Annotated in this window: 39 protein-coding genes and 11 pseudogenes; 11 read left to right on the top strand and 39 right to left on the bottom strand. The window is 60.8% G+C overall.

The window, feature by feature from the left end:
- Positions 1-407 (top strand): annotated as a pseudogene (locus tag I6F20_RS36115) (transposase); the annotation flags it as partial.
- Here the strand turns inward: I6F20_RS36115 and I6F20_RS36120 are convergent.
- The 15 genes and pseudogenes from I6F20_RS36120 to I6F20_RS36185 all read right to left on the bottom strand — a co-directional run bounded on the left by I6F20_RS36120 (position 404) and on the right by I6F20_RS36185 (position 14,578).
- Positions 404-751 (bottom strand): hypothetical protein, encoded by a 348-nt coding sequence (locus I6F20_RS36120; protein ID WP_306469183.1) that lies wholly within the window; start codon positions 749-751, stop codon positions 404-406. The pseudogene I6F20_RS36115 and the gene I6F20_RS36120 overlap by 4 nt on opposite strands.
- An 826-nt stretch (positions 752-1,577) precedes the next feature.
- Positions 1,578-1,732, bottom strand: a pseudogene (locus I6F20_RS36125) (4-hydroxybenzoyl-CoA thioesterase); the annotation flags it as partial.
- 456 nt (positions 1,733-2,188) lie between these two features.
- Complete coding sequence (locus I6F20_RS36130) at positions 2,189-3,076, bottom strand: terpene synthase family protein (protein ID WP_225131016.1); 888 nt, start codon at positions 3,074-3,076, stop codon at positions 2,189-2,191.
- Entirely contained in the window at positions 3,073-4,620 is a 1,548-nt protein-coding gene (locus I6F20_RS36135; RefSeq protein ID WP_225131018.1) for a hypothetical protein, read from the bottom strand. The genes I6F20_RS36130 and I6F20_RS36135 overlap by 4 nt, the downstream gene beginning before the upstream one ends.
- Before the next feature lie 187 nt (positions 4,621-4,807).
- Positions 4,808-5,806, bottom strand: a complete 999-nt coding sequence (locus tag I6F20_RS36140; protein ID WP_225131119.1) for a polyprenyl synthetase family protein — start codon at positions 5,804-5,806, stop codon at positions 4,808-4,810.
- Positions 5,807-5,960: 154 nt separating this feature from the next.
- Positions 5,961-7,304: a cytochrome P450 gene (locus I6F20_RS36145; RefSeq protein WP_225131020.1), complete on the bottom strand. Its 1,344-nt coding sequence runs from the start codon at positions 7,302-7,304 to the stop codon at positions 5,961-5,963.
- Positions 7,304-8,149, bottom strand: coding sequence for an SDR family oxidoreductase (locus tag I6F20_RS36150; protein ID WP_225131121.1), 846 nt, complete (start codon positions 8,147-8,149; stop codon positions 7,304-7,306). The genes I6F20_RS36145 and I6F20_RS36150 overlap by 1 nt, the downstream gene beginning before the upstream one ends.
- Before the next feature lie 6 nt (positions 8,150-8,155).
- A pseudogene (locus I6F20_RS36155) lies at positions 8,156-8,443 on the bottom strand (ferredoxin); the annotation flags it as partial.
- 1 nt (position 8,444) lies between these two features.
- On the bottom strand, positions 8,445-9,728 hold the full coding sequence (locus tag I6F20_RS36160; RefSeq protein ID WP_225131022.1) for a cytochrome P450: 1,284 nt from the start codon (positions 9,726-9,728) through the stop codon (positions 8,445-8,447).
- 95 nt (positions 9,729-9,823) lie between these two features.
- A complete protein-coding gene (locus tag I6F20_RS36165; protein ID WP_225131025.1) occupies positions 9,824-11,026 on the bottom strand; it encodes a cytochrome P450 in 1,203 nt (400 codons plus the stop codon).
- A 748-nt stretch (positions 11,027-11,774) separates the two neighbouring features.
- On the bottom strand, positions 11,775-11,963 hold the full coding sequence (locus I6F20_RS36170; RefSeq protein ID WP_225131036.1) for a hypothetical protein: 189 nt from the start codon (positions 11,961-11,963) through the stop codon (positions 11,775-11,777).
- Positions 11,960-12,433, bottom strand: coding sequence for a tyrosine-type recombinase/integrase (locus I6F20_RS37835; RefSeq protein WP_249782200.1), 474 nt, complete (start codon positions 12,431-12,433; stop codon positions 11,960-11,962). Before I6F20_RS37835 ends, I6F20_RS36170 begins: the two co-directional genes overlap by 4 nt.
- Before the next feature lie 119 nt (positions 12,434-12,552).
- Complete coding sequence (locus I6F20_RS37840) at positions 12,553-12,819, bottom strand: site-specific integrase (RefSeq protein WP_249782201.1); 267 nt, start codon at positions 12,817-12,819, stop codon at positions 12,553-12,555.
- 699 nt (positions 12,820-13,518) lie between these two features.
- The gene (locus I6F20_RS36180; RefSeq protein ID WP_225131038.1) at positions 13,519-13,680 is read right to left on the bottom strand and encodes a C48 family peptidase; all 162 of its coding nucleotides are present in this window, start codon (positions 13,678-13,680) and stop codon (positions 13,519-13,521) included.
- A 154-nt stretch (positions 13,681-13,834) separates the two neighbouring features.
- Positions 13,835-14,578, bottom strand: a complete 744-nt coding sequence (locus I6F20_RS36185; RefSeq protein ID WP_225131048.1) for a hypothetical protein — start codon at positions 14,576-14,578, stop codon at positions 13,835-13,837.
- A 189-nt stretch (positions 14,579-14,767) separates the two neighbouring features.
- Between I6F20_RS36185 and I6F20_RS36190 the strand changes: the two genes are divergently transcribed.
- Positions 14,768-19,249: a Ulp1 family isopeptidase gene (locus I6F20_RS36190; protein WP_225131050.1), complete on the top strand. Its 4,482-nt coding sequence runs from the start codon at positions 14,768-14,770 to the stop codon at positions 19,247-19,249.
- 2,523 nt (positions 19,250-21,772) lie between these two features.
- Here I6F20_RS36190 and I6F20_RS36195 read toward each other — a convergent pair.
- From I6F20_RS36195 to I6F20_RS36225, 7 genes and pseudogenes are all read right to left on the bottom strand, one after another.
- Positions 21,773-22,285 carry a type IV secretory system conjugative DNA transfer family protein gene (locus I6F20_RS36195; RefSeq protein WP_225131052.1) on the bottom strand — a complete coding sequence of 171 codons (513 nt, stop codon included), beginning with the start codon at positions 22,283-22,285 and terminating at the stop codon, positions 21,773-21,775.
- Between the two features lie 121 nt (positions 22,286-22,406).
- Positions 22,407-22,710 (bottom strand): annotated as a pseudogene (locus I6F20_RS36200) (7-cyano-7-deazaguanine synthase); the annotation flags it as partial.
- Positions 22,711-22,887: 177 nt separating this feature from the next.
- Positions 22,888-23,130, bottom strand: a complete 243-nt coding sequence (locus I6F20_RS36205; protein ID WP_225131055.1) for a hypothetical protein — start codon at positions 23,128-23,130, stop codon at positions 22,888-22,890.
- A 15-nt stretch (positions 23,131-23,145) separates the two neighbouring features.
- Positions 23,146-23,562 carry a radical SAM protein gene (locus tag I6F20_RS38560; RefSeq protein WP_368736808.1) on the bottom strand — a complete coding sequence of 139 codons (417 nt, stop codon included), beginning with the start codon at positions 23,560-23,562 and terminating at the stop codon, positions 23,146-23,148.
- On the bottom strand, positions 23,504-23,701 hold the full coding sequence (locus I6F20_RS36215) for a hypothetical protein (RefSeq protein ID WP_225131124.1): 198 nt from the start codon (positions 23,699-23,701) through the stop codon (positions 23,504-23,506). The genes I6F20_RS38560 and I6F20_RS36215 overlap by 59 nt, the downstream gene beginning before the upstream one ends.
- A 16-nt stretch (positions 23,702-23,717) precedes the next feature.
- Positions 23,718-23,975, bottom strand: a pseudogene (locus I6F20_RS38285) (6-pyruvoyl trahydropterin synthase family protein); the annotation flags it as partial.
- A gap of 109 nt (positions 23,976-24,084) precedes the next feature.
- Positions 24,085-24,204: a GTP cyclohydrolase I gene (locus I6F20_RS36225; RefSeq protein WP_249782202.1), complete on the bottom strand. Its 120-nt coding sequence runs from the start codon at positions 24,202-24,204 to the stop codon at positions 24,085-24,087.
- Positions 24,205-25,324: 1,120 nt separating this feature from the next.
- Here I6F20_RS36225 and I6F20_RS36230 point away from each other — a divergent pair.
- Both I6F20_RS36230 and I6F20_RS36235 read left to right on the top strand, forming a co-directional pair.
- Positions 25,325-25,468, top strand: a complete 144-nt coding sequence (locus I6F20_RS36230; protein WP_225131078.1) for a hypothetical protein — start codon at positions 25,325-25,327, stop codon at positions 25,466-25,468.
- Between the two features lie 744 nt (positions 25,469-26,212).
- A complete protein-coding gene (locus tag I6F20_RS36235; protein WP_225143497.1) occupies positions 26,213-26,668 on the top strand; it encodes a GNAT family N-acetyltransferase in 456 nt (151 codons plus the stop codon).
- A gap of 289 nt (positions 26,669-26,957) precedes the next feature.
- Here the strand turns inward: I6F20_RS36235 and I6F20_RS38565 are convergent, their stop codons facing one another.
- Both I6F20_RS38565 and I6F20_RS38570 read right to left on the bottom strand, forming a co-directional pair.
- On the bottom strand, positions 26,958-27,419 hold the full coding sequence (locus I6F20_RS38565; RefSeq protein ID WP_463671689.1) for a transposase: 462 nt from the start codon (positions 27,417-27,419) through the stop codon (positions 26,958-26,960).
- Positions 27,353-27,868 carry a transposase gene (locus I6F20_RS38570; RefSeq protein ID WP_463671690.1) on the bottom strand — a complete coding sequence of 172 codons (516 nt, stop codon included), beginning with the start codon at positions 27,866-27,868 and terminating at the stop codon, positions 27,353-27,355. The genes I6F20_RS38565 and I6F20_RS38570 overlap by 67 nt, the downstream gene beginning before the upstream one ends.
- A gap of 1,017 nt (positions 27,869-28,885) precedes the next feature.
- Between I6F20_RS38570 and I6F20_RS36245 the strand changes: the two are divergent.
- Positions 28,886-30,210, top strand: a pseudogene (locus I6F20_RS36245) (DUF3422 family protein).
- A gap of 153 nt (positions 30,211-30,363) precedes the next feature.
- On the opposite strand, the gene I6F20_RS36250 reads toward I6F20_RS36245, so the two are convergent.
- The 3 genes from I6F20_RS36250 to I6F20_RS36260 all read right to left on the bottom strand — a co-directional run bounded on the left by I6F20_RS36250 (position 30,364) and on the right by I6F20_RS36260 (position 33,727).
- Positions 30,364-31,620 (bottom strand): endonuclease/exonuclease/phosphatase family protein, encoded by a 1,257-nt coding sequence (locus tag I6F20_RS36250; protein ID WP_225131093.1) that lies wholly within the window; start codon positions 31,618-31,620, stop codon positions 30,364-30,366.
- Positions 31,621-31,652: 32 nt separating this feature from the next.
- Entirely contained in the window at positions 31,653-32,360 is a 708-nt protein-coding gene (locus I6F20_RS36255) for a hypothetical protein (RefSeq protein ID WP_225131095.1), read from the bottom strand.
- A gap of 95 nt (positions 32,361-32,455) precedes the next feature.
- Entirely contained in the window at positions 32,456-33,727 is a 1,272-nt protein-coding gene (locus I6F20_RS36260) for a phospholipase D-like domain-containing protein (RefSeq protein ID WP_306469184.1), read from the bottom strand.
- A 603-nt stretch (positions 33,728-34,330) separates the two neighbouring features.
- On the opposite strand from I6F20_RS36260, the gene I6F20_RS36265 reads away from it, so the two are divergent.
- The 4 genes from I6F20_RS36265 (at position 34,331) to I6F20_RS36280 (ending at position 36,904) form a co-directional block, all read left to right on the top strand.
- Positions 34,331-34,615: a hypothetical protein gene (locus tag I6F20_RS36265; protein ID WP_225131098.1), complete on the top strand. Its 285-nt coding sequence runs from the start codon at positions 34,331-34,333 to the stop codon at positions 34,613-34,615.
- Positions 34,616-34,685: 70 nt separating this feature from the next.
- The gene (locus tag I6F20_RS36270) at positions 34,686-35,441 is read left to right on the top strand and encodes a hypothetical protein (protein ID WP_225131100.1); all 756 of its coding nucleotides are present in this window, start codon (positions 34,686-34,688) and stop codon (positions 35,439-35,441) included.
- 169 nt (positions 35,442-35,610) lie between these two features.
- Positions 35,611-36,468, top strand: coding sequence for a S1 family peptidase (locus tag I6F20_RS36275; RefSeq protein WP_225131102.1), 858 nt, complete (start codon positions 35,611-35,613; stop codon positions 36,466-36,468).
- 145 nt (positions 36,469-36,613) lie between these two features.
- Entirely contained in the window at positions 36,614-36,904 is a 291-nt protein-coding gene (locus I6F20_RS36280; protein ID WP_225131104.1) for a hypothetical protein, read from the top strand.
- A 629-nt stretch (positions 36,905-37,533) separates the two neighbouring features.
- On the opposite strand, the pseudogene I6F20_RS36285 reads toward I6F20_RS36280, so the two are convergent.
- From I6F20_RS36285 to I6F20_RS36320, 9 genes and pseudogenes are all read right to left on the bottom strand, one after another.
- Positions 37,534-38,457: pseudogene (locus tag I6F20_RS36285) on the bottom strand (TRAP transporter large permease subunit); the annotation flags it as partial.
- 109 nt (positions 38,458-38,566) lie between these two features.
- Positions 38,567-38,791 carry a DUF6894 family protein gene (locus I6F20_RS38575; RefSeq protein WP_463671691.1) on the bottom strand — a complete coding sequence of 75 codons (225 nt, stop codon included), beginning with the start codon at positions 38,789-38,791 and terminating at the stop codon, positions 38,567-38,569.
- Between the two features lie 1,856 nt (positions 38,792-40,647).
- Positions 40,648-41,250, bottom strand: a complete 603-nt coding sequence (locus I6F20_RS36290; protein WP_225131106.1) for an acyl-CoA dehydrogenase family protein — start codon at positions 41,248-41,250, stop codon at positions 40,648-40,650.
- Positions 41,251-41,273: 23 nt separating this feature from the next.
- Positions 41,274-41,507, bottom strand: a pseudogene (locus I6F20_RS36295) (ABC transporter ATP-binding protein); the annotation flags it as partial.
- A 46-nt stretch (positions 41,508-41,553) separates the two neighbouring features.
- Positions 41,554-41,751: pseudogene (locus I6F20_RS36300) on the bottom strand (dimethylsulfone monooxygenase SfnG); the annotation flags it as partial.
- Between the two features lie 269 nt (positions 41,752-42,020).
- Entirely contained in the window at positions 42,021-43,064 is a 1,044-nt protein-coding gene (locus I6F20_RS36305) for an IS110 family RNA-guided transposase (protein ID WP_225131108.1), read from the bottom strand.
- Positions 43,065-43,153: 89 nt separating this feature from the next.
- Positions 43,154-44,339: pseudogene (locus tag I6F20_RS36310) on the bottom strand (IS3 family transposase).
- Positions 44,340-44,539: 200 nt separating this feature from the next.
- Entirely contained in the window at positions 44,540-45,559 is a 1,020-nt protein-coding gene (locus tag I6F20_RS36315; RefSeq protein WP_225131109.1) for an IS110 family RNA-guided transposase, read from the bottom strand.
- 104 nt (positions 45,560-45,663) lie between these two features.
- Positions 45,664-46,291 (bottom strand): annotated as a pseudogene (locus I6F20_RS36320) (LLM class flavin-dependent oxidoreductase); the annotation flags it as partial.
- A gap of 317 nt (positions 46,292-46,608) precedes the next feature.
- Between I6F20_RS36320 and I6F20_RS36325 the strand changes: the two are divergent.
- Positions 46,609-46,833 carry a hypothetical protein gene (locus tag I6F20_RS36325; protein WP_225131111.1) on the top strand — a complete coding sequence of 75 codons (225 nt, stop codon included), beginning with the start codon at positions 46,609-46,611 and terminating at the stop codon, positions 46,831-46,833.
- Between the two features lie 238 nt (positions 46,834-47,071).
- On the opposite strand, the gene I6F20_RS36330 is transcribed toward I6F20_RS36325, so the two are convergent.
- Positions 47,072-47,353, bottom strand: a complete 282-nt coding sequence (locus I6F20_RS36330) for a DUF3551 domain-containing protein (protein WP_128947516.1) — start codon at positions 47,351-47,353, stop codon at positions 47,072-47,074.
- A 559-nt stretch (positions 47,354-47,912) separates the two neighbouring features.
- Here I6F20_RS36330 and I6F20_RS36335 point away from each other — a divergent pair.
- Positions 47,913-48,596, top strand: coding sequence for a helix-turn-helix domain-containing protein (locus tag I6F20_RS36335; protein ID WP_225131113.1), 684 nt, complete (start codon positions 47,913-47,915; stop codon positions 48,594-48,596).
- A 231-nt stretch (positions 48,597-48,827) separates the two neighbouring features.
- Here I6F20_RS36335 and I6F20_RS36340 read toward each other — a convergent pair whose 3' ends face one another.
- Both I6F20_RS36340 and I6F20_RS36350 read right to left on the bottom strand, forming a co-directional pair.
- Complete coding sequence (locus I6F20_RS36340) at positions 48,828-49,340, bottom strand: hypothetical protein (RefSeq protein ID WP_225131115.1); 513 nt, start codon at positions 49,338-49,340, stop codon at positions 48,828-48,830.
- A 1,282-nt stretch (positions 49,341-50,622) separates the two neighbouring features.
- The coding region (locus tag I6F20_RS36350) for an amino acid adenylation domain-containing protein (protein WP_518513086.1) at positions 50,623-56,538 on the bottom strand (5,916 nt) is incomplete at its 5' end.

Consider the following 56,538-nt stretch of genomic DNA (forward strand, 5'->3'; position numbering starts at 1 on the left):
AACCCGTACGACGGTCACACCTTGCGGGACGTCATCGACCGCACCGAGACACTCACCGGCTGCGCGATCGAGCGGGCCTATGTCGACAAGGGATACCGCGGCCACGACGCACAAAATCCCCGACGGACCTTCATCTCCGGCCAGAAGCGCGGCGTCTTCGGTGTCATCAAGCGCGAGCTGCGCCGCCGCTCCGCCATCGAACCCATCACCGGACACCTGAAGGCCGATGGTCACCTCGGCCGCTGCTACCTCAAAGGCCGCGCCGGCAATGCGGCTAACGTCATCCTCTCAGCCGTGGGCCACAACTTCCGCCGCATCCTCGCCTGGCTCAGAGAACTCTTGTGCCTCATCCGCTCCAGCTATGGCGCACGTTCGGCCGTCCCGCCGCGCTCAATTCGCCTTCTTAACGGACGACCAGATAGGGATGGTTGTTTGCAATCGCATTCGAAGCCGCCCCGGTGAGGGCTGTCGCGCAATCTGGACGCAACGCATCCAGCGGAATGTCCCAACGGGCCTCGCCCAGCCAGTTCTGAGCATAGCGACCGGTGCGCGAAACGGCAAACGCGCCATTGTTACACCTGAGCAGCACAAGATGATCGGCAAGCCGCCCGAGGCTCCCCAGTAGCACATTTTCGTAGCGGGGAAGCGTTTCGCCGGGCTTGAGCGCAACCTGCCACTTGCGCCGCAGGACCGGCATGTCATTGATCAGCCTCGTATTTGATTCCGCGGATTGCTCGTTGGCAGCACGCATCACACGCCCCACTCACCTAAGCTTCCTGCCCGGGCGGCATCAAATCCAGCTTGGCTTAATTCGCTCTTAAAAAGACGAGACGGTCGCGTTCGGCCCCTGCTGATCGATGCCGTTGCCTGAAACATCTGGCGCGACCGTCTTCAAGACTCATAACGCAGAAAATCCGCGGCGGTAGTGCATAATTCAACGAAAAGCGTTTGCCAGCGCCACTGGAACGACGAGAATCTTCGAACGAATGATTTGAGCCTCACGTATTCTACGAAGTAGCGCTCGTCAGTTGCGCGCGAAATTTTTTGTCGGATGTCCGATTTGTACGACTACCATTTGCCGACGGCGCAGGCGCCAGCAAATCCTCAATGTTAATTGTGCTTGAAGGACCGTCCCAGAGAGATGCGTGATAACTAAGCGCATGTTAAAGAAATGTGACGACTGCCGGCGCGAGGAGGCCACGCATGAAAAAGAGTGATTTGACTCTCGGAATGCGGTGCTGGTTTTCGCCGTCTTGAGCTTACGTCTGAACGTGGCATCCAAGGAAACTACCACTGCCCTGCTTGCGGCACACTGATCGAGGAGCTCGGAGCGGCCCACCTCGTGCTTTATCGCTTGACCGTACAGCCTTCCATTAAAGCAATCCGCAATCAATAATTCGTCGCGGCGGCCCAGGAGCTTTAGTGGGTTCGCTCAATTTTGGTATCTGACAGCGAGATCAGCGCGCCCCTTCCTTGAAGCCACAAACAGCATCCTTGCCGACCTTCAATGGTGGCGCCGTGACCGACTTGCTTGCGGGCTCTCCTGCAAATTGCATCGCCTCCCCCGTTAACGGATTGCCGAGCAGGCGCAAGTAGTTCGTCTGCCACGTTCCATGAAAGGCAAAAAATTCGCATGATAAACAATCTGGCCGGCGTCGGTATCTTCAAAGTAGACACGGACCTGCATGTAGTGCCGTCCGTCTCGAACTTCGCCGTCAAGAGAGACTGTCAGCGCGGTTCCTCTTATTGCGCGTACAGGGACCCTTGTCTCACACAGAGGCAGTTTTCTGAGCAAGCGCCAAAAGCTTGAGCTTGGCTCCAGCTGCCGGAAGCTGATTCACCGGCCTGAATGCGGCAGGCGTTGCGCTGCCGACATCGACTTCGGGCGAATATATCGAAGATCTATCGTCAACGCGTATTGCGGGCATCCAACCACAGCGCGCACAAGAACGTAAACGGAGTTCTGCTGCTGCCGAAGCTGCATCTCTGGGATTTCGCGATGAGCGATGGCATCCCCTTTGATCGGCAATCCATAGACCAACTATCCGCTTCGGAAGGACTCTCTACCACTGCGTATTGCACGGTGGACAACGAGGGCATCCGTCGCATCGGGCGACGTTGTTGCGTCGGATTCGGCCGAAGGCAGCGCGCGCACGCCGCCGCCTTCGCGCGTTCAGGCCGGCGCACGTTAGCCTCCTCCCGCAGCGTCGCTGCCGTAGCGGCTGGTCGAGGTCCGGTAGTACTGAGCGCGGATGGCGGCCATGGCCTCGATCAACGGTCCCCAGGGCGCGGGAAAGCGTTCTTTCGCTATCACCCGATCCAGCATGCGCGTATGGCCGGCCAGCTCGTCGTTGAGGAACTCCACCACAGGCATAGCCGGATAGCGCTGCAGCAGCAGGATCGCCGCGTTGTCGGCCTCGTCGGCCGACCTGTCCATGTCGCGTCCATGCAGATCGTTCTGCAGGCGCCCTATCGCGGAGATGAGCCGCAGGACCTGGCGAAACGCCGGACGCGCGCGCAAGGTCGCCATGTCCAGTCCCCACAGCAACGACAGGCAACAGAACACGTTCGCGTAGGCGATCGAATCGATGCCGTTGTGCAGGTACTCGGCGTAGGACCAGCGTTCCGCCCCCACCGCCTGCGCGTGTCCGGCGCGCAGCGCCGCGCAGTAGCACCGGGTATCGTCGAGAAGCTGAGCATAGTCGCGACGATCGTAGGCGAGCGCGGCCAGCGAAGCGCGCAGCACAGCGCAGCCCTCGAATCCGGGGAGCGCGCACGGCACGCCCTGCCCCAGTGCCTGCTCCACCGCGGCGAGCTGCTCCGGCGCGATCAGGCCAAGGTCGTTGCAATCGTCGAGCCAGAACAGCATCGCCAGTTCGCGATAGAACGCCACGGTCAGCGTTTCATCCTGCGGATCGCGGCCGGTGCGGGCGCTGATATCGTGCAGGCTCGGAAGGATGCGCTGCAGGATGTACTGGCCGCCCCTGACCGCTTCCACGCCGTGCTCGTCGGCGAACCCGGTCAGGGAACGCCCCCACTCCAGCACCTCCTGCAGCGCGCGTTCGGTCTGAATCATGGCGCCGCTCCTGTTCCCTCGGCCAGGACGCGCCGCTCCCAACCAAGTGCCAGCCACAACCCGGCGAGTTCGGCCACGCGCACGACCCGGGTGGGGCAATACAGTTCCTTGCCGATCCACAGCGGAGTCTGCGGCAATGCATGCGCCGCATGGCGGGCGAGCATCCACTCCAGCGCACGCGCCACCGCCTGCGCAATGCGCCGCCGCCCTGTCGGCTCTTCGCTCCCGTCCATCACGTGCAACGCGAACAGCGCATAGGCAGTTTCCTCGAATGTGGACGCGCGACCGGCGCCCCAGCCGCCGTCGTCGCGCTGCGCCTGCAGCAGCGCCGCCAGCGCGCGCTCGTCGCGCCACTGGGGCTTGCCTTGCGCCAGCGCTGCGACCGCATGCGCGGTGGGATACAGCCACGAAACGTGCCATTTTTCGTTGTCCCAGAGACCGTGCGGGTTGCGATTGGCCTCGACGTAGGCGCTGGTGCCGGCGGCGGGCTTTCCCAACAGTCGCAACGCATGCAGGGCATGGATGTTGGTCGACACCGAGGCATTGCGCTCGCCGGGGAAGGTGACGAACAGCTCGCCGATTTCGAAATGGCGCAACGCATCGGCCGCCCGGTCGCGGCCTGCAAGGCGCAGGACGCACAACGCAACGGCGGTGTCGTCCGCATCTGCCGCGAAGTGCACGGCCGGGCCCAGACCGCGCACGCCCAGGCGGGCGTCGAGCTGCGCGATGATCACGCGCACCGCCCCGGCGAGCGCGGGATGCGCGAACAGACCGGCCAGATGCAAGGTGTATAGCGACCAGCATGGCTCGAACACATTGATCGGCCAGACGTTGGGAACGACACCTTCGATGCCGCTGCGCGTTGCTCGCGATGCCGCCTGCAGATACGCGTCGGCGCGCCCGACCTGCGGCGTGCTCCCCTGTGTCACGGCGTGCGCACGCCACGCGGCAGTGGCCGCGGGACTGATGCCGATGCTGCCGTCATCATCCGGCCATGCGGTGGTCGGCGACGTCCCCCAGGCTTCCCAGGAGTGCAGCAACGGATGGCCGCTCGGCAACGTCGCCACGGCCCCCCGCTTGACCCGCGCTTGCCGCAACGGCAACAGCGCCGGGTGGCGCGGAAACGCCACGCCGCCCGGCAAGGATGCGGCCTCGTCGCAAAACCGCGGTAGGATCAGCTCCGCGCCGATCGGCGCGTCGTCCGGCACCGCACGCGCATAGGGATCGGGCTGGCGCTGGAGGAACCGCGTTGCAGCCTGGACAGCGTCGGCAGCGCCGGGAAGAGAATCGACACGCTGCAATGCCAGCAACGCCGCCCATGTCGGCGCATGACGGAACAGCGGGAAGTCTGCGCTTCCCCATCCGCCATCGGCCTGTTGCTGTGCGATGAGCCACGCGTATGCGTCCTGCCGACCGATGACGTTGCCATGGAACTGCAGAGTTCGCGCCGTGTCGTAGACGGATGGACCGACGCTGCCGCCATCGCGCATCTCGCTCAGCAGGTGGCGCAATTCGGAAAGGATCTGTTCAGCCAGCGCGTTCACGCGGGATGTTCCTTCTGCAGACGGTTGACGGGAACCAGGATCGGGCAGACGCCGCGCACGTCGCCGCAGGCCCGTCGCGGCCATGCTGGGCAACCGCTGCGCTCAGCGCCACGGATTCGGACAACATGCACCGCTGCCGCAGGCCGATCGCAGCGGCCCAGGGGCGACTCCATGTGGACCGGCGCGCTCATGCGCATGGCGCGTGCTTGAACAGATAGGCGTCGGCCCGCTGCAGGATCTGCGCCAACCGTTCCGCACGCGGCCCCAACGGGGCGACGGCCTCCCCGGCGTCGCGCAACAGATCCATCACGAACTGCCGCGCTGCCTGCAGCCCCATGATCGACGCGCAGGTCGGCTTCCGCGCCGCCGCGTCCTTGCCGGGGGTCTTGCCCAGCGTCGCGGTATCTACTGTCGCGTCGAGAATGTCGTCGATCACCTGCAACGCCAGGCCGAAATGGGCGCTGTAGCGATCGAGCGCACAGTACATCGCAGCGTGCGCGGCATCCTCCGCAATGGCGCATAGCGCGCCCATGCGAACGGATGCGCGCACTAGCGCTCCGCACTTCATCCGGTGCATCACCAGGATCCTGTCCAGCTCGACGTGCTTTCCAACCAGCGACAGATCCATGGCCTGCCCGCCCGCGGCCCCCTCGGCGGACACCGCCTGCGCCAGTTCGCGCACGAGCGCAATACGGTTGTCGCCCGGCGCATCCAGGCTCGCCAGGGTCAGGAAGGCGTGCGCCTGCAGCGCATCGCCCACCAAGATCGCGGTGGCTTCGCCGAACTTGACGTGCACGGTCGGAAGGCCGCGGCGAAGCACGTCGTCGTCCATCGCAGGCAGATCGTCGTGGACCAACGTACAGGCGTGCATCATCTCGATGGCGGCGCCGACTTCGTCGAGCATGTGCGCCGGCGTGTCGGCCAGTGCGCCGGCAGCCAAACAGAGCAAGGCGCGGGTGCGCTTGCCGCCATGCAAGGTGGCGTAGCGCATCGCCGCCATCAGCTCGGTCTCACCGTCGTCTTCGGCGCAGAGAAGACGCGCCAGCGCCTGTTCGACCCGCTTTGCGCCGTCCTGCATCCAAATCTCGGGCAGCAGCCTGCCGGATGCGCCGCGCGCCTGCGCGCCCGATCCGCCGTTCGCGGAAACGCCAGCTCGGTCGTCGTGTGGCGTGGAACCGGTCTGCATGTTGTTCATGTCCTTGTACCTGCCAGGAGACGGCCACGGCGAGCCGCGAGCCGCCGCGGTGTTGCCGGCCTCGCACCGAGCGCGCGCGCCGAGTGGAGCAATGCCGCGTGTCGCCGGCGCCGCTGCCTCACCACACGGGGCATGCGATGCCAGCTCATGAGAATCCGATGCGGATAGTCATGGACGGATGCGCGGTCGGGTAATAGCGCCGGCCTTTTTCGACGCCGCTCAGCAACCGCGGCCGCACCCCGGCCTCGTGCATGGTCAGCGCCAAGGCGATACAGAACTGCACCAGTTCCAGCCATGCCAGGTGGTAGCCCATGCAGACGTGTGGGCCGGTACCGAACTGCAGCATGTCCACCGGCCGGATCGGCTCGGTGCGTTGCAGCCACCGCGCCAGCCGAAACTGATCAGGCGCCTCGTGCAGCAGCGCCGAGGTCGAGAAATGCAGCAGCGGGATGCACAGATCGGTGCCCGCGGGAATGCGCCGTTGGCCGAGTCGCAATTCACGCAATGCGCGACGCACCAGGAGCGGCGTCGCCGGATGCACGCGCAGCGTCTCGCGGAACAGCGCCTCGGCGACCGGACACTGCGCCAGGTCCGCGTGCCGGGTCGGCACCGCGCCTACGCGTTGCGCCTCCTCGACCAGCGCGTCCCACAGCCCAGGCTGCCGCGCCAGCTCGATCACCATCCAGGCCATCGTCGAGGCGGTGGTGTCGTGACCACCAAGCAGCAGCAAGCGGATATTGGCGATCAGGACGTCATCGGAAAGCGCATCGTCGCTGCGATCGAAGGCGCTCACCATGTCGTTGATCAACCCGGTGCGCGCGGCATGTTCGCGCGCGGCGCGGACGAACTCGCGCAACCGCGCATCGATCCAGTCGCGGGCGGCGCGGCCGCGCCGCAAGGGCAGTCCGGGCAGGTCGACCGGGGGCGCGACGACCAACTGCAGCAGTTGCCGGTACTTGCGATGCCATCCCGGCAGGTCCTGCGCGGGGATTCCCATGAGACTGAAGATGAGCTTGAGCATCAGATCGCCGGTTTCGCGCAGGATGGTGACGTCGCCCCGGTCGCGCCATCTCTGCACGCGCGCCCGGATGACGGGCGCGAACAGCTCGCCGATGCCGGCCTGGGTCAGCCCCTTGGGCAGAAGCGCCGCCTGGATCGCATCGCGCGCCTGCCGGTGCGCGATGCCATCCTGGGCGACCAACGTTCCGCCAAACAATTCGGGCGCGATGTCTTCGATGAGCGCCGAGGACACGTCCTTGTGCCGGAGCACTGCGAGAGCATCCGGATCCAGACTGGTCATCAGGTGTCCGGCAGGGCCGAAATCTAGCCAGAAGTGGCTGCCCAGCGTCCGTTCCGCGCGCCGCAGCAGGCGCGGCAGGTCGCAGACGACGGCGGGAAGATGCCCGACCAAGGGAAAAGCGCCGGGCACGACCGGGATGTCGTGCCGCAGCCGATGCCGACGGTTCAGCGGGTTGAGCAGCATGTCCATCAGCAGCGCGGCGCCGCGTCCGCTTCGGCGGTCTCGCCGGCAGGCCGCGCGGCGCGGCTGTTGCCACCGTCGGCGTATGTCGGCACATGCGCCAGCATGCCGCCGTCGATGCACACGACCTGGCCGGTGATGAACGCAGCATCGTCGGAGAGCAGGAACGCCACCAGCGCGGCCACGTCCTCGGGGCGGCCCACGCGCGGCAGGAGCTGGTGCCGGCGCAGATCGGTTTGCATGTACGCGTCCAGCTTGGCGAGGAGACGCTCGGTCATGATGAGACCGGGTGCAACCGCATTGCAGCGGATCTGCGCATGACCGTACTGGGTGGCGAGCGAGGCCGACAGCATGTTCATCGCCGCCTTCGACGCGGCGTAGGATGTCAGCGCGGTGTCACCGCTGAGCCCCTGGCACGACGACATGTTGACGATCGCGCCACCTCCGCGGGCGATCATCCGTGGGATGGCCTGCCGGCAGCAGAGCAGCGTGCCACGCAGATTGGTCGCCATGGTCTGATCCCAGACCGCTAGGTCCAGCTCAAGGATCGCGCGGTCGCGCGGGGTCAGATGCATCGCGCTCGCGTTGTTCACCAGCAGGTCGACCCCACCGAAGTGCCGCTCCGCCGTCTCGAACAGCGCTGCCACCGCCTGCGCATCGGCGATGTCGATCGCCAGGGCGAGCGCGTGGCCCGCTTCGGCCGCGATCTGCGCGGTGCAGGCGATAGCCGCCGATCCATCAATGTCGGCCACCACCACTCTGCCGCCCTCGCGCGCGATGGCGAGGGCGCATGCCTTGCCGATGCCGGCTCCGGCGCCGGTCACCACGGCCACTTTGCTTTCAAACCGTCCCATGTATCGCCCTAGATTGTGTTGGTCTTTCGCGGCATGCCGCTCGGCCTCCGCTGGAGAAGGCGCAGGGTGCGCGCTGGCGCGCTCGCCATCGCCAGCGTCGCTTTCGATGACCCGAATGGCGGCGACCGGGCACTGGCTCGCCGCGAGCCTCACGGCGGCGTGCAGCGCCTGCGGGACCTTCGCCACGCACACTTCGGCCACGCCGTCCGGTTCGCGCTGGCGAAAGGTGCCCGGCAGCGTCAGCACGCACTGCCCGCTGGTTCCGCACAGATCCTGGTCGACCATGACGCGCATCTCAGCTCCCCTGCGCATGCAGCCGCACCGGCAGTGCGCGGAACGTCCGAAGGAACGCCGAGGGCTCCCGGGTCGGCTGCTCGGCCAATGCCAGCGTGGGGAAGCGGGCCTGGATCCGGGGCAGGCTCTCGGCCAACTGCACCCGGGTCAGTTGCGCACCGAGGCAGAAGTGAATGCCGTGGCCGAAGCTCAGCATGATCTTCCCGTCGGTCGACATGCCTGGACTGGTGCCGTAGAACCGCGCGGGATCGAAGCGATCGGGATCGGCGAAGGCGTCCGGGTCGCGATTGCCGGACGCGATCAGCACGCGCACGTCCGCGTTCTTCGGGATCACCACGTCGTCCAGTTCGATGTCGCGCTGGGCGATACGCGGAATGGAGCTGAACATCGCGGGCGCGTCGCAGCGCAGGACTTCTTCGACGAATGCCCTCACCCCCGCGGCGTCCTTCTGCAGCCAGTGCCGCTGTTCGGGATACGCCAGCATCGCCAGGACGGCATGGTCGATGCTCGCAGCAGTGGTGGTGAAGCCGCCCAGCAGCATGCCCCACAGCATGCTGATCAACTCCGCATCCGACAGCGTGTCGGCATCGTGGTCATGTGCGCCGACCAGCATCGACACGATGTCGTGGCGGGGATTGGTGCGCTTGGACTGTATGAGGTCGCCGAAGTAGGCCTGCACTCTGGCGCTGGCCGCGTCCGCCGCGGCGAGCTGGGGATCGCTGGCGTGCGGGCTCAGGCCTTCCAGGATGCCGCCGATGCCGGCGGCGAGCCCGAAAATGTCGTCCTGGGGCATGCCAAACAGTTCGGCGAAGACCAGCATGGGCAAGGTCAGCGCGAATTCCCGATGAAGGTCCACCGCCTCCCCGCGCTCCAGCGCGGGCGCCATGCCGTCCAGCCGCGCTGCGACGATGCGCGCGATGCTCGGCCGCAGGTTGTCGATCTGGCGCATGGTGAAATCGCGCGAGATCAGCCGGCGCAGACGCGTATGCGTCGGTGGGTCCTTCATCGCAAGCGTGGACGCCAGCAGATTGAGCGACAGGCTTCTCGCCGCACGCGGGAAATAGCGCGCCAGTTCGCCGGGCGCCGGTCCTCGAAAAGCATCGCCCGTGGCCTTGAGAGCCCAGCAGATGTCGGCGTGGCGGCTCAACAGAAAGAGGCCCGACGCCGCGCGATGCACCGGATCGTGCTCGCGCAACCACCGCATGAATGGATACGGGTCGTGAATCCACGCCGGCGACGCCAGTTCGGCGAAGGCGTCCCGGCATGTTGTTTCTTGCACGTCCATCCTGGTTACCTATTGGCTGGCTGATCTGACCGGTACGTGGCAGGCACGCCGGCAAATCGCGGAGACGATCGCGATCCCCCAGCGGCGTCCGCACATCACCAGAGCACCGGGAACTCCTCGAACCCGCCGGTGATGATCTCCTTGCGCAACTTCAGTTCTTCGGGGGCTAAGGCCAAGCGCAGCTCGGGAAAGCGCTGGAAGATCGAACCGAACACCGCCTTGAGTTCTAGCCTGGCCAGCGCGCCGCCGATGCAGGAGTGCGGCCCGGAAGAGAACGCCAGGTGCGGCTCTCCGTCGCGCCCGATGTCGAAGATTTCCGGGTCGACGAAATGGCGCGTATCGAACGACGTCGCCGGCAGGCCGACCAGCACCTTGCTTTCCGGGGGAATATGAACGCCCGCGATGGTCACGTCGGTCCTCGGATAGCGCATGATGCCGTCCCAGCCCGCGCCCGGCGGGTACATACGCAGGATTTCCTCCACCGCCTTGTCCACCAGGGATGGATCGCCGACCAGGCGTTCGCGCTGTTGCGGATGGCGGAACATGGCCAGCAGGCCGAATTCGATCTGCGCGACGGTGCTCTCGTGGCCCGCCACCAGCATACCCGCCGCCAAGCCGATCGCCTCTTCCTCCGTCGCCTTGCCCTGGTCAACCGCCGCGAGCAGATCCGTTAGCAGGTTGTCGCCCGGATCCTGGCGCTTGTCCCGCATCTTGCCGCGAATGTAGGCGCGCAGTTCTTCCCAAGCCAGGCGCGACGCGCTGCGCGGGCCGCTTTCATGCTGGTGCGTCATCACCTCGTCGGACAGCCCGGCGAAAAAGGCGTGATCCTCGTAGAGCACGCCCATCAGCGCGCTGATGACCATGGCCGGAAGGGGAAACGAGAGGTGGCGCCGCAGGTCGGCGGGCTGGGGCTGGGCCCCCAACGTCTCGAACAACTGCGCGGCGATCGCCTCGACCTGCTGGGCGAGCAGCTTCACCCTGTGGTTGCAGAAGGCCGGCGCCACGATCTTGCGTAACCGGGCATGTTCGGCTCCCTCGTGCGAGACCAGCCAGCCCCGCGAACCGAGAATCACCGAATCCGGAGTGAATGCCGCCGGCGGCATTCCCGCGGGCCGGAACGCCGCGTCAGACAGCACCGCCTTGGCCTCGTCGTAGCCTGTCACCCACCAGCCTTCGTGCCCGGACGGGAAGCGCACGCGGTGGATCGGACCGTTGGCGCGTAGCATCAACATCTCGGGCGAGGGCTCGATGTGATCGACGCGCCACATCGGCAGCCTCGGCAAGGGTTGTTCGGACATGGTGGCACTTCACTCTCTAAGCGATGGAAGGGCGGAAGGTGACCGGCGAGCGCTGCGGGCAGCGAATGACGTAAGACGGCATGTAGACGACGGTCCTCCGCGGCGATGATCAGCGCGACATCCTCTAGTCGCACGAACAGCGCGGGGAAGGCGCATCGCTGTAGGCGCGCCAGCCCAGCGCCCAAGCAGAAATGCGGCCCTTGGCCAATCGACAGGTGCGCGTTATGCCGCCGTGCGGCTCGAACCCGTCGGCTGTCATAGATCGACTGACCGCAGGGATTGGTGAAGGAGGCTCGACCCACCCGCCACCGACCTGTCCGCCACTATAGCCTCCGGACCACGCCCACAGCGCCATGCGCAGTTCGCTCCTGGCTCAAGGTCTGCCGCTTTGGTTGCACCGCGACGAGCGCAACTGTTGTGGCTCCCAAAAGGAGAACTCTAGATCGCATCCAACACTTCCTGCATTTTCTTGGTCACAAGCGAGCGACAAGTCATTGCCACGCAAACCGTCGGAACGGACCAGACGCGAACAGCGAAGGCGCCGTTTCCGTCTCGAAGACCAATCGCGTTGCGATAGTGATGATGCCGTGAACGAGCAAATCGCGTGCCGGAGTGAATCGGAGGCTCAGCAGGCACTTCCTAGTGTCAGGCTTCTTGCATTGTCTCAATGCCGACAACCGGCGCAGCAAGTGCCCGACAAAAGGCCCGCTCTCGCGCCGCATGTGCGGCGCAGCCTTTACGGGATATTTCAAGCATCCGAATTGACTGCAGCGGGTGAGCGGCTTCCTGCGTTGTCGCCGATATCCTCAAGGCTCTTCTTGGTTACCTCAGCGTTACGCGACAAGTGGCGGACGACGATACTCTTATTGGCTATCTCGAACGCCTCGACCGCCTGTTTGAGAATGCGGCATTTGCCGAACCCGCCGATACCAATCAACAGAACTGCCGAAACGCTCGGATTAGGTGCACGATGCAGGTCTGCACCACGGGCTGCGGATTGGTTGCGACGTGCGTGTAGCGCTCCGTCGATAACAGTCGCGCATGCCCAAGAAGGACTTGGATGAGCCGGGTATCAGTACCGCGCTCGTAAAGGTGAGTAGCGAAGCTATGGCGCAGAACATGTGTCGTCACCTGCTTATCGAGACCGGCATGTTGCCGAGCTTTGCGGCAGGCCTCTTGCAACGTGCCGACACTCACCGGATCGTCCGGATTGCGCCCTGGAAACAGCCAATGGCGCGGTTTGGCCAGACACCAGTAGGATCGCAGGATGCTGAGCAGCCGCGGCGACAGCATCACGTAACGGTCCTTGCCGCCTTTGCCGGCGGTGATCAGGATCAGCATGCGCTTGCTGTCGATCGCGCTGGGCCTCAAGGCGGCTGACCTTGCCGGCTCGTAGCCCGGCAGCATAGGCCGTCACCAGCGCAACGCGGTCGCGCAGGGCCGGTACAACCTCCAGGAAACGGGCGACTTCCTCCGCACTCAGCACCAGCGGTTGCTTGACCGGCTCACAGGCCGAAATAATGTTCTCAATCGCCTCCGTGCGCCCGCGCATAGAAAAAGCGTAACGCGCACGTCACTTGGTTGATGTGGGTCCACGACCGCTTCAACCCGATCAGGTGCAGTTGGTACGCGCGCACCTGCTCAAGGCTGAGCTTGTCGGGCGATCGGCCGAAATGTCGGCTAAAGTTTGCAACCGCGTAGACATAGGATTGCTGCGTCGACGGTGACAAGTTGCGCAGCGTCATATCGTCGATCATGCGGCGGCGCAGCGGGCTCGAACTCATCGTGGCCATGAGGCACTCCTGTATTGAGAGGAACGGACTTGCGGTCCCATCCTTCAAACAGATGCCTCTTAGATAAATGGTCTCGCCACGGCCTCCCGCGGAGCGGGTTCGTTCAATGGTGGGCGACATCGAGCGGAATCAGCAGCCGAACAACTCACGCCGTCGCGCGAAGGCCGACCGGCGGATTCTCGTGGTGGTTTGTATGTGCTCGCGGCACGCACAGCATGGCCCGCGGAGGCTGGTATAAGTCTGTCAACCATTCAAGCTTCGGAAAGGAGGCGCCTGGCTGCAGGTTTTGCAGAACTTGGGCGCCGATCACCCCAGGCGCGGGAGCATCGCTGCATAGACGCAGCATGATTGGACAGGCGATTCAATCGAAATATGGATCCAAAATGCCGAGAGCCAAGCCGCCGGGTCAATTCGTGGAGCAATGTTGGCGCGACGTCTCCACGTGTTTAGCTCGCAGCTGGGCCTTTAGTCCCAGCTGCGGCTGTTTGGGAAAGATGATACCGGAGAGGTTGATGATGGCTGTGCGGCCGTCGGAAGCTGGCCGCGCAATCGCCGTCGGGCTCCTTCGCCGTCTGCGAAAATAGCCTTAGCTCCAGTCTCCGCTCCTGACTTGTGAGACACCATGATGCTCTGCGAACGCGCGATTGTGGACCTTCAATCGGCGAGAAGTTGCATTTCAACCAGCTGCGCGCGCTCTATTCAGTTGAAGCTGACCCCAGCCCTTAGCCGGTCCTGCAGTGCCCGCCGATTGATGCGGAGGTTGCTGAGGTTCAGCGGGTCTGGATGCCGTCCTTCCGCCAGCTCCCGGGTGCCGTCCACGACAAAGACGCCGCAATCATAGGTGTTGCTCTGCTCGCGCATGGAGCCCTGTTGCAGGTTGGCCTGCAGCCGTTCTGCGAGCTGCTCTGCGGGCAGGTTATTGGGTCCTGGCGCAGAGTCCTAGTGATAGGCAGCCGGTCTTGCCCGATCGCGGCGATCAACCAGCAGCAGCGACCAGTGACTGCCGCGCCACCCTCTATCCGCAGCGCTGGCATCGCTTAACCGGCAGGAACAGGAAGTCGGCTCTATCACCGCGACTCCACCCGAATGCGCGTTCCGCGTCCTCGTTGGAGCCTGACCGCAACATTTGGGCTATCAAAGGATCCACGAACCGCATCCGGGCGGCGAGATCGGGATTGCTCTCCTGCAACTCCCGCCTCAGGACCCCATAGTCCCGCTCAATATGCTCGTCACCCAGCCACTGCGTGGGGCCCAGGACGCGTCCGCTGCGGTCAACAGAGACTCCGGTCAAAGGGCCGATCTGAGCAGGCGGGACCGGGGACGGGCGAGGATGATGGATGAATTGTGCACCGCGTCCTCGCGGCCCTAATGCGATCGAGTAGGTCTCACCGTTGATCAAAACCTGCCTTGGGCCGCTGAACTGGGTCGGCAGCAACCCGTGGTTATTCAGGATACGGATCTGGACATCCGCCACCGGCTGGGAGCCATGCTGCCAATCCTCGGGAACGAGATATCCGATATCCTCAAGCTCCTGAAGCACGCCTGATGGCCCGACGAAGAACGCGGCACTACCGGCCGGGCTGAGCACCGGCACTGAGTGAGCATCGTCACGCATCTGGTGCGGTGTGGCCGGCAGATCAATGAAAGAGTCGAGACCGCGGTAGATCTCTGACGACCGAGCTGGCGCGTCTGATTCTCCGGTGAACAGGTCTTTATTGATTTCCGGCCAAGGGGGCAGCCTGGGTGTCCGCTGCAACAAGTCGGCGGCTCCGCGTCAGGTTCTCGACAGCTATCGCTCATAGAGTCTCCAGCAGAAAACTATCGTGAACGCCCCAGAACGCCGCGTCCAAGCACTCCGACCGCGCGCTCCAGTATTCTTGCGGTTCCGTGGCAAATCACAAGCGACCTCAGGCTTCAAATTGGCCTATTATTCCGAAACTGAGAACGAATGAAGTTCGAATCCACCAACTGGGTGCGTCAACAATCGGGCACCGCGGGCCCGCAAGAGAGCTCATCGGCTCCGTCCACAGATGCGGCCGCCTTTGAGCAGCAGCTGGGCGAGATCGCTGTGCCGTCTGCTCCCGTGCTCATGCAGGTCCGCGCCCATCAAGCGGATGCATCGCGATCTGAGGCGCATGCCGGAGAGGATGAGGCGGTGCTGGGCGCCTCAGCGCTGCAGACCGCTCAATCAAATTGGGTCTTGGTAGGTCGCAGCAAGGATCCGCTTTATGCTAAGGATGCGCCCCTTATTTCCGGCCTTAAGCAGGCGCTCCTCTTGGGTGGAGCCGTTGAGAGCACCGCCACGAGCTACGTCGGTTATCTGCTCAGCTTGAGCCGTTGGCTCTTTGCAAACGACAAGCCGGCCATTGCTGATCGGCTTCATGACGAGACGATGGACAAGGATGTCGAGGAGTTCATAATAAAAGGTGGGACGGCGAACGTCCCTTGGGCACTAGCTCATCTGCGGACCTCTCAATTGACGGGAGGAGCCGTACCGATCGCAGGCCGCCCTGACCTGACTCCTTATCCCAAGGACGGGACTCTCATCAAGGAATACAAAAAGCAAGCAGTGGCGGCCCGAACTTCAAGTACCGCCAAAACCTATGCATCTATTCTCACGGATTTCAGCCACTACCTTCGTGCAAACAACAAGCGTGGCATTGCTGCTCGGTTTCAGGACGAGACATGGAACGACGACGAACCGCTGAATGAAGAGATCAAGCGCTACAAGGACGCCGGGGGTAGCAAAAGTATCGGCGCGGCACTTGATCATCTCCGTAACGGAGCGAGAAAACTCAACGGTCCCCCTTTTCATCCCGAAGACGCACGCTTGATTTCCGGACTTCAAGAAGCACTCGTTGAGGCTGGGTACGAGGAGATCACCGCTAAGACGAATTATGTTGGTCCTCTTCGCAGATTTAGCCGGTGGCTCTTCGCAAAAAAAAAGCCGGGAGTGGCTGCTCGGCTTAACGACGAATCGCTGAGCAACGACGCTGCGATCTTCGATAAAAATCGCAGGCACCTCGTTCTTACCGCACTAGATCGTCTCCGCGCCTCTCAGTCGCCGGGCGGAGTCGCGTCAATCACTGGCCGGGCCGGGGGCATTGAGGCCGCGGCTAAGCAGGGCGGGTCGCAGCCCGCCTTCAGTTGGCCAGCGGCACTCGCTGAGGGGGATGATCAAGATTTATTCTTGGGGACGGTCGACGAAGCCGGTGCATCGTCGTGTCTTCAGCCACCGCGGCATGGCCTAGCATTGGATCCTACAGAGTCCCCTAATCCCGTGAACCGGCGCCACCAGGACGACGAGCTGACGGATGAACGTTACAGCAACATTCTCGTGCCAGGCGAGCAGATTCCCATCATGCGGGCGAGCGGCCACCCATCTACGCCGCCTCCGCACGGTCAAGGCGGTAGAACGATGCTGAATGCCTCGGCGCTACCGCCCGGCCATGCAAATTTTGTTTTCGCAGGTAGCAGCCTGGATCCTGTTTATTGCGAAGATGCGTCTCTTATTGAGGGGCTCAGGCCGGCACTCATCAAGGCTGGGGCCTCCGAGAGCACGGTCGGTCGCAATCTACGTGGTCTTCTCAGCTTGGGGCATTGGCTCGTAAAGAACGACAAGCCGGGCATTGCTTCCCGGCTTTACGACAAGTCGCTGGACAAGGATGCCCAGGAGTTCGCCGAGAAGGAGAAGCAGGCCATCGCTATCCCACTGGATCTTCTTAGAGCCTCCCAATCGCCGGGCGGCATCACGCCGTTTGCAAGCCGGGTTGAGCGGAATCCCTATCCCCAGGATGCGGATCTCATCAAAAGGTACAAGGAAGAAGCAGCCCCAAGCACCGCCAACACCGCCAGGACCTATGCAACTCTTCTTATCGATTTGAGTGATTACCTCCGTGAAAAGCATAAGCCCGGCATTGCTGCTCGACTTGGCCACGACTCGCTGGATGAAGATGTCAGCCAGTATAAGGAGGAGGACCCCCATGGCCGCAGAAAAGCCGGGGCCGCACTGGCTCATCTCCTGAGGTCGCCGGCGGGTGCTAGAGCGATCGAACTACGGCGTCATATTCGCCCGCTTCCTGATCTCGAAGACGCGGTTCGCGCCGAGACGAGGCGGACGACTGCGCAGCACAGCGGGTCGAACGGAGCTGGCAGCTGGCCGGAGACTCTGCCTGCGAACCAGCAGGATCTGCTTTTAGAGACGATGGACGGACGCAGCTCCTCGCCGCCTCCGCAGGTCGTCGCTGTTGAGCAGCAGCTGATGCAGACCCTATCCCATCAAGTGGTGGCGTCACCATCGCAGATGCAAGCCCCGATGCCGTCGCCGGACGAACCGATCGGCGAGCAGCTTCCGGTCGAAGACGCGGAGCTCTTGGCGAAGTTTCGTGGAGACGCGGAGCTGCGCAAGCTCACCAAAGGGGCCATCAACAACGGTGTTTACGGGCTTGGGGCATTTATTCGCTGGGTCAACGCGAGTCATAGGGGCCCGGTAGCTTCTCGGCTGCGCGACGGTTCATCGCTGAACGCGGAGATTGCGAAGTACAGGAGCTCGGGCGGTGACCCCAACAACCGCATTAGATCGGCTCTGAATCATCTCCGGCGGCTGCTGCGTGGGGGTGAAGAAGTGGAAGCACCTGAACCCCGCGTCCTCGGTGCCCCCCGTCGCCTAGTTCCTCATCCAGAAGATGCGCCCCTCATCGAGGGCGCGCTGAACCAAGCTCTGAAAGATCTTAAAACTCCGACTGCGAAGCTGAGGCAGTCTGCGCAACAGCGGGCGAGGCGTCTTCGTGCGCTTAGTGCGTGGCTTAGAGAGAAGCGCAAAGGGAGCATCATCGGGCGGCTAAACGGCTCGAGCAGGGAGCAGGTATCCCTCGACAATGACGTGGTAGCATTCCAACGGACTGGAGGCAGAGTACACGGTCCCGATTTGTCGCATCTTCGCAGCTACTTGAAACTCATTGAGCCGAACCGAGAACTGGGGCTGCCAGGCCCTGAGCAGCCGAACTCGCCGGCCGCGCAGGGCGATTGGCACTCGGGCTCGGCGCAGGATCTTCCCTCAACGCCGGCCAGCCCGAGCGCCGGAGCTTGGGTTTGGTTGGGTGAACAGGTGCAAGAACGAGCATCACCATCCTGGCCCGCGTCACATGCTAAGGGCAGGCTTGAGCCATCTTATGGTCTGATTGCGCCGACGCCGTCCGAGTTGCGCAATGATGCTCACTTTGCGCCGGCGCATCCTACCAGGCTTCGCTCGGACACCTACGGCGGCCTAGAGTCTCTTGTTGATCTGAATGCGCCGACGCCGTCCGAATTGCGCGACGATGCTGACTTTGCGCCAGTGCATCCTGCCCAGGCTCATTCAGACACCTACAGCGGCCTAGAGTCTTTTGTTGATCTGAATGCGCGGACGCCGTCCGAATTGCGCGACGATGCTCACTTTGCGCCAGCCGATCCGACCAGGGCTCGCTCAGGCGCCTACGCTGGCCTTGAGCCATTTGTTGATCTCAATGCGCTGACGCCGTCCGAATTGCGCGACGATGCTGATTTTGCGCCAGTGCATCCTGCCCGAGCTCGTTCAGACACCTACAGCGGCCGAGAGCCTTTTGTTGATCTGAATGCACGGACGCCATCCGAGTTGCGCGACGATGCTCATGTTGCGCCCGCGCATCTTGCCAGGGCTCGCTCAGACACCTACGGGGGTCGTGAGCCATTGATTGATCTGAATGCGCCGACGCCGCAGGAGCCGCGTGATGATGCTAGTTATGCGCCTGTCCCGCGCACATCCGCCGATGCTCAGATCGGGGCTTTGGATCCGACAGCCTCATCCCACGGCCGCAGCGGACTAGCGCTCGGCGCCAAGGAATGGCTGGGCGACGAGCACATCCACAGGGATTACGAGCTCCTGGCGCAGGAGTTGCAGCGGGACCGTCCGGAATTCGCCGCCCTGGCGCAGTTCGTGGATCCCCTGATAGCCCACTATCAATTGCGCTTCGGCGCCGAGCCCGACATGCTCCGTGCATTCCGGCGCATCGTCTACGATCCGAATGGTAATGATACCGCCGACTTCCTATTCCTGCCGGTGAACGATGCAATGGATCCTAATCGCCTCGGCACGCATTGGTCGCTGCTGCTCCTTGATCGCCGCACGCGAGGAGAGCCGATTGCCTATCACTACGACTCTGTCCGGGGACACAACCACGAGCCGGCAGCGCAGCTCGCACGACGGCTGCGCGCCCGCCTGGAGTCACCTAGCATGGCCCAGCAGCGGAACAGCTATGATTGCGGCGTCTTCGTGGTGGACGGCACGCGGGCGCTGGTTCGACGATTGGCCCAAGGAGAGCGGCCAGGGCACGAGTTGCTGCACCTTGACAACCTCGTCGCCAATCGGCGGTCCCTCCAGGACCGGCTTCGAGCTCATCCCGGCTTAGGCTAAGGGAGCGCGAAGCGGCCGCGAGACCGAGGACTTTCTCCGCAATGCCCACCTCGACATTCCAGCGACCGTCGAGGCGCTGCGCCAATACTGGATGCCGATCCGCTCCCGGCTACAACTGGCAAACGGATAGGTGGATTTCCGGCACCGAAGTCGATGCGAGCCATGCTGTCTCCGATGGCACCAACAGCTGTCTTGCCTTCTCGGGCGCTGTTGTTATCGCCACTTGCGAGGCAGGTCCAAACGCCTTTGTCACAGGGACTGCTCGAGTGGGTTACGCCGCTTCGGCCTAACAGGCCAAACGCTGGGCTACATCAGGGCGGGCAGCCTGGCAACATAACCGAGGCAACATAACAACGAATTCGAGGGGCGCTTTGCGGCTTCCTGCAGCATACAACGCAGTTCGATTATAGTCGCTTCGGCTGGACCGTCGTCGGAGTCGCTTTGAGCAAGCGCTTACACCTGCTTGGTGTGTCAAATTCGAGTACGACTACATGGGCTTCGATGGGGACGCGTCTGGCGACCCCGCCGACGGTGCAGTTCCCCGCCCCGCCGACATTGCCGCCAGGACAACCAGCTTGTCCAGCAACTGTCACATCGGAAAGATCAGATTGAATCACCATTTCGGCGGCGACGCGAGCGGGGCGGAATGGTTCGACGCATCGGTCTATCCGGGACGAGCGGCCGCCAAAACAATAAAGCCTGTTTTCGATACGGGCGACTGGTCGTTCGAAGGGGCTCGCGGGTCTGGCTCAGCAGAGGCACATTCCAGTGGGACTACACGAATCAGCCGCCGATATCCGGAGATAGCGGCATCCCCAATTCCACGCTCACCTATCATGGCTTGGACGGCATTTCCGGCGAGCTGTTCGCACGGCTTGATAGTCCTGGGGGATATTCCTGAAGGGCAACGTTGGCTCGGACGCTTCAACAAGGGAAGAATGAACGAGGATTCGAGCATCGGCAGTACGGCCTATGCAACACTCTGTGAGATCAGGCCAACGGAAGGTTCACGTACTACACCGCCGATGTCGGTTACGACTTTATGTGCGGTAGCACCTACAAGCTGGGCGCATTTATCAGTGGCACTTACTTCGGCCAAAAGTCGGATTCGATCGCATGCGTGCAGACAGCCTCGCCATACGGGGCATGCGCGGTTCCGGCCCAGCAAATCATCGGTACTCAAGGTGCCAATTGGGATGCGCTGCGCGTCGGGCTTAACGCCGAGACTATGCTGTTTGAGCGCCGTGAGCGCAGATGTTGCTTACCTGCCATGGACCGACTTCACCGGTCGTGATAACCATCTCCTCCGTCCTGAAACAACTTTCTACGATCAGTGCAGGCAAGGTGGGGGGCGTACAGATCGAAGGAACGCTGTCGTACCTCCTCGGCAGAAATTTCAGTATCGGCGTCGGCACTCGGTACTGGGCAATGTGGACCAAGAATGACAGCGATGTCACATTCAACTGCAGCGGCTGCAGCGACCGAGGCACGTTCATCCAGATCCCTGCACTCGCAAAGTACAGCATGGAGCGATGGGGTACCTTCTTAGAGGTGTCCTACAAGTTTGAGTGAATTGGTCTGCAAGCGCATAAGTCTTATAGCTAACCTAATCGATGCACGATGAAAGCCTGCAACGCGTAGGCTGCGCGGCGCCGCTGCCTCCGGGCGAACCGCCCACGGAGGGCAGTTGCCGAGTTGCGAGCAGCCTTCATGCCTTCTCTTTGCGGAAAGATGAGTCCGGATGAATCGTCGGCAGTCAATTCAAAAGCAGAGATGGTTCTCGTACCTTTGTAGCTCCGCAATCATCTTTTTTTTCGTGTTCGCCCGCATTGGCAGCCGATGTACGGCGGGCCAGTATGCCAATAACGGACTGCGCGACAGTAAAGAACAAAAAGCAACGCTTGCTGTGCGTCGATAAAGCGGGCCGCAGCCCTAAAGACAACTCGCTTTCTCAGGAGATTGGGGACAGCTCATCTTAAAGAGATCGTTGCCAACCCCCGGCCAGACCGCTCTCAAAATCCATGATCCAGATCACCTTGATGTCGCCCCTGGAACGTTCATTGATAGCTTGTCGAGATCCGAAACGTGAGATGCCTCTACTCGACGCATGGCTACCGTTGCTGCAGTGCACATCGGCGCGGAATGGCTCCTGTTGTTTTCGCTCAGGCTGTCGAACCAGCGGCAGAACAGGAAAGCCTGAAAACCGGCTGCGCCCTGCTCGATAGTATCCTGTCTGCCGCCTGCAAAAGGAATATGGGGAGATCTCTCGCGCGATTTTGCAAAGAGCCTTGTCCCGAAGGTGCCGAAAATTGAAATATTAGCGGCGTCGCCACCGAAGCGATAGCTGAAAGTAGGAGAGGTTCCGCTTGGGGGAGCGGGTCAGTGCCAGCGCGGAATGAGCCGGAGACGATGATCCTGGGGCGCTATCCCCCCGCGCCGGGTTTGCAAGAAGCTCGACGCGCCGAGACTTACTAATCAACGGCGGTGTCTTAATCTAGGACGCCGGGCTCAAGCGTACCGGCACTAGATGGCCGCGACGGCGTCCCGTCGATCATGAGCTTCAGATAAAATCCTATAGTTCGGCAGTTGCAGGAGATCGGCTTCCTCGAACGTTCCCAGAAACTCGCGAGCAAGGTGTTGCGCATCTTCAGCACCAACTCTGAAGGAGATAATCGATCCGGCATTTCCGAGCACCGCATCGCGCACATCCGGTTCTAACCGATGACGATAGTGATGTGCGACAGTGCAGCCGACGCGATATTTGCGCAACCCCGAGAACATATTTGCCATCCCGAGAGTGGTGAAGTTTTGAAACTCATCAATGTAGACGTAGAAGTCTGGTCGCTCACGCGCCGGCAATTCAGCCCGACTGAAAGCGGCAAGTCCGAGCGTCGTCACAAGCAAGCCGCCAAGAAGGGACGAGCTGTCCTCGCCGATCCGCCCCTTTGACAGGTTTACGAGCAACACCCTGCCCTCATCCATGATCTGCCTGACGTGGAGATCGTGCGCGGGAGCGGCCAGGAGGCGATTAAACACCGGCGCCTACCTTGTTTTGGATCGGCGCAGTGCCGTCGGCTCGGTAGCCGAACGAAAAGCGCTCAAATTCGTTCAGGCAGAAATTGCGGACAGTCTCATTCTTCAACTGTCGCGCCGCGGCCATCCCCTCCGCGCCTATCTCGATCGCGACCTCGCCGGTCAGTGCAGTCTTTGATATCGCAGCCAGTGTGGGGATCTCAAGCGTATGGTTGTCGCCGAGCTTGCTCGCCCAGTCTACGCGCAGCTTCTTCAGTCCGTTCAGCAACTGATCGCAGCAGGCCAGCTCGATCGCATGGCGTTGTCCATAGGCAAAGCCGACGGTCTCAACCCGGGCAAAGCGCGACAGCGCCCAAGCGAGGCAGGTGGCGGAATCCTGACCGCTCAGAAAATAGAACCAGCGCGGCTTCGGATGTGAAATCGGTCATTGAGAGGATTCGCTTAGAATGTGAAGAGTTGAAATCAGGCCCGCTTGGCAATGGCGAACAACGGCAAAGAAGCCTGCGATGAATGCCGCTTTCCCTTCATTGAGTTCAGACTTAGAGGACGCAATTCATGATCGTCTCTAAGGTGAAGCCGCAGAACGCTTTGACGCGCAGGGTTGCTTACCCCACGCCGAGCAACTTGTGCGTCTGAATGCTGACACGCCAGTCGCACGCAGTCGCCTCCTGAATGCAAAGCTTCGTCGCCTTGCGGCTTTGGCTCAAGGGCTGCAGCCATATTATCGGCATGAACTCACGAGGGATGTTGAGGGCCAGGAGCTTCTCGATATCGGCAGGCTTGCCCACGCAATGTTTGATCTCGTTGCCACGCCGCAGCGGTTCATCCAAAACAACGGGGCGTGCCAACTTTCGGGCTGATGGTCACCCACGTGCAGGGGTGCACCTGAATGGCATGGGTCCCGATGTCTTCACCTGCACCGAGAAGCCAGACTTGATAAGTAGCGTCGTCAATGGCTGAAAGTCGTACGCTGCGGGCTCGCCACCCGTGATCACGACATGCCGAGCCCTAAACCCCTGCACGGCGAGCAATATTTCCTCCGGCGACATCCTAGCCCCGGGTGGCGTCCTCGATCCCGTGATCTCGGCTATCGGCACTTGACATGCTGGATCTGCCTTCCATCTGCGCTTGCTGTCGCACCAGAGGCAACCAACTGGGCAGGCCTGTAGCCGCAGGAACACTGACGGCGTGCCGCTCTTGCAGGCTTCGCTCTGGATACTTTCAAAGATCTCGTTGACCGGCAGCACGGCTCGTTCCCCGATAGATCGCGCTGTTCGCACCGTGCTCTTTGACTTCGACAGATGCAAGCCGGCAACGCGGAGCAAGTCGCTCTGTCAGCAGCCACTTGCTCGCGATGCCGTAGACGTGCTCGGCAAACTTTTCGCAGCCGACAGCAGGTAGCACAACGATATCCGCCACGCCGCGCCGCTTCCTGGAACCATTCAAGCTCCGGATTGTCCGCAGCTACGACGGTCTTATGGTCAAATGTGTGTTCGAGGATCGCTTTCAGCTCTTTGAGGCCGCCAAAATCAACGACCCAATTCTTGTCGTCTAGGGTGTCGGCCTCGAACTCGAAGCGAAATGACAACGAGTAACCGTGCAGCAGACGACAGTGTGACAGCGCGCGCCACTGGCGAAATGTAGCGGATAGTCCGGTTTCATGACCGTATGTCTTCGTCGATAGGTAGGTCACGGTTGATCCTTGATCAGTGCCATAAATTCGCTGCGCGATATTTTGTCGTCGCGGAAAGCACGCGCATGATGCTGGTTATCATGATGGTGTCAGTCTAGCGAACACCACGCTAGATCATGCATTGGTGCTGCGCCCTAACGATGACGGCCAATCCCTTCGGCAGGATACGGCGTTCCAGTTCGTCCGCCAGCATAACAGCGGCCTCCTCCTGGATGTGCGGGCGCGACATGATCCAGTTGGCAAGGCGCACAAATTTGCGCGCTTCGCGGTCGCTTTGGTGTTGTGGTCGCGGCTGGTGTCGATAACCATGGCCTCAAGCACAGCGTGCACGTGCTGCTCGACCTCGGCTTGGATCACATCAATGTCACCAGGCAGCAGATATTCTGCGATATTGTCGTTTGCCGCAAACGACGCGCCGGCGTCGCGCAGGCGTTCACGAATTGCTTGCGTAGAGCTCATCAGAACTCCTGTGCAGCTTCGCTAGTTTGCGTGAACGACATGATCTGCGGCCGACACGCGCTGAACAAAGCGCTTCAATTGGGGAGGTGCCTTACCCGGGGCAGTTTTTAGTATCAATTTGCATACGATCGAGAACTTTCATCTCTCCTGCGTCGTTGACCGAGAGACCACTATTGCCGAAACGGTCCTTTATCGTCTCCCTGCAATCAGCATGCCGCAAAAGTATCTGTGCGAGACTTGCTTGAGGAAGAGAAAATCAATGCATCGTGCCGCGACGGCCGATCATGTGCGACTTCGTGTCGGGATTCAGACATACACACCGACAAGCGGACACGATTGAAGCGCCAGCAAAAGCAACCAAATCTTACCCGCCCCGAAGTCATCAGACAGTTAATCGGCCCCGTGATTGGCGCGAAGAACCGATGAACGGGACATCCGAACGCGTCAAGGTCGAAGATGTCGCCCAAATAACAGGCGAGAACAAGAGAGCTATACAGGCAGCGGCAGCTCGGGGCGAAATTCCTGGCCCGGCAAAGCTATTCAAGGCTTGGACATTTGACCAGGTCAAATTGCGCACGTGAATCGCCACCAAGAGCGCGAAGCGTTGACGCGGCTCGCGAAACTCATGGCAGCATGAAGCCGCGGCAAGCAACGCGCTCATCGCCTGACCAAGCCAAGCGACGTGGTCTCCCGGGTTCGGGCACCAGTGAAGCTAGATACGAACGGGCAATGGCGAGGCTCCGCAGCCGAAGAAGATGTACCGACTAGCAGCGCCTGGACCTGGTCCGCGAGCCCTCCTTCCGCGAGCGACAGGAAGAGATTGCAACACTCCAGCAGCTCGTGGCCTGACCGCTTCTTTGTGGACGCGGTACATCCCGCCGAGGATGTCGGTGTCAAGGCGGCCCGACCGGCAAGCCGAGTTCATCGTCGAAAATCTCAACACGATCGAGCAACTCTTGATCGGCGCGGCGTACTGGCCTGACGGCAACTCCCCGACGCGTGCTGCGAACCTGCGCGCGGGCCTTGTTTTGTAGCAAGAGCGCACCAAGCGAGGCGGTTCCGGTGCAAATCGACTTTGCCGCGGAGCTAAGGAGTGGAGTTATCGTCTCGACCCGATCGCTCTCGACGACCGAGAGGATCCTGTCATTGGCTGTCGAATCCTAACCCAGCGATCCTTCTGGCGGGAGGGATCCATGGCTACCATTCCAGAGAGCTGGTCTCCAAACATCGTGACTGGTAAAGGATTCAGCATCGAGGAAGGAGATGGCCAATATCCATAGACTGCCGTCACAGAGCGATTGAGCTCGGTTCCCGAGGGTCAAAATGCGGTGGGGTGCATACACCTCTGAACGGTTTCCTTCTAGGTGACGACATCCATCGGCCTTTTGACCTGGAATGCGTGATCGTCTCATTGGATTGTCGGCACAAGGTCAGCAGCCGCTTGAAGGACCGTTTCGACAATGAAGTTCGCGATGATCATGATCCTATCTTGGAGAGGCGCGCTTTAGCTTCGTGATGAAACCCTGCGACGTGAAAGCCATCGGTTGGATCGAAATTCAGTTGTGGACGCTGATTGACAGCCGAAATCGCGGGTCATCAGGCGTTTTCATACAACCAAGACCCACAGCAGAGATCAGCTGATTGGAAAGTGCTCCAATCGGCTCTGGTTCGAGGTGTTCGGGAATCTCAGCTAGCCTTGTCTGTCTAGCGGATCACAAATGTCACGCTGACGCTCGTGGCGCAGAGTGATTCAATTCCGATGCGGAGCAGAAAGAAAGATGCCGGTCATATCCACACGCCGCGCTGAAGTCACAGATGCCGGAACCGTCGCCGGCTTCGTTTATGCTCTCCAAGTCGAGCTCTTGCGCCGGATGGCCCCGGGGATCGAAATCGTCACGCAAAGCGCGGCGGCAGTTCTTGCGGATGTCAGCGTCGTCGCGGTGATCGCTTGCGGAGACAACGAGCCGGTTGGCGTCATGGTTCTAAACGAATGCACTGCGATCTACGCGGGCGGCAAGTTTGGAGAAATCTCGGAGCTCTATGTTCGCCCCGACATGAGATCGCAGGGCATTGCGCCTCATCTGATCGCGGTCGCTCTGTCCGAAGGACGCGCGCGAGGATGGAAGCGGCTGGAGGTCGGAGCACCGTGGCAGCCGAAATGGAAGCGCACCCTCGACTTCTATCTGCGCAACGGCTTCGAGGAAGTCGGCCCCCGGCTTTGCCGCATGATATGAGCCGGTGGGGTCAACTTAGAGTCGTCCCTGGATGACCAAGAAGCTGAGCGGATCAATCTAGCTTGGAACCCAATGTTCTTCGTTAGGGCCGGTTGATTGACCGGAACGCGTAATTGTCTGTGCGTTCTGGACTTATGTTTTTTATTTTTGTAGTGGGCTAATGGCACTGCTGTATTTGCCCCCTGAGAACGACGACTCGGTCTTGCTGTGTTCCGTCGGGTGCCCTAACTAGCATTACAGTTGCAATTTTTGCCTGAGATGGGCTTTGCGCGCGTTGGCCTGATGAGCCCTACGCCAGGACGACCATGCGAGGACGTAGGCGTGCGAGATGAGTCGCTGGGGAAGCTTCATGGCGATGGGGCGGATTTCCCGGATCGACAAGCGGATCAAGAGCGATGCTTCGGTCGAGGCCGCGGTCGCATTTTTTGAGCGATGGTCCAGTGTTGGCTCGATGACGGATGACGGCCATCATGGCGAAGGCCAGCATGACGAGTGAGACATGGCGATGCCAGCCATGCCAGGAGCGGCTTTCGTTGTGGTCAAGGCCGAGCTCGTTCTTGGCGGTTTCGAAGCTGTCCTCTATAGCCCAGCGATGGCCTTCCACCGACGCCAGCTTCTGCATGGACCTGCCCTTGGGGCACCATGTGGAGAAGGCCAAGCTGGCGTCAGTAACGTTGCGACGGATCAGAAGACCCCCCGTCCATTCTCCGGCAAGGTCGTCGTTGTATTCACCAGCGTCGAGATCGGCCAAGTGCCAGCGCGGACCTTTGGTCCCTTCGCCGGAGGCGGAGCGGTGCCAGGCCACTTCTTGGGAAGGCTCTGCGCGATCGCGGAGGCGGTGCCGGCGACCGGCTGCTGCTTGCCCCATGAACGGAACACGTGATTGGAAGCAACGCCCAGAACATAGCCTTTTCCCGCCTTGCGCAGCAGGGTTTCGATCTCACCTGTGCCATACACGCTGTCCGCCGTTACGAACGAGAACGGCACCTTTGCGGCGATCGCGGAGCGACCATTCGACGCGCGATCTTGGGCTTCGTAGCAAAGCCCATCGCTCGGGACATGCGCGGCTTTCAGGCGAGCGGGGTCGTCCGTCCATTCCTTTGGCAGATAGAGCGCCCGGACTCGTTGTTGCCGGTCGTCTTGAAGGTGCCGATGGTCGCCATGGTAGTTCTCCTTGATCTCTGTTTTCCGAGCCCGCACCTTGCGGCCTCGATGGTGATCGACAGGCCGGAGGTGATCGACGGCGCACCCCGCAGGGGCTCGACAGCAGAGGAGGAACTTTCTTGTTTGGCGAGGAATGACGGCGCAGCCGGCAGGGGATGAGCGTTGTGACGCCGCTGTTGCGCCATAGGCGATCGAGGCTGCTTAGCCGGCCTTCGGCCAGATCCACCCATCGAAGAGGCCGCTTCGTGCGCTCGATCCGAAACAGAGCTGACATCAACGAGAACGTGGCGATCCTCGCGTCCTGCAAAGACCGGCGAGCGAGTTTGACCGAGATTGGCTCTCGGCCGCGTGGCGACAGACGGATCAAAACCTCCGCGAGCGCACTTGAGCAATACGCCCGCCAAGTCGAGTCGGCCGTACTTGTGATCCGCCGCTATTCGGTCGATCGCTCACGACATTCGCCACGTATCTGTCTCACTGCGGTCGAGCCGCGGCGCTTGCACTGCCCTGAATGTCACCTCAAAAGACTATGACAGCGTGCGCTCCGGCTGCGTGATCACGTCATCCTCACGCGACGTGACGTTATCAGCCCATCGGCCAAGCCTTGCCCGGCTGGTCCGGGCGCGGTCAGTCGCCGGTCTCTGCATGGACAAATCCGTCCACAGCATGGCGTCTCAGCCGCCTGGCGAGCGATCACCGTGCGAAGCAGGCAATTTCCTGTGGCCTGCGCCACGTACGCATCCTATCAGAATACAAGCGCGCGCTTCATGTCTGAAACCCGCCTCCAACTGTCTTCGAAAGCCACATTGCGCCAAAGGACACAAGCGTGCCCCTTCTGCAGTGCTGGCCCAAATCCTGCACCGCCTCTCCGCGTCAGGGCGGCGGCAGCAAGATGGGAGTCGTGTTTGGGCCTCGATCTGTCAATCGACAGTGTGGTTGCCGCACCGGAGGTTGCCTGTCTGCACCCCGCCGGGGGAACGGAAGACGCTCCTGCTTGCCACGGCCTCGCGCGGCTGACGGTTGCTTGCTCACCCTGAAGAGAGATGTCAATACATGGTCGATGAATTGGATCTGCGAACCTTCACGCCACATCCGCAACGCGACGCCGTGCTCGGCGAAGTGCACGCACGCCCTTTCACGCGCCTTGATTCGCCATTCAGCGTGATCCACTTGGCTTTTCTTGCGCAGGGTGAGGCGGCCACAAGCGATCGCTGCCGCTTTATCGATTTTTGCCTCGAGCGCAATCTTCCGCCACCTGAGCAATCGGCGAAACTTCATCAGATTGTCATCGGGACCGCTACGCTACGTTGGGAGCAGCATTCGGAATTCACAACATTTACCTGGATCTGGAGTAACAAAATGTTTCCGCCGCAGACCGATTTGACAAAGTTGATGGTACCGTCCGATCGCTGATCCGCGCGTTGCGTCAGACCGGACAGTTGCTGGTCGCGATCAGGCTAGAAGTGGAGCAGGACGCCTCGCCGACCAGGCGCGCCGAACAGGTTTTTGACAAGAACAGCCTGGCCATGGTTGCCACAAAGAACGGCGCAGGCGTTGCCGCCTCAGACTTCCGCGTAGACGAAAAAGGCTTTACGAAAATCCTCGTCTGCGACCTCGGATTGACGTCGCAGGATCTCGGAGCGCTGGTGCAACGGCTCCTGGAGATCGAGACCTACCGTCCACTGGCGCTGCTTGGCCTGTCGGCCGCCCTTGAGCTTGCACCTTCCGTTGATCGCATCGACCGCCGTCTTGTTGAGGCGCTCGAAAAAATGCAAAGCGGTGAGGGGCTGCAGTTCAACAACCATCTGCTTGCCGAGTTGACGGCGCTGGCCGCCTGCTTCGAAAAAGGCGCGACCGGCAGCCTGTTTCGCTTCGGCGCCAGCAGAGCCTACAACGAGCTGGTCCAATCGCGACTGTCCATCATTGAAGGCAACGATGTCTCGGGTTATCCAACCTGGTCGTCGTTTCTGGCGCGCCGCATGGCGCCCGCAATGCGAACCTGCGCGACCGTAGAGGATCGTCAGGCGGCTCTGTCGGTCAAGCTCGCGCGTGCCGCCGATCTGTTGCGAACCCGTGTCGACGTCGAAATCGAACGACAACATCGTGACCTGTTGCAGGCTATCAACGAGCGCGCCAGACAGCAACTTCGGCTGCAGTGCACGGTCGAAGGATTGTCGGTCGGAGCGATAGGATATTATGTGGTCAGCTTGTTTAGCTATCTTGCCAAGGGCGCGCATGACGTCGGACTGCGAGTAGAGCCCTCGTTCCTGACCGCAGCCTTCGTGCCGATCGCAGTCGGCGTGATCTGGCTGGTGAGTTACAATGTCCGAAAGCGACACCTCAAGCACGACAACGCGCCCTCGGTTGCTTGCGACTGACGCTCCTTAACGGAATCAGTGCGTCCATCCTGCGAAGCTCGCATGATCGTGGTGCGACGCTGCCGCAAGATCGCGGCCGGCTCCTGCGCAAGGTAATGCCCCGCCCGGACTAACCGGGCGAGGCATTTTTGGATCGGCTCAGTCGCCCTTGCACTAGAAACGAAGCGTCGCTTTGGAGGGACAATGATCTGAAATGGCCAGCAAAGGATCCGGATGGCCTTGGCCTGCCGGGCGCGTCCCGCCGAAGCGCCCGATCGCAACCTTGATGGCAGGATCTGGAATCGAAAGGCTCGCGCTCACGAGCATCTGATCAAGGCCCAGGGGATTGCGGCAGCCAAGGCTATCGGCCTTTGTCAGCGGCTTGACGGCCTCTTGATCGAAGAGCTCACGCTTCGAGCGTTCGCAGAGTTGCTTAGCGACAGGGTTGACCGGGCATTCCGGCTCCAGATGGGAAAGGGCGCTGGAAGTGGGGGCCCCATCATTGACCTCGCCATAGAGGCTGCGAACGAGGACGCCACTCGGAAGGGAGGAAGCGGGATCGCTTCCGTCCGAGCGAATATCTGATTTTCCGATCGAATTTTTCTCGTGCGACAGATTGCGGTTGAAGTCTCCCATCAGAACGACCGGCATGCTGGCAGAGCTCGCTTCCAGCCAATCCTCCAACGGGCGCACCTGTTTCTGCAGGATGGCACACGCATCGCCCCCGCCGTCAAGCTTGCCGCGGTCTTCGAGCGGGCTGACGCAGGAGGATTTGAGATGCACGGTCATAACACGCAACGGCTTGCCATCGATCTGCAGCGTCAGTGATAAGCCCGGGCGCACCTGATCTACGGCGGCTAGATCCGGGAGTGATAGGGGCGCAACGACCCCACAATCGGAGCCCGTCCCGAGGTTCTTTTTCCAAGCAATCGCGAGCCGCTGGACCTTGAACGTGTCGAACGAACAAATCTCGTAATCAGCACCGTTGTTGGGCAGAACCTCGCGAACGGCGGTGGCGCCGCTAACCTCCTGAAAAGTGATGATGTCAGGATCGAGGTTCGTTCGGATGAAATCCTGGAGTTGCTGCGAGCGCTTTTGGTAGGCGGCTTCGGTCACCGGCACGATCTTGAAATTGGCCTGGTAAACGTCGCATGGCGGCTTTGCCGCGATGTCCCATTTGATCTTTGCGTTTCGTCCCCATTTGAGCTCCCAGCCCGGCTTGGTGGCCCCTGCCGTCGAGGGTTCAAACAATCCACTCGCTGGATTGAGGGCGAAAGGTTGACCGCAATCACGAATCCACTCCTTCGCCTCGACCTGGCTGAGATGCCAGCCCAGATTCCATGTCGCAATTCGGATGTCACGCGCGTGGGCCGTCGGCGCTGTGCCGAGCAACAAGACGAGGGCGAACAGGACAGATCGGCGAAGAATCATGTAGTGCTCCAGACGTTTGCAACAGACCGGCCCTATTCAGTTTGGGGCGACCGTACTTGGTGAAGGTTTCCCTTTGCCTTGAGGGGTTGCATGCCGGCCGGGCGGATGGGATCGCGGTTGCCAGCGACACAGCCATTGGGAAGCTTACCGGTGGCTCCCTCCCCGCGCAGCACGCTCTCGCGCGTGGCATTTCGATCGATTCCCCACGCGTGCTCGATGGCAAAGCGAAGCTCGTCCGCCAAGCACTCAACCGCCCAACGGAGATCGTGCCTGTCGCGGCTTGGAAATTCCTCCGTCTCTGTGATCTGCTGGCCGACAAGCCGCGCGGCGTTCCGGACGCCGGCATCGCCTACCATCTCCAATTCGCCCCAACGCAATTCCCAAAAGCGCTTGGTCGCCTGCTTCCAGGTTTCATCTTTAGGGTCGAGCTCCCACTCTGTCAGGCGCTGAGCCTGCTGAATGGTCTCGAAGAAGAGATCGAGCTTCTTCTGCAAGAAGGGCTTCTGCGCCTCGATCCTTCGGGTCAGCGCGGCCTGGCTGCGTGCCTCGTCGCGCTCGGCAATGACTTCGGCCTGCTTCGCAAGCGATTCACTAAGGAGCCGGGCCTGCTCGGTCTGAAACTCGTAGACCTTCCAGACCCCGGCGATCACAGCGCCGGCGATGGTCCAGGCCGCGACAGCGATGATGGTATAGCGTTTGGAAAGACGGAGAAGGGCTGAGGATCGTGGGGTCTGGGCCATGATTGCAATTGAATAGGTTCGATCGGAAATGGTTTGTTCGAGTACAAAAAACAAAATTCAAGCAACGTCTGAGAAACGAAAACATCAGAGCGCCCCTATAAGCCGCGCTCCCTGGCGAGAGCGGCCTTTGTGCCTTTCTTATAGGCGTCTTTCACCCACTCATCCCGCGTTTGCTTGAGGACAAGAGGATCGGCCTCCGAGCCCGGCTTCGGTTTCGTGCCTGTCTTTTCGTGGGTCTTGTTCCAGATCGCGCGGGCACGGTAGTGATTGTAGAGGCGCATCAACTCGGCAACATAGGCTTGGGCCAGATGCGTGTTGCCCTTGATCTCAAGGACATTCTCGTCGTTTGAGTTTTCCGATGCCTTGCTGAAGTTCGGCGAGCCCGTGTAAATGGTGGGCGTCTCCGTATCCCCATCGATCACGATGAATTTGTGATGCACGTGGATAGGCGGCGGGCCACTCGATTTCTTCTTTGTGGCTTTCTTTGCCGGTTTTGCTTTGCCTTTTGCGGCGGAGGCATCAAACGGTGAGGTATCGATGGTCTTGAGCTCGGGCAGGAAGCCGCGTGGCGCATTGGCGCTAAAAGCGGCGTAGGGAAGTGTGTCCGGGTTATTCTGCGAGCGATGGAAAATGGTCGCGGCGATCTCCGGAAGCTTGCGCTTCTCGCCCTTTTTGGTCGGCTTGTCGGGATCATCGATGCTGTTGAGAAGCCCGTAGATCAAGTGCTTCGACGAGTCTCCCTTGGCAAAGATTGCCTCCATGAGATCCTTGTCGGAGGCCGTGTACATGCAGAACAGCACGGAGGACTTCGCGTTCTTGACCGCCTCGGTCACCGTGTCGAGAAACTTTCGGCTTTCGCCGGGCTCGGGCAAAAAGAAGACGCGCATTTCGGTGCCGTCGACGTCCGTGACGTCGTTCCAGTCCGGCGGGTCCATATCTTTCTTGCCGAGATTTTTGGCCAGCACGTTCGCGCGCTCGGCGTAAAGCGCGGCAAGTTCGCGGGAATGGATGATATGAAGGAGGTTGGCCTGGATCGTTTGGGCTTCAGGCGTAAAGTTGGTCGAGCCCATCAAGACGGCCTGCTCATGCTTTTTCCGGTAGAAGATGATGAACTTATCGTGCATTAGCTTGGATATGGCATCCCGCTTATGGATCGAGATGTTGGGTCGTGCCTCCGCGATCCGATGCGCGGCGGCGCGGGACTTGGTGTCGTCAGCTTTCTCGAAATAGATGATCGAGCCGCGCCCTTTGAAGGCCTCGAAAGCCGGGATGATCCACCGGTCGTCCGACAGATGATAGATGGCGCATTCAAATGCGTCGCTCTCGCTGAGGATTTGAGGAATGGCGTTTTGCAGGCCGTTGGCCAGCCATCCATCCGCTTCTCAAGCGGCTTGTCCTTTTGCTTGGCAAAGCTCTGCGCGCTGACGACGGCGCGATTGAAGTAGGTGGCGATCTGTCCTTCGAGGGGCCTTGGCACCGTCACGGTTCTTTTTCCGGCCGCCGCGTCCTGGAGCTGCAGATCGCCTGGGCTGGTGCCAAGCACAGGAATAACTGTATACTCGAACGTCTGGCCTTGATCGTCTAGGTTGATCCCGCCGTCCCACCAGTTGAACTTTTGGATCGGCGCCTTATCGCTTCCCTTTGGGCGGGCGTCCTCCGCGAGGGGCACAAAGTCGAGCTTGTTGAATAAGAATTGCGGCTTTCTGTCGCGCCCATAACCCGGATTGCGCTGGATGGCGAACCCAAGGAAATCTTCGTGTTCGGCGCCGTCTTTCCAATCGAACGTCAAGAGCACGCAGCTCGGGCTAGCATAGGCTTTGACTGTCACCGCCGCGACCATGATCGCTCCCCCGCTTCGAGGCGCATCATGCACGAATACGACGCTCGCGCAATACGTGCGGCGGGTGTATAACGCCCGTCGAAACGTCTCACGCTGAATTACTTTTGTCATTTTCGCCGGAGGCTTTGCGATGGGCGTCATTGTGCCTAGCCAACTGTACACCGCTCAGGAGTTGCTCGGAGGCTTCAACCCATGGGACCCCATGGGCTTCACGCTCTCCCGGGACTTTGCGATCTACCGTGAGTTCGCAACCGACGGCGGGCCGGTGCCAACGTCACTCGCCGTCCGCGCCGCGCAAGCCGCGCACGACGCAGCCATCGCCGATGCCCTACGCATCTTTCTGAAAACGGTTCAACGGCCGCTGGTCGGCGTGATGGGAGGTCACAGTCTTTCCGCGAGACCATGCGGCCTATAAAGCCATTGCTTATTTGGCGCGCGAACTTGCCCGCGCGCACTTTCTCTTGGTCACGGGCGGAGGGCCGGGGGTGATGGAGGCCGCTCATCTGGGCGTGGCTTTTTCATCGTTCGAGAGCGTAGGTCCGCTCGACGAAGCGATCGGCCTTTTAAGCGCTGTACCGAAGGCGCCCATTCTGGATGACCTTTTTACTGACACCTGGACCATCAAGGACGAAAAGCTCGGCGCCATTGACGACGCACGCAGATGGCTGAAAGTAGCGCTCGAGGCGCGAGCCAAGGCGCCCGAAATTCTCCCCGTCAGCCTCGCTATCCCGACCTGGCTCTACGGTGCCGAGCCGACTATGCCCTTCGCAACACACTATGCAAAGTATTTTCAGAACAGCCTAAGGGAAGAGGCCCTCGTCAACAATTCGCGTGCCGGCATCGTCTATGGGCGAGGCGGCGGCGGAACCATGCGGGAGGTCTACCAGGACGTGGAGCGGAACTACTACGCGAAGACCCTCGACGAAGTGACCCCCATGATTTTCTTCGATCCCGATAAGTATTGGGAAACGGATCCCGTCATGGGTGACGCGCGAGCTACCTCGCCCGGCATTAATGTTAAGCCGACGATCCGCCCAATCCTGATGCTCGGCCTCGTATCCGACAAGCGGCCTAAGAAGGAAGTTGAGGCGTGCCTCGATGAGAAGCTTCTCTTCACGACGGATCACCCATCCATCATGAAAGCGCTTCGCGGCCACGAGAAAAAGTCCCAGCAAAATCTCACCTTCGCACTTGCGGCGGAGCCTCTCAAGATCGGCACCCTGCGGATGAATCGGCGGTAGCAGAGCGACATACTGGAGGTCAGCCCCCGTATGAGAGACGTCTGGCTCGTGGGGTTGTCCCAAGGGTTGGTTCGATGTCAGTAGCTGGTTACGATCGGATGCTTTTCCTTGGCAATCGCCAGCCCCCTGGACTGACCGCAGCGAGAGCAAAAGTGTCGCGCGGTTCGACATGAGCCCAGACGGCGCGAGGCACTTGTCCGCCCACTCCTCTCTTCACCATCCGGATCGTGATCTAGCGCTGCTCCAGCTGAGCACACCCGTTTCCGACGCGGGCGGGAAGCGCTGCCCTATCCCCATTGTCTTAAAACCGTCCCAGGCTCCGATGGGCACTTCGGTGCTCGTACTGGGCTTTCCGCTCAATCAGGACCTGAGCTTGTCGGGCGGTCTGATCAGCAATCACGGCTCCCCACCCAAGGAACTGCGGTGGCAGACGGACACTGTGATGAACCCGGGCAACAGCGGGGGCCCGGTTTTCGAAGATCACGGCTTTCTGTTGGGTATCGCGGCAGGCGGCATTGTCCAGTGGACCTTCGGCGGCGAGACACGCAAAGTAAACGGTGTGAATTACTTCATCCCCGCGTCGGAGCTAATCGCAAGTCCTTTGTATGACATTGCCGAGGACAAGCGGTGTTGGCGCGTGGCTCAGGACGATCTCGTGGTCGACGCGAACACCACCATTGCGGTCGACGGGACGGCGTCGAAAGCGCCCCTGGGCCCCGCCAAGCTTGAGAGAAGCTACACGGTTTCAGAGACCAAGGACGATCACCCCGTCGCCCTGGCATCGCATTCCCGCAACTACCAATCCCGATTTGCTGCAGAGCCCGGCTACAAGGTTGTAGCCTGTGTGCCGAAGGCAGAGAGCGAAAATAATGCACACGATATCACCTGCAGTATCGATAGCGGTGGCGGTTCGGCGGTCTTTGCGTATCGGTTGGAAAGTGGGCCCGCTGTCGATCGCTGGCGCGGATGGTGGGCCGGTTACGTGACTTTGCGGCAGGAGCGCATTGCGGGGGATGGCCTGCAATAGTGCGAGCGGGTAGCTGCATAAGGCAGGATCGCGAGGGGAAGCGATTTCGCATGCAGCGGGGAACGAACGAGGCAGGGGGACGAACGTGACAGGATCGCGGCGATTAGCGCTTGTGCTGGCAGGCGGGCTCGGCGGATGCGTCATCGTGCCCGACATTGCTCCGGACTGGGCTCTGCCGATGGGGGAGATCATGCTCCATTCGGCCTGCGAGCTCCAGGATGCGCTCGGCACGCTTGACCGCGAGGTGCCGCATGAACTGTTCAATGCACGAAACTGGAAGATCGCGGTCACACTCAATCCAAAATCAGAAGCGGATATCGTTCCTGGTGTCGGCTTGACGCGGAAGGTGCCCGCTACGGCGACGACACCCTTCTCGAACTGGGTCATCGGCGGTGGTAACGGCGTCACCCTTGATATGAGGGGCAGCCATACCTGAAGCGTCGATCAATTTCGACTCTGAAAAACCTATCCTCGATAGTGCCCTGCCCTGCGAGTGCGAAACGATTTCGTACCATTCGCTCACAAAGAATCTGGCGATCAAGGATTGGCTCTATCGTTCCGTGCAGGCCACGGCTCTCGCAGGCTCGGCCATCGACAACCCCAAATTCACGGCTCAGGTCGCCGTGAAATTCAATGGGACCGCGAGCTACACCTACACATTCCCGCCAGGCACCGATTTTCTCACACTGGGAGGGTATTATCAGCTCGACGAGACCTTGAGCATCATCTTCACGAAGAAGCCGGCGGTCGTCGCGAAATATGACCTCTTGACGCTGCCCGAAGGTGGCGCTGGTTTCAAACGAAATCGCGCGCGCCAGGTCACGTCAACCATTTCGGTCCTCGAAGATCAACAAGTCTCACTTCAGCAGATTCGGCAACAATTGCAAACTGGGCCTCAGCCGACGAACTGTGCCTTCACGCTCGGAGGCAAGAAGCTCCGGGTGACGGAGGTTGGCAAGGGCCAGGTCGAGCAGATCGATATGCCTTGCGACGGCCTGCCCCTTTACCTGCCGAAATTCGCCCGAGCAGGAGGCACGGGTTTCCGCGAGGCTCCTGCCGAGCTCGTCAAAGGAAGCCGATCGACAACCAGGGCACGGCTGCGACGATCAGGGTGCCGATCAGCAGCGCGATCATGTAGCCCACGATCGGCTTCATGCCCTCGTCCGGGTTGATGCGGCTGATGGCGCAGGCGGCATAGTAACCGACGCCGAACGGCGGCGCGAACAGGCCGATGCCCATGGCGAGAACGACCACCATCGCGTAGTGGACGTCGTGCACCCCGACCTGCCGCGCGATCGGGAACAGCAGCGGGCCGAACAGGACGATAGCCGGGATTCCCTCCAGCACGCTGCCGAGGATCACGAAAGTCACGATCGTCACGGCCAGGAAGACGGGGACCCCGCCGGGAAGGCTGGTCATGAATTTGGCCAGAGAGGCAGAAAATCCCGATTGGGTCAGTGCCCAGGCCATGCCTGTCGCCGCGCCGATGATGAGCAGAATCGCGCCTGACAGCGAGGCTGTCTCGACCAGCATCGGATAGATGCGACGCCAGTCGAACTGGCGATAGACGAAGAGACCCGCGCAGGCCGAATAAAGAATGCCGATGGTCGAGACCTCCGTTGCAGTCGCGACGCCTTCGACGACCGCGGTCCGGATCACGAAAGGCAGCGCGATGGCCGGTATCGCGATGACGAAGGCGCGGCCAATCTCCCGGGCCCTCGCCCTTTTGACGTGAGACAGGTCCTCGCGGCGATATCGCCACCAGACCACGGCCGCGAGCATGACCGCGAGCACCACGCCCGGGAGCAACCCGCCAGTGAAGAGCGCCGAGATCGACACGCCGGTCACCGAGCCGATTGTGATCAGGACTAGCGAGGGCGGGATCGTTTCGGTCTGCGCTCCGGTTGCCGCCAGAAGCGCAACGAGGTCACCCGGTTTGGCCCCGCGCTGCCGCATCTCGGGAAACAGCACAGGAGCCACCGCAGCCAAGAGTGGCTTGGCCGAGAACAGCGAAAACGGAAGTAAAGGAGTCGCCAGCACCAGGGTCGTTCACACAAGCCGCAAAGTGACCTGAGCTAAACTTCCCACGGTGGGAAGTTTACCAGGCAGCTCGGCCAACCGCATGCCGCGCGATCTCTACACCGGCGCTATCGACAACTATTACCACTGTGCCACTCCCTGGATCGTACTCGGGATCGCTGCCGATCTCATGAGCGACCCGGGCGCCGTACTGGCTCGCGAGAGCGGCTGAGCCAAACATCTCGCCGGCATCGTCCGCCTGTAGTTGTCCGTTATGGATAATCGGAAGATAGTAGCGCTGCACAGCAATGGCCCTCGTTTAGCAGCAATCATGCGCCCACCTCAGGGCGGGACGCACGTGTCATAAACGACAGGTGCCGTCAAACTGCGAGACCACATCCGCACCACCGGCAGCGTCGGGGACAGTGCTGTCAAGATCGTGGCCAACTACTTGTTCAGCTTCTCGATCTCGGCCGCAGTTACCTTCTCGCCATTGGTAACTGGGCGCGAATCACCGCGCCCTTCCACTGAAAAAGCTGGATAGCAGCCAACCACCCTTGCGACTCTCTGACGATTCGTTCATTTAGCTAGATGGTGCATCCGAATCGCCCACTCCGCGATGCGTGGAAGTCGTCACGACTTACATGGATTTCGGCGGCTTCGCTCGTCGAAGGAGGGCCAGGCTCGATCCTGGCGCGATCTCGGAAAGGAGGTGAAACAGCATGTTTCACTACCCGCACTGTGGCGGCACCCGCCCTGTAAGCGTTCGCGCTTACACACGGTTCCGCCTCGGTAAATGGGAGTGGGTCATCGCCCACTGCCGCGGACTGCCCAGCTAAGCTGAACAGTCCGCATCTCAGTGACTTGGGGCGGTGTCTCATGGGCACCGCCTCCTTTTTTCCGGCGGACCGGATCTACAGAACAACCAAGCACGACCATTCGTTGCAGTAGGCCTGCGTTAAAGTGGCTGTTCGAATTCTTTTCAATGGGTTGGTCGTCGACGAACTGACTGTCGTCGTTTATGGTTAACGGGCCGTTAACCCGCCTTGCCATAGTTCCTCCCCAGATCTGCGACTATTCGAGTCGCGCGAGCAATTCTTAACGAATTACTAGCGTTAGACGCTAGGGAATCAAGCCTTGCGTTTTTTGCAGGTTGTCACAATCCCTCGATTCGGGCCGTCATCAACTGCTTTGATGCGATTCGACCGCTATATATTATGCGGTATGCGACCCTGCTACCCCCAAGCCGTTGGGGGGCGGCGGTCAAAGAATTGTTGCTGCTCTCGGGTCCCTCGCCCTATAGTCGCCTCCGGTCTTGGGGGTAATTTTTCATGCGTCAATTTGCGATTGCGGCGCTCTGCGCCGCGCTGGGCGGCTGTGCTGGCGAAAGTCGCGGAGCTGAAGAAGCAACAGGAAACTGCGGCTGCTGCACCTGCTGCCCCTTAGCCAAAGAGGTCCGCAGTTAAACCAGCCCGACCAATTCGGCGAAGGTCTCGACCACTGATAACCCAGTTGTCCTTGAAGTTGATGCCGAGCTTGGCCATGTCCTTCTGGATCGGCACCCACTTCTCTTTACCGCGAGGAAGGGCTCACCGTCCGCAAACGGCGGGCTCGCCGCAAGGCCGTGGGGACCCGTGCCCCGATGAAGCTGTGCGAGATCAGTCTCGTTCTTTGGGGCGCTTATGGCAAGGACATCCTGCGCAACCCGAGCTCGAACTCGCTGTCTACGATTCGCGACATCAAGGATATGTCTGCAGAATAACTGCGCACAAGCGGCGCGATCTACGAAAATCCTGCGGACATTCTCAAGTATTTGACGGATTTAGTTACGACAATTAGGTGAAGTGACGTGATACAGTCCAAGTTGGACCGGGGCTCCTCCTCTTAGATATCGAACCGGAACGAACTCGTCCGAGTGTGGCGATTGATTTTAGATCGGGCGCTTGGGACGTCGAAGCGATCAGCGAAGATCGGTCCCCTTTTGTTGAGCCCGGCCAGCAGCCAATCGTTTCGAGGATGGAGCTCCTGAGATCAGATGCCACCCAAGCTGCCTGGATTAGCGACACGCCTCCGGAAGGAGCTGCGCGTGAGTCAGGATCTACTGAGGCGCTTCACATGGGAGATCAGATCGATCGACATATGCCTTGACGATCTTCGGTCCTACCAGGCGAATGCGCTCGGCATTACAGGTCCGCAAATGATGATCTTGATGGCACTGACGGAACTGGAAGAAGATGATGGTGTTCCCGTCAACGCTGTCGCGAAGCTGAAATCAGCTTGGCCGGAACTCGTTGTGAACGACTTTTCTGCGTTGAGGAGATAATTGTCGCCTTCGCGCGATGCCTCGGAGAGGTTGTACCACCAGTGCCCACCGGTGGCGCGCTCGCTGGTCGAATATGTGCCAAGCAGGGCGCCATTGTTCGCCTTGAGCCAGCGCTCCTTCTGGTCGTCGTTACCAAACAGGCTGATCGTCTGAGCCGCGCCGACATGCATGACATAGACGAGGCCGGTCGATGCATCGGCCTGTCCGATCCGGTAAGCGGCTTCGGCAAAATCAACATGGCCAAGAGCGAGGCCCCCAAAGCGTGATTCATTCAACACGCCGGTCCAGCCGGCTTCCGCCAATGCCCTCAGATTTTCTCTTGGAAAGCGACTTTCCAGATCATTGCGATCGGCATTGACCTTTACGGTCGCATCAATCGCGGCATCCAGCCGAGAATAGATGTCAGAATCGAACTTGCGAGCAAGATTGTCGTTAGCCATTGGTCATTCTCCCTTGTGTTTCGTCAAACTGCGACAACGGCATGGATGAGCGGTTTCTCGGCGGCGTCGGTTTGCGGCGAACCGCCGAGGTAAAGGGCCTTGATGTCGTCGCGGCTGTGCAATTCGACTGACGAGCCGGACAGCACGCTACGGCCGCTCTCAAGCACGACAGCATGGTCGGCAAAGCGCAGCGCCACCGTCGAATTCTGTTCCGCGACCAGGATTGAAAGCCCCTGCTCGCTGTTCAGCTGCTTCAGCGTCCCTGTCGCAATCGCCATCACGTGGCTGCCCCTCGCTTTACACCTATTCGGCAGCCTGAACGCGTACGGGCGTCCTTGTCTCGAGTTCGCGGACCAGCGGGATCACATGCTTGCCGAAATATTCGACCTCTTCCTGGAAGTGCAGGAACCCGAGCAGGATCAGGTCGGCGCCGGCATGCTTGAGCTCGATGATCCGTTCAGCGACTTGCTGCGGCGTGCCGATCAGGTTCTGACCTTGCCCCCATATGTGGAACGGCCCGCGAGGCAAGAGCTTTTTCAGTCGATTTCACACATTGGGACGGTGCGGTCATATGTCCGGCCTTTGCGCGCGGCACAATATGGCCGCTGGCCTCGATGAGATCCGCGGAACGAGGAGCCAAATCAAGTTTACGCGCTTGAGCGCATTGGGGGCAGTAGCTTCACTCGTTTCGGGATTTCGTCCCAAGGGTTCATCGCCTGTTGTTGCACCTTGCCCTCTGCCGGCCTGCGCCGGTCAGATCATTTTGGTGGTCACTGCGTCACCGCGGTAACCGCCAATGGGTCGGGACGCCGATAACTTCCGCCCTTGTTCAGGAGCGCCCAGATGATCCGCGCTGTCTTATTGGCCTGCGCGACGGCGGCAACCTTGAAGGGCCGTCTGGCAAGAAGGGCCTTCAGCCACGGCCGCGCCCGAGCGTCGTTTCGGACGACCCGCAAGACGGCCGTTGCCCCGACAACGAGGAGAGAGCGGAGTTCCGGATTTCCCATCTTCGATATTCGTCCCAACCGCTCTTTGCCTCCGCTTGAATGAGACCGCGGCGTCAATCCCAGCCAGGCGGCAAAGTGGCGAGCCGACTTGAACCCGCCGGGATCCGGCACAAGCGCCTTGATGGTCGCCGCCGTAATGGCGCCGACGCCAGGGATTGTGGTCAACCGACGCATGTCCTCGTCGCGCTTGGCCTCCACAACGATTGCGCGCTCGAGCCTCTCGATCTGGTCGGCTGAAGCTTCAATCTCGTCGGCAATAGCCATCAGCGCGAAGCGCGCTGCTGCGGGCAGGCGAGCATCTGTCTCATCCCGTATGATTGCGACCAGCGCCTCAACCTTTGCCAGGCCGGCGGTGGCGATGATGCCCAATTCTGCCAGATGCGCGCGCAACGCGTTGACCGCCTGCGTTCGCTGCCGCACTAGAAGAGCGCGGGTCTTCAGCACCATCGCGGCAGCCTGTTGCTCAGCCGTCTTAATCGGCACGAAGCGCATGGTCTTTCGGGTCACCGCTTCGCTGATGGCCTCCGCGTCCGCCGCATCCGTCTTACCACGCTTGACGAAGGGTTTGACATAAGCCGGCGGAATGAGCCGGACCTCATGACCGAGAGCTGCGATCTCGCGTGCCCAATAGTGGGCGCTACCGCATGCTTCCATTCCCACCAGGCATGGTGGCAGCTTCTCAAAGAAACGCAGAACTTCGCTGCGCCGTAGCTTCCGGTTGAACACGGGTGAGCCCTCGGCATCCGCCCCGTGAACCTGGAAAACGTGCTTGGCCAGATCGAGCCCGATGGTGATAACCTGTTTCACGGAACGGTCCCTCCTTTGTGGCGTTCGAACAACGACCACGTTCTAGCACTTTGATGCTGTTGGAGCGGGCCGTTCCACCACATCAAGTTTTATCCAGTCCTGAGTTCGCCCCGGCTGTTGGATTTAGCCGAATGGGCGGTGGTAGCGACGGGAGCTGGTGCGGAGCCATCGGCATAGCGCAGCGCCAGATCCCGTCGCGGGTTGCAGGTGAAGGCAAACTCCGATGGTGTTTTCCATCCGAGTTGCGAGTGAGGTCGCGTATCGTTGTAGTCGGCCCGCCAATGTCCGAGTTCGACGCGGGCCTGGGCCAGCGACGTGAACAGCGTCTCGTTCAACAATTCGTCTCGGAGACGGCCATTGAAGCTTTCGATGAAGGCATTCTGCGTCGGCTTGCCGGGCGCGATGTAATGCCAGGCGACGCGGCTCTGATCGGCCCATGTCAGGATGGCGTTGCTGGTCAATTCGGTGCCGTTGTCGCTGACCACCATTTTGGGCTTGCCGCGCTCGATGATCAGCCGGTCCAGCTCCCGCGCCACCCGGGAGCCCGACAGCGAGGTATCGGCCACCAACGCCAGGCATTCGCGCGTGCACTCGTCGACCACGGTCAGGATGCGGAAGCGGCGGCCATCGGTGAGCTGGTCCGAGACGAAGTCGAGCGACCAGCGGTCATTCGGCGCTATCGGCACCACCATCGGCGCTCGGGTCCCGATCGCCCGCTTGCGGCCGCCACGGCGACGAACCGCGAGCCTCTCTTCCCGGTAGAGCCGGAACAGTTTCTTGTGGTTGACCAGATAGCCCTCCCGCCTGAGCAGAACATGCAGGCGCCGATAGCCGAAGCGACGGCGCTCCTGGGCGAGCGCCCTCATGCGTTGGCGCAGGGCGGCATCATCCGCCCGGGACGTCTGGTATCTGATGGTCATGCGGCAACAGCCGATGGCTTTACACGCCCGCCGTTCGCTCATCCCGTGGGCATCCATGAGATGGGCGACAGCTTTCCGCTTCCCCGCGGGCGTCACCACTTCTTTCCCAGGAGGTCCTTTAACGCAGCATTGTCCAGCATGGCGTCGGCCAAAAGCCGCTTCAGACGCGTGTTCTCATCCTCCAGCGTCCTCAGCCGCTTGGCCTCCGATACCTCCATCCCGCCAAACTTGGCTTTCCATTTGTAGATGCTGGCATCGCTGACGCCGTCCGGCACAGATCGGCAACCGACACGCCAGCTTCGTGCTCCTTCAAAATCCCGATGATCTGCTTCTGTATTCGGTCTGCTTCTGTCAATCCCTTAAGAGCGCGTGCCGCGGGTACCTTGCTTCTGTTCGTGGTCGGCAAAGCCGCCACACGATGGGGTTCGGTTGAATGGTCGGTTCAAGCTCTTCGGCGTAGTCAGCCGCCTGGAGGGCGGACGCCACGACAGATCATACGAACTCGACCATCCCCACGCCCCGCGACGGGCGTCTCTTGGGATGGCGACGGCGTCCTTACGCCACCGCCGTCCATCGGAATTCGGTTCCATCAATCCACATTCGGTGAAGGACGACAGCCATCTTTCTGGCCAGCGCGACCTTCGCACGCTTGCTTCCTTGCCGGTGGGCAACACGCACCGCCCAAGCCTTCATCGGAGACCATCGGGTTGATGGCCTGAGAACAACGTTGGCAGCTTCGAACAGGGCTGTGCGCGTCTCTCCATCTCCGACTTTTGTGATCCGTCCCACCCGATCAACCTCGCCAGATTGGTATCGCCGGGGCGTTAACCCGAGATAGGCACCGACGGATTGAGAATGCAGGAATCGCCTCGGATCGTCCACAGTGGAGCGGAAGGTCAACGCAGAGACCGCGCCGATCCCCGGCATTGTCATCAAGAGCCGACAAGCCGGGTCACTGCGCACGGCCTTCAGAACCAGACGATGCAGTCGGCCGTACTCCCGCATCAGCGCTTCGCGTCCGGCAAGCAGCGGATTCATGATCGCCTCCAGCAAGTCGTCATCGCCGACCAACTCACGAACTCGCGTCGCGAACAGACTCCGCGAGACGACTCCTACTTTGAGACCGAGCGGACGCAGAAGTCCGCGGATGACTTGCTCTGCGGCAGCGATGGAGCGGATGATATGCTTGCGAGCCGCGGCCAGCGTCCGGGCCCTTTGACTGCCGATGCTCTTGACGTGAACAGGCTTGAACCATCCCGTTCTCACCACCTGCGCGATCCCACGGGCGTCATTCCGATCGGTCTTCACCGGCATGGCCGAAAGTGCCGCCTTAACCTGGCGGGCTTCCAAACTGACGGCCGGCAGCCCCAGTTCGATTAGATTTGCGGTCAGCCATTCTGACGTCGGTCCTGCCTCAAGGCCCACCCGTTGAACTTGACCAGCCCATGGTTCGAGGTACTGCACAATCGATGGCGCATCCGCCAAGATGGTTCCCTCCCGGATAAGCTTTCCGGTCTCGTCCACCGCACATACCGCAACGGAATTCAGCGAAACATCGAGGCCGACGTAGATCATGACTTTTCTCCTTCGGATGGAGTTGGTCCATGATCGTCAGCCAAAACGTGCCGCGCAGCAAATAGGTCAGACGATCGGGACCGAATACCCCATCTCTTCCGTAAAGCGGCTGCCTCGGGCGTATTCCCGTTCGTGAAGTACCAGTCGGACACGCGAGCGGCCATGTCGCGGGCGGCGCGCGAAGAGCCGCCCTGGAAGATCTCGGGCAGCGGATCGAGCGGTTTCGGCTTCAGCGAGTACTCGTTGAACCGATAGAAGTCCCCCTTGAGTGTGAAGCTCTCTTCCCTCCAAATCCCGCGCAGAGCATTGATGAACTCCTCCGAACGCCGGTAGCGCTCATCGTGATCGAGCCAGGCTCTCCGATTGCGTGGAATTCACCGCGGAACCAACCGGACACAATATTCACCGCAACGCGCGCGTTGGTAAGCTGGCCGATTGTCGCGATCTGCTTCGCCGCTACGGCGGGATTCCATGGCCCGGGAAGGAGAGCGGCGATCATCTTGAGCTTTTCAGTCGCAGCCAGCAGCGCATGCGAGAAGCTGACCGGCTCGTGCTGCTTGTCGGCTCCTAACCCGCCGTGAATCGGATCTGACTGAGTGCGTAGTCGAAGCCCGCCTTTTCGGCGATCTGAGCAAGCTTCCGGTTGTAGTCGATGTCCCAGCTGGTACGCTGCTCGATCGAAGAAATCACGAGCCCGCCGGATACGTTCGGCACCCAGTAGGCGAATTTGATCGGTTCGTTGTTTACAGACTAGTGGTTTGTCCCTTGAGAATGACACTTACTGCGAGGTAGGCGCGGCCTGAGCGCGCAGCACCATGCGACCACGCCGATCACGACGAACGGGCGCGACACTGCTGTTCAGCCAGCGTTTGCGTTATTGATTTCGAGGAGCTGGAGCGATCTCAGGCCAGATCGTCTCTATGAATTAAGACGCCGCTCAGGAACAACACGAACACAACTGGTCGACGAGCTTGCTCGGAATCGAATGCGTAACGTTGTCGAAGACGTAGTTGCGCATTGTCCGCGCTCCTGAGTGGGACCATCGCCTGATGATCAATCCTCTCAGAGATTGTTCGACCATGCGAGTCCAAGACGAACTATTTTTCGCCACGCGGGGAAAATCAGCTTCCTTTTGTTTAGCGGCGAACGCATCGTTTGTTGCTGTGTGGGTGCAAGCTGATCATTTCCTCGCCGCGCAGAAGGTCATTCAAATCGCCACGGCCGTACGGCGGCATCGGACCATCTGCACCAAATACTGCGGCTTCGGCCGCTGACTGGAATATTCCAATCGCATTCGCCGGCATCTGAGATCACTTGCTCTGCCGAAGAGATCGGAGACATCGAATTCGCATGGTCGGACCGGCTATTGCCGTCCAACATGCAAGCACGCTCGGCACTGGACGCAATCAAACGAACGCCCCAACGGATTCAGCGCAGAATAGGCGGGGTCGAGCGAACGGCAACAAGAGCCTGGACGGCCCGCCCGTTCATCCAACGCCGTCCTTGGCTGACCTAACGACGTTCGCTCCAGCCGAATTGCCTTCCCTGTCGCTCGAAGGCGTAGATCGGATTGATACCGCAATAGGCATATGTGCCAGAGGCGGTAGCCATGCACTGGCTATAGGTTGAGAACTGGCAGTTGCCCGGATATCCCCAGGCTCGGCCCTGCAAGCAATAAACGTCTTGCCGGGCCGGTGGGGTGTACGAATGAACCCGTGAAGCGGCGGTCGAGCCTGATCCAAAGCCGACGAGGATAGGAAGTGTTAGCACTCCGATAGCGAGAACGTAGCGCATGAGATCTCTTGCCTCCGTTAATTCGCTGAAGGATAGAGGATCCGAATAAAGCGGTTTGATCTTAATCAATGGCGGATGGTGGGTCCAGTCGGACTATCGTCAGCAAGACCATCACCCGTGGACAGAGACCCGAGCGGGATACTTGAGCAGGACGTTGGATATAAGGGTGGGGAGCAATGAGAGGGTTGGAGCGGATTATTCGACCCGTCCTCGGTCCTGGGCTAACCCGCCGGCATTTCGAAGCAGCCTTCCAGCGACACCGCCCGGCGAAACGCATCTTTTAACCGCGACTTGGCGCCTTCGCGCAGCAGAACACTCGTACAGCAGTCAAATCTAGGATCGTTTCATTCGCTCTGAGGCGTGTTGCCGGGCACCTATCCTCGACGATCGAAGGCCACAATTGCCTCGCCTCGACTGTTGCGCGGGCACTGCGTCACAAGGACACGACTTCTTTTTCATAGATGATTGTTAAATACTGTGCAGGCATCCATAGATTGCACCAAATTTATTCGCGAGGCTCCAATTCCCTTCGCATATTCTGGTTTAGGAGTGTCGGACCATGTTTGTGAGCATCACCACAGACCAAAGATCCCGCATCAATTCGCTCAGTGAGCTCGGCATATCGAGCGGGTCAAATCCGATCGTCAGCTTGAGCGAATTCACTTACAAGAAAGGTAAGACGATCTACATCGAGAGTGACCCAGCCGAGTACGTCTATCAGGTCAGAAAAGGCGCGGTACGGACTTGCAAGTTACTCCCCGATGGACGCCGTCAGATCGGCGCATTTCATTTGCCAGGTGATATTTTTGGACTCGAGAACGGCGTAGCCCACCGATTCACGGCGGAAGCAATCATCCAAACCACTGTTCGCCTGATCAGGCGGCAACATCTTGAGACGGTGGCCGAGACTGACGCGGTTGTCTGGCGCACTTTGCTCAGCCTGACTACGAATAACTTGCAGCACGCCGAAAACCACATGCTGCTGCTTGGACGCAAAACCGCTCTGGAGCGCGTTGCCGCGTTCTTGCACGAAATGGATGAACGGCTCACGGCTGCTGACGTTATCTCGCTGCCAATGTCTCGGCGTGATATCGCGGATTACCTTGGCCTGACCATCGAGACCGTTTCGCGTGCAGTATCGCAATTGCACAGTGATGGCGTCCTCGATTTCATCGGCAATACTCAACGCGAGATCGTGATTCTGGACCGGCAGCGGCTCGCGAGCGTTGACCTGCAAAGCTAAATCGCGGACGGCGTAAGACCCTTCGGTCGAGGCCAGGATCGCTCGCGCAGCAACTACCGGCTTTCAGACATAAATTGGTCCGCATCTCTGAGGCGCACCAGTCAGCTTTCGAGCACTATTTCCTGAACGCTACGATGTGCCTTCGCACGGTGCCGGTAAGCACCGCCGGATCATACAGACAGTTGAGCCAACCGGTCAGCATTTTGGCAACCCGTCCTTTGGAATAGACGCTCAGCCGTTCTCCAGTTCTACATCGCTGATATGGGGCCCACGTGGTGAATGGTCATTGTTCTGCTTCTCTCCGCGCAACTCAGTAGACCGAAAATCCACGCTCACGAAGAATATTCCCGTGTCGTTGGAGAGCCAGACTGTATTTCTGCGGGATCCAAGACATTCGTTCGAGGCGGCGCGCCATTCAAGGAAAAAAATCAGCTGCGCGAAATGGGTCATCGCAGAGTCGGGGCGGCGAACGCATGACGTGGATACGATCAATGCGTAAAACTGAATGCATTCCATTCGAGAAGCGATTCGCTCCGGCCTGTGCTTGAGGGGATCGCCGCGGGGGCGGTGGAGCGCGAGCGAAACCGCGTTGTCCCGTTCGAAGCGATAAAGCTGCTCAAAGCGGCGGGGTTTGGAGCCTTGCGGGTTCCGGTCAAGTTCGGTGGTCTCGGCGCATCGCTTCGTCAGACCTTCGATCTGCTCGTTGCACTTGCGCCTACGGACTCCAAGGCGCAGAGGACACACTTCGACCTGCTCGAGGACTTACGCCTGAACAAGGATGAGGCCACCAAGCGCGGTGGCTCAGAGCCATCGCGAATAGTGCGATAATCGGAGTCGCGATAACAGAGTTGGGCGTCGGCGCCGGCGATCGCTACCAGCCGGCGGTGACGTCGGACCAAGCCGGATTACAGCTCAATGGCAACAAAACATTGCACGACTGGCACCCTGTACGCCGATCACGTGATCGTAGCGGCTGACCAGAGCGGCAAGCGGATCGACGTACCTCTCGATACCGGCCAGCCCCGCGTTAAGCATTCACGATGACTGGGATGGCTTCGGGCATTTTTACCCCCCCCCACCCGTTCAACGGTTCGATCCGCTTCTTAAAGTTGCGGATATTGGCGATCGTATCTTTGCTCTCGCTATCGACATTGAAACGGCCGCGAAGATTGTCTAACTGCGCGTCCAAATAAATCGAGAGGACATCCGCGATAGCGATATCGTCTATGTGGAGGATTCTTCGCTTTGGCGTGTGTTTAGAGCTGATGTAATCTCCTAGCTTTTCCTCCGCGGCCGCAATCTCATCTGCAGCGCAGCCTGTGCTGACATCCCGGCCGTTGTCTCTGATGATCCAGATTGCCCGGTGAGTGATTTATGCGCTCTTGTTTCGGCGGGCAGCCTTGAGCTGAAGTCGGGCGCCCTTGCTTCTTCGCGGCATAGCTCTCTCATCCGTCCGATATGAGCCAGCGTTGTAAATTCCTTGCCCGCAATCTTCTCGATAACCAGTCGATTACGGTCGCGCTCACGACGCAAACCCGCGACGGTCATTCCTCCCAAAGGAAATGCGACCTTCACAGCATCGGCAAGGCGAAGTGGAGTATCAGGTGTAATTTCAGGTTGCGTTCGACGCGGCATCGACGCCACAGCGGGGCTGTTAAAAACCGAACTAAGATGTCAGCGCCTTATTGAAAGTAAACCTTTCCTTCCTTCGATCGTAGGATTGGCAGTTTCATCGCAAAATTGACGAGACACAGCATAACTTGAAGGAGGGACTGACCGTCACTCGGCTTCCTGACTCTGCTTGCTGCTGGCAGTTCCGCCGCACTCGATATCGATCGTGCCATTCTGGATGAGTGGAATACGTGGAAGAGTAAGCGGGCGCCTTTATCTGAAGGCCTGGAGTTCTGAGATCAGCTTTCAGCCGATCGACGACGTGTGCGCACAGGTCCAGGGAAAAACCAACGAGCAGCGGCGGATCTCGAGACGAAGCTTCGAACCCTCAGCTTTCGGAGAAAGTTTTCTCGGTCTATTCAACAGTCCCGATCAAGGCTGTTGAAATGGCTCGAGCCAGAACTCGGCGGTTTTCTGGATTGCTCACCATTGTCGCGTGGTTGCCTGGAACCGGTACGGCACGAATAGCCCCAGCATCCACGACCCGGTCCCAGCCCTGGTTTGGCAAGTCGCTACTGGGTCGTTTGTCAAATGGTACCCAACGACTGACGAGAGGCTCACTCGCATAGAACTGATGTATTTCAATCGCGAGCGACGGAACGCGATACGATTGTAGCGCGCGGTGAAATGTCGCGGCCCTTTGATACATTGAAACGTCACTGCGAAGATCGTGATCTGGAGCTAACGCTCCTATTTGCTGCGCCTTTTCAAGCAACTCAGAGATGGAACATGGTTCGGTGTCGCGTTCCAGAACCTCGTGATACTCATCGCGCAAGATTCCACAACGATCCAAAACAAATTCTCGCGCCAAATTCTTCAGTGATCCGTTTGAAGAAGCCGCGGGTAGACTGACATCGATGAACGCCATGAATGACACAACTTCATCAACACTCAGTAACTGCTCGGCAATTGCATAAGCCAGGATTGCACCTGATGAGTATCCAGCAAAACGGTATGGGCCACGGGGCTGGATCTGTTTAATCGCAAGAATCACCTCCACGGCCATCGTCTCAAGAGTCGGTGGACGAACGTCATCCAAAGGGGGCCATGGCAGAGCGTAGACCGAGCAGTCTGCATCCATTTCCGCTGCCAAACCGAGGACATACGAACAATCCCCAAAACCTGTGGGGACAAAGAAGAGAGGTGGCTGCAATCCGGTCGCTCGAACGGGAATCACCGCCGTGTTACTGGGCTGCACCTGCAAACGAATCTTCGATGCAAGCTCCTTTAGAACAGGGGCTCGGAAGAGGTCGGTGGCGCTAAAACTCAGCCCAAGATTTAATGCTTGACTGAGCATCTGCACGGCCAAAAGCGAGTGGCCGCCCAGTTCGAAGAAGTGGTCGTTGCGCCCGATGCGCTCGACACCAAGGAGCTCGGCCCAGATCTGCGCCAGCGCCGTCTCGACCGCACCTTGCGGCGACTGGTAGGCCGCCAGCGCATAGGCCTGATCGGCCGGCGCCGGCAGCGCGTTCCGATCGAGCTTGCCGTTCACCGTGAGCGGAAGCGCCGCCAGCCGCACGAACGCACTCGGCACCATGTAGTCCGGCAGCCGCGCACTTAAGTGCGCCCGCAAGGCGCCCGCAAGCCCGCCTCCATCGCCCTCGTCCGAGCCGGCCTCGGGCGCGCAGACCACATAGGCGATCAGATGTTTGTCGCCGGCGCCGTTCTGGCCCGCCACCACCACCGCCTCGCGCACCCAGGCGTGCTCGCAAAGCCGCGCGACGATCTCGCCCGGCTCGATGCGATAGCCGCGGATCTTCACCTGATCGTCGTTGCGGCCCAGGAACTCAAGATTGCCGTCCGGCAGATAACGTGCAAGGTCGCCGGTCCGGTACAGCCGATCGCCCTCGACAAAGGGACTGGCGATGAACCGCTCCGCGGTCAGCTCAGGGCGGTTCAGGTAGCCCCGTGCCACCCCCGCCCCGCCAATGTAAAGCTCACCCACCGCGCCGAACGGCACGGGCGCGCCATGGCCATCCAGCAAGTACACACGCGTGTTGGCGATTGGGCGCCCGATCGGGACCAATGACCCATTAAAATCAGCCGGGCAAGTCCAGATCGTCGCACAGACTGTTGCCTCGGTCGGGCCGTAAGCATTGACAATTGATGTTGGGGCCAGACTTCGGATGAGTTCTGGCTTCGGCAGCTCTCCAGCAAGAACGAGAGCTTGCACAGCCAAACATTTCGGATCCTTGTTTGTCTGAAGCAACGCTGGGGGTAATGTCGCGTGGGTGATGGCTTCGCTTTGCAGATAATCCGATAGCTTGTTACTCGCTTGACGGATCTCTTCCGCAGGCAAGTGCAAAGCGGCTCCGGAGCCAAACGCCATAACAAGCTCCCAAGCGCTTGCATCAAAAGCAATGGAGGCGAACTGCACGACGCGGCTGTTGGAAGAAGCGCCAAAGAGGCCGACCTGAGCCGACAGCAGATTGACCAACCCTTGATGCTGGACCATGACCCCCTTTGGGGTTCCGGTTGAGCCTGAGGTGTAGATCACATAAGCGAGATGGCCCGATGTGAGGCCAAGCGTGCGCCGGTCAGGGTTTGAAGCCGCCCGTTCGGCCCAGGCGGGCGTGGCCGTCTCCACATCGATGACCGTCACATCGGTCAGCACCTCGAGACCGAGTGCTGCGCGACCGACGACGTCGCAAAGCAGCAGCCGCGGCGCGGCATCGTCGACAACCTGATGCAGCCGCTCGCTGGGATATGCTGGGTCCAGCGGCAGATAGGCACCGCCAGCCTTGAGGATCGCCAAGACACCAACCACCATCGCCGGACTGCGTTCGAGGCAGATCGCAACCGGCTGGTCCGGCTTGACCCCGAGGGCGATCAGGTGATGCGCCAGCCGGTTGGCCCGCGCGTTGAGCTCGCCATAGCTCAGCCGCTCGTTTTCGCAGACCAGCGCCACCGCCTCCGGCGCCTTTTGCACCTGCGCCTCGAACAGCTCATGGACGCACAGGTCCGATGGATAGGCCTCCGCCGTCCGGTTCAGATCCTCCAGCAGATAGGTGCGCTCTTCAGCTGGCAAGATGTCCAACTCGCGTACCGGCGTATCCGGGGCATGCTCCAGCGCCTTTGCCAGCTCCTCGAGCACCCGCTGCATGTAGCCGCAGATCCGATCCGCAGAGATAGGCTCCGCCACCTGCACAGTGAGGCCCAGCGCCTCGCCAAAATCCTCCACCGACAGGGTCAGCGGATAATTGGTGCGTTCCTCCCCACCCAGCCATTCCATGCCCGACAAGACATCATCCATCCCGGAGCCGGGCACAGCCGGCGCCGTGTTGTGACGGTAGTTCAACAACGTGCTGAACAGCGGCGCCGACGCCGCAACAGCGCTGCAGCGCTGTACCAGCGCCAGCGAGGCCTGCTCGTGCGCCAAGAGCTCGGCCAGCCGGGCGTGCGTGGTTCGCACGCTCGCCTCGACCGCTGTCCCATCAAGATCAAGCCGCAGCGGCAGGGTGTTGATGAACAGCCCCATCGTGCGGTCGGCGCCAGCGCTGCCCTGCAGGCGGCCTAACAGCACCGTGCCGAACACCACCTGCTCGCGGCCGCTGCTGCGCGCCACCACCTGTCCCCACGCCAGATGGCACAGGCTCGCCAGACTCACGCCCAGCCGCCGTGCCTGTTCGCGCAGCCTCGCTTGGAGCGCTGACGGCAGCATCCGCTGCGCCTCTCGAACCCCGCTGCCGTCGCCGCGCACCTCGCGCAAGCCGAACGGCGTGCTCGGCTCGTCGATGTCGGCCAGCAGCTCCCGAAAGAACGCTTCATCGGCCTTGGCATCACGGCGTAGATGCGCCTGCGCCACCAGATTGCGGAATGGCTGCGGCGCCGTCAGCTCATGCTGGCGCCCCTCCAGCTCGGCCCGGACCTCAGCATGCATCACGTCCCGCGTCGTGTGATCCCCGATCAGATGATGCTGCAGCTCCAGCAGCAGCCAGCGCGCGCTGCCGGGCTCGCGCGCAATCATAAATCGCAGCAGTGGTGCTCGGCCAAGCTCGATGCGGTGCTGGCGCGGATCAAACCGCTCCTTAAGCTGCGCGGCGCCAGCACCATGAGCGCCATCCAGCTCGACCTCGATCACCTCCAGTCGCGCCTCCCGCCACACCACCTGGGCCGGGCGCGACAGGCCCTCCCAGACGAACGAGGTGCGCAGAATGTCGTGCCGATTCACCACCCGCTGGACCGCGGCAAGATAGCGATCGAGCAGCCCACGCTCGTCAAACGCCATCTGCGATACCAGCAGGTACGGATCGCCCTTTGCCGCCAACAGATGATGGAACAGGATGCCGTCCTGCAGCGGCGACAGGCCGTAAATGTCCTGGATGTTGCAAATCCCGCCGGGCACTGTGGCGATGATCCGGTCGATCTCGCCCTGGGCCAGCTCAATCAGCGGCAACATCTGCGGCGTGATCGCCGCACTTCGCTCGGTGATCAGGTTGGCCGGGACCGCCACCTCGTGATGGCGGCCCAGGCTTGCAGCCAGATCAGCCAGCACCGGCTTGACGAACAAGGTGCGCACCTCGATGCGCAGTGACCGCCGCCTTAGACGCTCGATCATCTGCACCGCCAAGAGCGAGTGCCCTCCCAGTTCGAAGAAGTTGTCGTGCCGTCCGACCCGCTCCAGCCCCAGCAGCTCGGCCCAGATCTGCGCCAGCACCGTCTCCGTCTCGCCCTGTGGCGGCGCGTAGGTCCGGCGCGCATACGCCTCGTCGCCCGGGGCCGGCAGCGCGTTTCGATTGAGCTTACCGTTCAGCGTCAGCGGAAGCGCCGCCAGCCGCACGAACGCACTCGGCACCATGTAGTCCGGCAGCCCCGCACTCACATGCGCCCGCAAACCGCCGGCAAGATCAGATTCCTCAGCTTCGGCGGCAACGACATACGCAACGAGGCGCTGCTCGCCGCGACCATCCTCGCGCGCCACCACCACCGCCTCGCGCACGCAGGGGTGGCCGCAAAGCCGCGCGACGATCTCGCCCGGTTCGATCCGGAAGCCGCGGATCTTCACCTGCTCGTCGTTGCGGCCTAAAAACTCCAGATTGCCATCCGGCAGGTAGCGTGCCAGGTCGCCGGTCCGGTACAGCCGGTCGCCCTCGACAAAGGGACTGGGGATGAACCGCTCCGCTGTCAGCTCAGGGCGGTTGAGGTAGCCCCGCGCCACCCCCGCCCCGCCAATGCAGAGCTCGCCCACCGCACCGAACGGCACCAGCCCGCCATGACCATCCAGCAAGTAGACCCGCGTGTTGGCAATAGGACGGCCAATCGGGACGATGGCCTCATCAAACTCAGCCGGGCAGCTCCAGGATGTAACGTCGATCGCGGCCTCAGTCGGACCGTAGAGATTGTGCAGGGCCGTCCAGGGCAATACGCGCCGAACCCTATACACACTGGCGGCAGGGAGCGCCTCGCCGCTGCATAAAACCCGCCGCAGCGATGTGCAGCGGTCAACACTCTTCGCATCCAAAAAGCTGACCAGCATGGATGGCACGAAGTGAACCGTCGTGATGTGCTGGCTGACGATCAAGTCGACCAATGCATCGGGATCTCTGTGCGCACCGGGTGGGGCCAGTACCAGCGTTGCCCCTTCAAGCAAAGTCCAAAAGAACTCCCAGGCCGAGACATCGAAGCTTAATGGCGTCTTCTGCAACACGACGTCTGTTGGCTTCAGACCATAGGCGTTCTGCATCCAGATCAGGCGATTAACGATAGCCCGATGCTCATTCTGTGCCCCTTTGGGCGTGCCCGTGGATCCCGAAGTGTAGATCACATAGGCGAGGTTGCGGGAGGTCAGGCCGAGCGCGCGCCGGTCAGGATCCGCTTCCGGCAGGCTGGCCCAGGCCGGCGCCGCAGCATCGAGCTCCACCACGCTCACAATGGCCGGCACATCCGCGCCGAAGGCGGCACGGCCAGCCACATCGGCCAGCAGCAGCGGCGGGGCCGCATCGTCGAGCACCTGATGCAGCCGCGCCGACGGATAGGCGGGGTCCAGCGGCATATACGCTCCGCCGGCCTTCAGGATCGCCAAAAGCCCCACCACCATCATCGGACTGCGCTCGACGCAGATCGCAACCGGCTGGTCCGGCCTGACCCCGAGGGCGATCAGGTGATGCGCCAGGCGGTTGGCCCGTGCATTGAGCTCGCCGTAGCTCAGCCGCTCATCTTTGCAGACCACCGCCACCGCATCCGGCGCCTTGTGCACCTGCGCCTCGAACAGCTCGTGGATGCACCGCTCCGCAGGATACGGCGCCGCCGTCCGGTTCAGCTCCTCCAGCAG

Origin of the sequence: Bradyrhizobium sp. IC3123, from assembly GCF_020193625.1 — a bacterium.
Lineage (GTDB): Bacteria > Pseudomonadota > Alphaproteobacteria > Rhizobiales > Xanthobacteraceae > Bradyrhizobium > Bradyrhizobium yuanmingense.

Excerpts from the sequence above, each read along its gene's own strand:
- I6F20_RS36150 (WP_225131121.1), bottom strand. The coding sequence starts at position 8,149 with ATGGGACGGTTTGAAAGCAAAGTGGCCGTGGTGACCGGCGCCGGAGCC.
- I6F20_RS36160 (WP_225131022.1), bottom strand. The coding sequence starts at position 9,728 with ATGGACGTGCAAGAAACAACATGCCGGGACGCCTTCGCCGAACTGGCG.
- I6F20_RS36275 (WP_225131102.1), top strand. The coding sequence starts at position 35,611 with ATGAGCCCAGACGGCGCGAGGCACTTGTCCGCCCACTCCTCTCTTCAC.
- I6F20_RS36165 (WP_225131025.1), bottom strand. The coding sequence starts at position 11,026 with ATGTCCGAACAACCCTTGCCGAGGCTGCCGATGTGGCGCGTCGATCAC.
- I6F20_RS36180 (WP_225131038.1), bottom strand. The coding sequence starts at position 13,680 with ATGCGCGAGCAGAGCAACACCTATGATTGCGGCGTCTTTGTCGTGGAC.
- I6F20_RS36235 (WP_225143497.1), top strand. The coding sequence starts at position 26,213 with ATGCCGGTCATATCCACACGCCGCGCTGAAGTCACAGATGCCGGAACC.
- I6F20_RS36120 (WP_306469183.1), bottom strand. The coding sequence starts at position 751 with ATGCGTGCTGCCAACGAGCAATCCGCGGAATCAAATACGAGGCTGATC.
- I6F20_RS37840 (WP_249782201.1), bottom strand. The coding sequence starts at position 12,819 with ATGGCCACGATGAGTTCGAGCCCGCTGCGCCGCCGCATGATCGACGAT.
- I6F20_RS36325 (WP_225131111.1), top strand. The coding sequence starts at position 46,609 with ATGATCAATCCTCTCAGAGATTGTTCGACCATGCGAGTCCAAGACGAA.
- I6F20_RS36315 (WP_225131109.1), bottom strand. The coding sequence starts at position 45,559 with ATGATCTACGTCGGCCTCGATGTTTCGCTGAATTCCGTTGCGGTATGT.
- I6F20_RS36190 (WP_225131050.1), top strand. The coding sequence starts at position 14,768 with ATGAAGTTCGAATCCACCAACTGGGTGCGTCAACAATCGGGCACCGCG.
- I6F20_RS36130 (WP_225131016.1), bottom strand. The coding sequence starts at position 3,076 with ATGATTCAGACCGAACGCGCGCTGCAGGAGGTGCTGGAGTGGGGGCGT.
- I6F20_RS36140 (WP_225131119.1), bottom strand. The coding sequence starts at position 5,806 with ATGCAGACCGGTTCCACGCCACACGACGACCGAGCTGGCGTTTCCGCG.
- I6F20_RS37835 (WP_249782200.1), bottom strand. The coding sequence starts at position 12,433 with ATGCTGCCGGGCTACGAGCCGGCAAGGTCAGCCGCCTTGAGGCCCAGC.
- I6F20_RS36335 (WP_225131113.1), top strand. The coding sequence starts at position 47,913 with ATGTTTGTGAGCATCACCACAGACCAAAGATCCCGCATCAATTCGCTC.
- I6F20_RS36225 (WP_249782202.1), bottom strand. The coding sequence starts at position 24,204 with ATGTCGCGCCCGCACATCCAGGAGGAGGCCGCTGTTATGCTGGCGGAC.
- I6F20_RS36250 (WP_225131093.1), bottom strand. The coding sequence starts at position 31,620 with ATGATTCTTCGCCGATCTGTCCTGTTCGCCCTCGTCTTGTTGCTCGGC.
- I6F20_RS36145 (WP_225131020.1), bottom strand. The coding sequence starts at position 7,304 with ATGGACATGCTGCTCAACCCGCTGAACCGTCGGCATCGGCTGCGGCAC.
- I6F20_RS36255 (WP_225131095.1), bottom strand. The coding sequence starts at position 32,360 with ATGGCCCAGACCCCACGATCCTCAGCCCTTCTCCGTCTTTCCAAACGC.
- I6F20_RS36330 (WP_128947516.1), bottom strand. The coding sequence starts at position 47,353 with ATGCGCTACGTTCTCGCTATCGGAGTGCTAACACTTCCTATCCTCGTC.
- I6F20_RS36265 (WP_225131098.1), top strand. The coding sequence starts at position 34,331 with ATGGGCGTCATTGTGCCTAGCCAACTGTACACCGCTCAGGAGTTGCTC.
- I6F20_RS36290 (WP_225131106.1), bottom strand. The coding sequence starts at position 41,250 with ATGGCTAACGACAATCTTGCTCGCAAGTTCGATTCTGACATCTATTCT.